Raw genomic sequence first — 56,749 nt, forward strand, 5'->3', positions numbered from 1 at the left:
GCCCAGCTGGGCGGCCTGGACCGCGAGGCGCTGGAGAAGAACCTGCGCGAGCTGATCGGCCAGCGGCTGTCGCTGCCGACGCTGCGCGTGGACCAGTGGGTCCGCTTCGGCGCGCCGCCCGCGACAGCCGCGCGCGAGCTGGGTCTCGAGCCGGATGCACCGGCATTCATCATGGAAATGCGCGGCTACACCCTGCGTGATCAGCCGCTCTACTACCAGTCGGTCTACGCCGCCCCGTTCTCGGAGCGGCTGATGATCGTGCGGGAGAAGTAGCATGACAATCCGTTGGAGCCCCCAGGCGCTGGAGCGCTGGACGGCAAAGGTTTTCGAATCCTGCGGCGTGGCCCCTGACCACGCGCTGGAAGCTGCCGCCGTGCTGGTGCGCAGCGAGCTGCGCGGTTACAAGACGCATGGCATGACGCGCGTGCCGTCGTACGTCGAGCGCCTGCGCGCGGGGGACTTCAACCCGCACGCGGCCATGACGCACCGCAGCTTTCCCGGCGGCATCGTGCTGGATGCCGATGGCGCCATGGGCCAGGTCGCCGGCCCGCATGCTGTGCGGCTCGGGCTCGAAGCGCTGGAATCGAGTGCCTCCGTGCTGATCGCCGTGCAGTCGTGCGGCCATCTGGGCGCGCTCGGCGTGCATGCACTGCTGGCCGCCGAGGCGGGCGCCTTCTGCATGGTCGGGCAGCGTACGCCGCCGGTGCTGGCCATGGAAGGCTTCTCCGGCCCGGCCATCGGGCACAACCCCATTGCCTTCGGCTGCCCCTTGCCGGGTGGCGCGCCGATCGTGTTCGACGTCGCTTGCAGCGTCGCCGCCCGCGGCCACATCCTGCTGGCCGCACGCGAGGGCAAGCCGATCCCTGAAGGGTGGGCACTGGACGCCAACGGCGTGCCGACCACGGACGCGCAACGCGCGCTCGGTGGCGCGCTGCTGCCCACCGGCGGGCACAAGGGCATTGGCATAGCCATGATGGTCGAGTGCCTGGCCGGTGCCCTGGCGGCGACGGCTGACGCCCTTGAGCCGCAGCGCAATGACGTCAAAAGCGGCGGCGCGGTCGGCCGGCAGGGCGGCTTTGTCTGGCTGGTGAAGCCGCAGGCCTTCGCCGGCCAGGAGTTCTTTGGCGGCTACATGCGTCACTGGACCGACACCTATCTTGCCGCCGGCGGCGAAGAGGCACGCCTGCCCGGCCACCGCGGCGACGCGCTTGAGCGTGAAAGCCGCGAACACGGCATCGTGCTGCCGGACGCCATCGCCCAGGAGCTGGGCGCACTCGGCCGGCAACTGGACCTCCCATTCGCCACCCAGGCGCAGCACGCCTGAGCGAACGCGCTCGAGCGAGCGCTTGAACCACAGACAGACATCCCAAGAGACTAGGAGGCAACAATGAAGGCAGTTCGAGTAATCCCGGGCCCCGAGGGCGGCACGGTGGAAGTGCAGGACATCCCGGCGCCCGTGGCGGGGCCGGGGCAGGTGCTGGTCAGGGTCCGCGCCAGTGGCCTGAACCGCGGCGAGATCAATCAGGCGAAGGAGCTGCGCACGGGGAACACCATCACCACCGGCGTCGAGTTCGCGGGCGAGGTGGCCGAAGTCGGTGAAGGCGTGAGCAGCTGGCGCAAGGGCGACCGGGTCATGGGGCACGGCAAGGGTTGCCAGGCCGAGTACGTGGTTGCTGATCCCCTGGCGCTGATCGCGGTGCCCGACGGGCTGTCGTGGATCGACGCCGCGGCCTTCCCCAACGTGTTCATCACGGCGCACGACGCGCTGGTGACGAACGGCCAGTTCAAGGCCGGCGAATCGGTGCTGGTCAACGGCGCCTCGGGCGGGGTGGCGATGGCCGCCATCCAGATTGCATCGCTGATGGGCGCGAAGCCGGTCATCGCCACCTCGCGCTCGGCGGCCAAGCTCGACAAGATCCGCCAGTACGGCGTCGACGTCGGCATCGACGCGTCGAAGGACGACCAGGTCGCGGCGGTGATGGCCGCCACCGACAACCGTGGCGTCGACATCATCATCGATACCGTCGGCGGCCCCGTGTTCGAAGCGAACATGAAGAGCCTCGCGGTCAAGGGTCGCTTGGTGAATATTGCGCGCCTCGGTTCGGCCACCGCACAGATCGACCTGACGCAGTTGTGGCTCAAGCGCCTGCAATTGATCGGCGTGACCTTCCGCACCCGTACTGAGCAGGAGCGCCTCGAGTGCATCCAGGCCTGCGCGCGCGACATGCTGCCCTTCCTGCGGGCCGGCCGCGTGCGCCTGCCCATCGACCGCACCTTTGCCATGACGGACATCCACACCGCGCATGCCTATATGAAACAGGATCAGCATGTCGGCAAGATCGTGCTGACCGTCGACTAACAAGCCAGACATCCCCAAGGAGACATCCATGACCATCCAGATCAAGCCGCTGACCGGTTCGGTCGGCGCATCCGTGACCGGCGTCGACCTGAACGCGCCGATCAATGCCGCCACCTTCGAGGTCCTGCACCAGGCCTTCCTCGAGCACGGCGTGCTCATTTTCCGCGGCCAGTTCTTGCAGCCGGCTGCCCAGGTGGCCTTCGCCCGCCTGTGGGGCACGCCGGTGCAGGGCAACCCGCTGCTCAAGGGGCTGGCGGAGTTCCCGGAGCTGTTCCAGGTCACCAAGATTCCGAAGGAGACCGCCTCGACCGAGGCCTGGCACTCCGACTCCATCTACACCCCGGTGCCGCCCAAGATCTCGATCCTGTCGGGTGTCACGATCCCGGTCGGCGGCGACACCATGTGGTGCAACCAGTACCTGTCATACGAGCGCCTGTCTCCGACCATGCAACGCGTGATCGAGGGCCTGCGCGCTCGCTTCAGCGGTGGCCGCCTGGCCAAGATGACCGGCTCCGACAAGGTGCCTTCGGCGGTGCACCCGATCGTACGCACGCACCCTGAGACTGGCCGCAAGGCGCTGTACGTCGGCCATCCGGACACCGCGCTATGCATCGAGGGCATGACCGAAGCCGAAAGCCGGCCACTGCTCGACTTCCTGTACGAGCACTCGACCACGCCCGACAACGTTTACCGCCACATGTGGCAGGAAGGCGATGTCCTGATGTGGGACAACCGCTGCACCATGCACTACGCCGTGCATGACTATGGCACCGCCGAGCGCGTGCTGAACCGTGTGACGCTGGAAGGCGAAGTGCCCTGCTAAGCGGCAACACCATGGCGCCGGCAGCGCAAGGCGCGAGGGTTCAAAGGAGACTGAACAATGCAGATAGGGATCCCGACTGAGACTCGGGCGGGGGAGGCGCGTGTTGCCGCTACGCCGGAGACCGTCAAGAAGTATGTGGCGCAGGGCCACCAGGTGCTGGTGCAGGCCGGTGCCGGCGTGCGCGCCAGCCAGCCCGATGCCGCCTATGAGGCAGCGGGCGCACGGATCGGCACCGCCGCCGAAGCGCTGGGCGCCGCGCTGGTGCTGAAGGTGCGCGCACCGGATGCTGCCGAACTCGCGCAGGTGAAACCGGGCGCGGTCCTGGTCGGCATGCTCAATCCTTTTGACGCCGAGAACAACGCGCGCATGACGGCGGCCGGCATCATCGCCTTCGCGCTCGAAGCCGCGCCGCGCACCACCCGGGCGCAGAGCATGGACGTGCTGTCCTCACAGGCCAATATCGCCGGCTACAAGGCCGTGCTGGAGGCCGCGCACCACTACCAGCGCTTCATGCCCATGCTGATGACGGCGGCCGGCACCGTGAAGGCGGCACGCATACTGATCCTTGGCGCCGGCGTCGCGGGCCTGCAGGCCATCGCCACGGCCAAGCGGCTGGGCGCGGTGATCGAGGCCTCCGATGTGCGCCCCGCAGTCAAGGAACAGATCGAGTCGCTGGGCGCCAAGTTCCTGGATGTGCCGTTCCTGACCGACGAGGAGCGCGAGATCGCCCAGGGCGTGGGCGGCTATGCGCGGCCGATGCCGCCGGACTGGATGAAGCGGCAGGCCGAACTCGTGCACCAGCGCGCCATTCAGGCCGACATCGTCATCACCACGGCGCTGATCCCTGGCCGCAAGGCACCGGTGCTGCTGTCCGAAGCCACCGTGCAGCAGATGAAGCCGGGCTCGGTGGTGGTGGACCTTGCCGCCGCGCAGGGCGGCAACTGTCCGCTGACGGTGGCCGACGAGGTGGTCGAGCGCCATGGCGTGACCCTGGTCGGCCACACCAACCTGGCCAGCATGGTGGCGGCGGACGCCTCGGCGCTCTACGCGCGCAATGTGCTGGATTTCCTCAAGCTGGTCATCGACAAGGAAGGCAAGCTCGTGATCGACCTCGAAGACGACATCGTCGCGGCGTGCCTGATGACGCGGCGCGACGAGTTGGCAAAGGCTGGCTAGCCAGTCAGTAATGGCGCAGTAATGCGGCAATCAAGGAGACAACCATGGAAATGGTGAACCACACGGTGATCAACCTGATCATCTTCGTGCTGGCGATCTACGTGGGCTACCACGTGGTCTGGACGGTGACGCCCGCGCTGCACACCCCGCTGATGGCGGTGACCAATGCGATCTCGGCCATCATCATCGTCGGCGCCATGCTGGCCGCCGGCCTGACCGAAGGCGGTGTCGGACGCGCGATGGGTACGCTGGCCGTGGCGCTGGCGGCTGTGAACGTGTTCGGCGGCTTCCTGGTCACCCAGCGCATGCTGGAGATGTTCAGGAAGAAGGCGCCGAAGGCTGCGCCTGCGGCCAAGGCGCAGGCGCCCGCTGAAGGTCCCGTTGATGGCATTCTGCTTGGGGGTCCGCAATGAACGGTCTGTCCATGAACACAGTGACCCTGGCCTACCTGGGCGCCTCGGTCTGCTTCATCCAGGCGCTCAAGGGCCTGTCGCACCCGGCTTCGGCGCGCAAGGGCAATGCCTTCGGCATCATCGGCATGGCACTCGCGGCGCTGACGACCGTGGCGCTGATCGCCAAGCTCAAGAGCGAGTTCCTGGCCGCCGGCGCGGTGCAGTCGTCAGTCGGCACCGGAGTGGCGCTGATCCTGGCTGCGCTGGTGGTCGGCGGCGGTATCGGCGCCTACGTGGCGAAGAAGGTCGAGATGACCAAGATGCCAGAACTGGTGGCGGCAATGCACTCGCTGATCGGCCTGGCCGCGGTCTTCATTGCAGTGGCGGCGGTGGCCGAGCCGGCCGCCTTCGGCATCGCGCCGGCAGGCTCGCACGAGATCCCGATGGGCAACCGCGTCGAGCTGTTCATCGGCTGCTTTGTGGGCGCCATCACCTTCTCCGGTTCGGTGATCGCCTTCGGCAAGCTGGCCGGGCGCTACAAGTTCCGCCTGTTCCAGGGCGCGCCGGTGGCGTTTGCGGGTCAGCACATGCTGAACCTGCTGCTGGCCGTCGCCATGATCGGTTTTGGCATTGCCTTCTTCCTGACCCAGGCCTGGCTGCCGTTCCTGGTCATGCTGGCGATTGCCTTCGTGCTGGGCGTGCTGATCATCATCCCGATCGGCGGCGCGGACATGCCGGTGGTGGTATCGATGCTGAACTCGTACTCGGGCTGGGCGGCGGCAGGCATCGGTTTCTCGCTGAACAACCCGATGCTGATCATCGCCGGCTCGCTGGTGGGATCGAGCGGTGCCATCCTCTCGTACATCATGTGCCGCGCCATGAACCGCTCCTTCTTCAACGTGATCCTGGGCGGCTTCGGCGGGGATACGGCCTCTGCCGGCGCTACTGGCGCGCAGACCCAGCGCAACGTGAAGTCCGGCTCAGCCGATGACGCCGCGTTCGTGATGGGCAATGCCGAGACCGTGGTCATCGTGCCGGGCTACGGCCTGGCGGTGGCGCGCGCCCAGCATGCGCTCAAGGAACTGACCGAGAAGCTCACCGAGAAGGGCGTGACCGTGAAGTATGCGATCCACCCGGTCGCCGGCCGCATGCCGGGCCACATGAACGTGCTGCTGGCCGAGGCCGAGGTGCCGTACGACCAGGTCTTCGAAATGGAAGACATCAACAGCGAGTTCGGCCAGGCCGACGTGGTGCTGGTGCTGGGCGCCAATGACGTGGTGAACCCGGCGGCCAAGACCGACCCGAAGTCGCCGATCGCCGGCATGCCGATCCTGGAGGCGTACAAGGCCAAGACCATCATCGTCAACAAGCGTTCGATGGCCTCCGGCTATGCCGGCCTGGACAATGAACTGTTCTACATGGACAAGACCATGATGGTGTTCGGCGACGCCAAGAAGGTGGTCGAAGACATGGTCAAGGCGGCCTGAGCCGCGTCGTCAGACATCTAGGGAGACATGGCAATGAACCAAGGCCTTAGCAACTCCAACCCCGCCTCCAACTCCGCTCTCAATCCGTTCGCGGATCTCGAAGGCAAGGTTGCGCTGGTGACCGGCGCCTTTGGCGGCCTGGGCCTGCATTTTGCGCAGACCCTGGCACGCGCCGGCTGCCGGGTGGCCTTGGCCGGCCGGCGTGTCGGCGAAGGCGAGGCCTTGCTGGCAGAGCTGCGCAAGCAAGGCGGGCAGGGCTGCGTGGTCGCGCTCGATGTGAGGGATCCGGCCTCGGTAAGCGCGGCGTTCGAGGCGACGCGGCGCGAACTCGGCCCCGTGCAGATCGTCATCAACAGCGCCGGCATCGCCACCACCGGTGCGGCGATGGACGTGACCGAAGCGGAGTGGCAAAGCGTGATCGACACCAACCTGAATGGCGCATGGCGGGTGGCGCAATGCGCCGCGCGGATGATGCGTGACGCCGCGACTGGCGGCAGCATTGTCAATATTGCTTCCATCCTGGGCCTGCGCGTCGCCCAGCAGGTGCCCGCCTACACCGCGGCCAAGGCCGGGCTGATCCACCTGACGCGCTCGCTTGCCCTGGAATGGGCGCGCCACAACATCCGGGTGAATGCGCTGGCGCCCGGCTACTTCGAGACCGAGATCAACCGCAGCTTCTTCGAGACCGAAAGCGGGCAGGCCCTGATCCGGCGCATCCCCCAGCGCCGGCTCGGGCAGCCGCGCCAGCTAGATGGCGCGCTGCTGCTGCTGGCCTCGGATGCCTCGGACTTCATGACCGGCACGGTCCTGCCCGTTGACGGCGGGCACTCGATCAACTCGCTTTAAGAGGTTTTCCCATGTTCACTCCGTGCCCCACCGAGCGCAGCCGCGCCATCGCCGACTGCGTCGAGGCCTTCGTGCGCGAGGTTGTCGCGCCTTACGAGCGCGATCCCCGCAACGCCGGCCACGGCCCGACCGAGGACCTGGTCCGCGAACTGCGCGCCAAGGCCCGCGAAGCGGGCGTCATGACGCCGCACATCCTGCCTGACGGCGACCACCTGACACAGCTGGAGACGGCGGCAGTGCTCAAGCGCTCCGCGCTGTCGCCGCTGGGCCCCGTGGCCGTCAATACAATGGCCCCGGACGAGGGCAACATGTACCTGCTCGGCAAGGTCGCCACGCCGGAACAGAAGCGGCGGTTCCTCGACAAGCTCGTGAGCGGCGACGCGCGCTCGGCCTTCTTCATGACCGAGCCGGCCGAGGAAGGCGGCGCCGGGTCCGACCCGTCGATGCTGCAGACCGTCGCCGTGCAGCAGGGCGACCACTGGATCATCAACGGCCGCAAGATGTTCATCACCGGCGCGGAAGGCGCTTCGGTCGGCATCGTGATGGCCCGCACCGGCAGCGGCGACAAGGTCCAGTCGACCATGTTCCTGGTGGACCTGCCGGACCCGGCCATCCGCATCGAACGCGTACTCGACACCATCGACAATTCGATGCCGGGCGGCCACGCGCTGATCGTCATCGACAACCTGCGCGTGCCGGCCAGCCAGGTGCTCGGCGAAGTCAACGAAGGCTTCCGCTATGCGCAGGTACGGCTCTCGCCGGCGCGGCTGTCGCATTGCATGCGCTGGCACGGCTGCGCCACGCGCGCGCATGAAATCGCCACGGCCTACGCGACCCGGCGCAAGGCGTTCGGCAAGCTGCTGATCGACCACGAAGCCGTGGGCTTCATGCTGGCCGAGAACCTGATCGACCTGCAGCAGGCGGCGCTGATGATCGACTGGTGCGCGGGCGTGCTCGACGGCGGCGTACTCGGCACCAACGAAAGCTCGATGGCCAAGGTGGCGGTGTCCGAGGCCGTGTACCGCGTCGCCGACCGCTGCGTGCAGGTCATGGGCGGTACGGGCGTGTCGCGCGACACGATCGTCGAGCAGGTGTTCCGCGAAGTGCGCGCCTTCCGCATCTACGACGGCCCCACCGAAGTCCACAAGTGGTCGCTCGCGAAGATGATCAAGCGCAAGACCCTGAGCGGAGAGGGGAGCCATGGCTGAGGTACACGATTTCGCCGGCACGGTGCCGGTGCGCGAACAGCACCGCTTCGATCAGGCAGCCCTGGAGCGCTGGATGGTGCAGCACGTCGAGGGATATGCCGGGCCGCTGACGATCGACCAGTTCAAGGGCGGCCAGTCCAACCCGACCTACCGCCTGCGCACGCCGGGGCACAGCTATGTGCTGCGGCGCAAGCCGCCCGGCAAACTGCTCAAGGGCGCCCATGCGGTGGAACGCGAAGCCCGGGTGATGGCGGCGCTGGGGCAGGCGGGCTTTCCCGTACCCCGGATCCATGGGCTTTGTACCGACGACTCGGTGATCGGCAGCTGGTTCTTCGTGATGGACCTCGTCGAAGGCCGCATCTTCTGGGATGCCGGCTTCACCGATGTACCGAGGGACGACCGCGCGGCCTACATGGACGCGATGAACGCGACGCTGGCCTCGCTGCACACCATCGATCCCAACGCGATCGGGCTGGGTGACTATGGCAAGGCGGGCGGCTATGTTGCCCGCCAGGTCGCACGCTGGTCGGGGCAGTACCTGAACGACGAGCTGGCCGGCCGGCACCCGGCGATGGATCGGCTGGTCGAGTGGCTGCCGAAGCAACTGCCCGCCACCGACGACGTGGCCATTACCCACGGCGACTTCCGGGCCGACAACCTGATCTTCCATCCGACCGAGCCGCGCGTGCTCGCCGTGCTGGACTGGGAGCTGTCGACGCTCGGCGATCCGCTGGCCGATTTCGCCTACCACGCGATGATGTTCCGCATGCCGCCCGATATCCTGGGCGGCATCGCCGGGCGCGACCTCGCGGCGGCGGGCTTGCCGGACGAGGCGGCGTACGTCGAGGCTTATTGCCGCCGCACCGGTCGCGACAGCATCGGCAACCTCGACTTCTACATCGCCTTCAACATGTTCCGCTTCGCGGCGATCCTGCACGGCGTCAAGGGCCGCGCCGCACGCGGCACCGCGTCGAGTGCCGAGGCGCATGCCATGGGCGAGCGCTTCGCCCGGGTGGCGGACCTGGCCTGGGCGCAGGCCCAGCGCGTGGGTTGACATCGCCAGTTGGCCAGATGGGGAATCCGCGTCAGGTCTGCATTGGCGGGGCAGGGCAGTTGCAACCCGCTGCCCGCTACGCCGGCTAAGAGTTTGACTTAAATATAGAGAGTACGGAGATATCGATGACCTACCGCGCACCGCTCAAGGACATGCTGTTCGTGATGAACGAACTGGCAGGGCTGGAAGCCGTAAGCCAGTTGCCGGGCTTTGAGGAAGCCACGCCGGAGACGGCGCAGGCCGTGCTGGAAGAAGCTGCCAAGTTCAACGAGCAGGTGGTGGCACCGCTGAACTGTAAGGGCGACCTCGACCCCAGCAGCTGGAAGGATGGCTTGGTCACCACTACGTCGGGCTTCAAGGACGCATTCCGCCAGTTCGGCGAGGGCGGCTGGCAAGGCGTGCTCCATCCGCAGGAATTCGACGGGCAGGGCCTGCCCAAGCTGATTGCCACGGCATGCATCGAGATGTTGCATAGTGCCAACCTCTCGTTCGCGCTGTGCCCTATGCTGACGGACGGCGCCATCGAGGCACTGTTGACTGCAGGCTCGGACGAACAAAAGGCCACCTTCCTGCCCAAGCTGATCTCGGGCGAGTGGACTGGCACTATGAATCTGACCGAGCCGCAGGCCGGTTCGGACCTGGCCGCGGTGCGCACGCGCGCAGAGCCGCAGGGCGATGGCACCTACAAGGTCTTCGGCACCAAGATTTTCATCACCTACGGCGAGCACGACATGGCGGACAACATCGTCCATCTCGTGCTGGCGCGTACGCCGAATGCGCCGGAAGGCGTGAAGGGCATTTCGCTCTTCATCGTACCCAAGTTCCTGGTCAACACGGACGGCTCCACCGGCGCGCGCAATGACGTGCATTGCGTGTCGATCGAGCACAAGCTGGGCATCAAGGCCAGCCCGACCGCGGTGCTGCAGTTTGGCGACCACGGCGGCGCCATTGGCACGCTGGTGGGTGAAGAGAACCGCGGCCTCGAGTACATGTTCATCATGATGAACTCGGCGCGTTTCGCCGTTGGCATGCAAGGCATCGCCGTGTCCGAGCGTGCCTACCAGCAAGCCGTGGGTTATGCACGCGAGCGCGTGCAGAGCCGCCCGGTCGACGGTTCCGCGCGCGAGGCCGTGACGATCATCCATCACCCCGACGTGAAGCGCATGCTGCTGACGATGCGCGCGCTGACCGAAGGTGCGCGCGCCGTTGCCTACGTGGCCGCAGCGGCCAGCGACGCCGCGCACCAGCATCCGGACGCGGCGGTGCGCCAGCAGAACCAGGCGGTCTACGAGTTCCTGGTGCCGGTCGTGAAGGGCTGGAGCACCGAATTGTCGATCGACGTCACCAGCCTTGGCGTGCAGGTGCACGGCGGCATGGGCTTCATTGAAGAAACCGGAGCGGCCCAGCATTACCGCGATGCACGCATCCTGTCCATCTACGAAGGCACCACCGCCATCCAGGCGAATGATTTGGTCGGCCGCAAGACCGTACGCGATGGTGGCGCGGTCGCGCGCGCGATCTGCGCCCGGATCGCCGAAACCGAAGCCGCGCTCGGCAAGCATGAGGGCGCCGCGTTCAGGGCAGTGCAGGCGCAACTGGCGAAGGGCCGTGCCGCGCTGGAAGCGGTGGTGGAGTTTGTCGTCGCCAATACCAAATCGGACCCGAACGCCGTGTTCGCTGGCAGCGTGCCGTACCTGAAGCTGTGCGGCATCGTCTTCTCGGGCTGGCAGCTTGGCCGGGCGATGCTGGCCGCGGATGTGAAGCGTGCTGAGGATCCGGGCTTCCATGATGCCAAGATCGCGACGGCGCACTTCTTCGCAGAGCACATGTTGTCGCAGGCGTCTGCGCTGCATGATGCCGTCGTAGGTGGCGCGCCCCCCGTGAATACATTCCCCGAGGCGCAGTTCTGAGCCCGACGGCTGGCGCCTTATCTTCCAAGCAGATCGACAGCGTCGTCGGCCCGGACGTGATCGTGGCGTCGAACACCTCGTCGATCTCGATCACCAAGCTGGCCGCCGTGACCAGCCGCGCCGACCGCTTCATCGGCATGCACCGACCCCGCACGACGTTCGCGCTCCTGGAAGGGCGCGATTCGATCGGTGGCACGTGGAGCCTGTTCAAGTACCTGGGCTTTCCAGGATGTCCTGGCAGTCCCGGCGGGCAGATATCTGTGCGCGCCCCCTACGCCAGTCAGTGCACAACGGCCAATTGGTTCAGGAGGCCTCCCCGTATTGACGATACTTATTCATCTGGGCAGTCAGCCGTTGAAGCAGCCGGTTGGCCGCGGGCGAGAGCTGGCGACCAGCACGCGTGACCAGGTGCGCCTCGGGGCTCTGGAGCAAGCGATTTTCCACCGGGATCGCTACCAGTTCTCCGGCCTCCAGTTCCGCAGCGATCGAGATAGGAGTGAGCAGGGCGAATCCGAGGTTGCTCTTTGCAAAGAGCTTGAGGACGGATGCCGAATTGGTCGTAATCGCAGGCGTAAACCTGACCTTGTCGAGCAGCATCGCGGCGTCGACAAGCCGCCGCGTGCCATGCTCCGGATGTGTGAGTGCCAGCGGGTAAGGAAGCAGGTCGTGGAGGGTGACAGACTGGACTTTGCCAACCAGCGGAAACGACGGGGAAACGATCGCATGCATGGGCTGGCGCGATCCCACCCGGCTCACGATCCTGCTGTCGGATGATGGATTGAAGACCAGGCCGATGTCGGCTTCATCTTCCGACACTCTTCGCATCACCTCGTTCGTGCTGCAAAGATCCAGCGTAATCGAGATCTCGGGGTAGGTTTCGCAGAACTGCTTGATGGGGCCGCTGACCATGGTGGAGGCAAAGCCCTCGCCCATCACCAGGGCGATCAAGCCGCGGCGCAGTCCGCGGATTTCCTGGAGCTTGGCAATCAGGTCCGCCTGATGGGAACGCTGCTGGCGAAAATACTCGATGAGGAGCGCGCCGGCTTCGGTCGGCCTGACGCCCCGCTTGTTGCGCTCCACAAGCTGGGTCGCAAGCTCCTCTTCCAGCAAGGCAATCTGTCTGCTGACGGCGGAGGGTGCCACATCAAGATAGTCGGCTGCCGCTCGCACCGTGCCACACCGTACGGCCTCATACAGATAGCCGATGCGGCTCTCGTTGATCTGGCCTGCCATTCTGTTATCCCCGATCAGACCAAAGCCGTTGATGGCCGATGACGGATTCTCGCACTCATGTTCACAAGAGTGCAATGTCAGTGCCGGGTCAGAACGGGCGTTTCGGTCATCGGGCTATCACCGCCCATCCAGCATGAAGCGAGCCGCTTCCTGCGCTTGCCGACGCAGCATGCCGGGGGGCGGCGTCAATCCGCAACGGCCTGGACCGTATCCGCTGAGTGTCGTCCAGCGCGCTTTGTGCGCCGCATGATGAGCAGGACAGCCAGGACGACGGGAGCAACCAGGATCCCTTCGATGAGCTCCGGATTGAGAAGCAGGTCCGCGGCATGCAGCGACCTGAGCGCTGCCGAGGACAATGACAGCACGTAGTAGGAAATAGCGGCAACGGACAGGCCCTCGACCGCGTGCTGAAGCCTCAATTGGCTACGGGCGGTCTGGTTCATCCCCTGCAGAAGACGGGTCGTATCTTCTTCCTGGGCGACACTGACTCGGGTGCGAAGCAGGTCAACCACCCTCGCAATGCGCTGCGCAAATTGCTCCTGCCGGGCCCACACCGCCTTGCAGGTCTGCATGGCAGGGCCAAACCGGCGCTCCATGAACTCTGCAATGGTTGGCATGCCTTCGACCCGTTCTTCCCGCAGCTCGTGAATGCGGGCTTGCACCAGCCCCTCATAGGCACGCGACGCGCTGAAGCGGGAAGCGAAGTCAGCCAGCGCCTCACTGCGCACCGCAAGGTGGGTCAGTTGGACCAGCAAGTCTGAGTCACGGCGCCCTCCCTGGCTCATATCCATGTCATGCATCAGCGGAGCAAGGGAATGCTGCAGTTCGTCCAGGGTCTTGCCCAGGCCGCGCGCGACCGGCAGGGCGAGCAGGGCCATCATCCGGTACGTCTCTATCTCGTAGAGGCGCTGCAGAAGCCGCCCGCTCTGGACTTCGCGCAGGCCGCCGTCAATCACCAGGAAGCGCGAGAAACCATCCTCCTTGATGGTCCAGTCGCAGAAGACCTGCGCACTGCCGAGGACGCGGCTGCCCACCATCGCCGACCCGTCGATCCACTCTCGTACGTTCTCGCCGGCTGTTGCCGCAGACTCTCCCGACACGAGCTCTATCCGGACCGCGACGAATCGCTTGCCTGCCAGCGCTTGAAACCATTCCGCCGGAACGTGTTCCGTGGCCAGCGCGGAGAAGTAATCGTGATCGTGCCGGCTGGCGACAAAGGTGAAGGTGGAGAACTCAGTGTGCCGCTCCCACTTGAGTTGCTTGCCGGGGCCCCATAGCCCTGAGTAGTGCTTGGCGTCGGCGGGCGGCTCGGCCAGGCCGGTACGTCGGCACAAGGACCTCAGCAGGGCTTCGTGAATGGCCGCGTCGCCCTCGGCGTAGATCGCAAAGTGTGTGAGGGACACTGAACCGCTGATGCGCAGAAAAGGCCGCGCGTGCAGTTCATTGGCAAGGGGGGCGCGCAGGGGGTGATCCATCGTTGATCCGTGTTCCGTCGTGAGCCGTACCAGACTCGGGAGCCGCTTTTCGGCCAGAACGTTGGCGCAGAGGTGAGGCAACGTGCGGCTTACCCATTTGAATAGCGGACAGGCCCGCCGCCAGCTGATTGACCGTCCGCCCGATCGGATTCCTGGTCAGGCCCCGTTCAGGGAAGTCTTGACGTCGCCAAGACGTTGCCCGACATTCCGATAACGTCCGAGCGTCAGGGTCAATACGCAGGCGGCCAGCAACAAGCACGGCAGGATGATCAGTGCCTGCTCATAGTTGCCGTACCGGTCAAAGTAGGCACCGATTGCCACGGGTCCGATCACGGCACCGAGGCCGTAGCCGGAGAAGCACAGGCCATAGAGCGTCCCAAAGGAACGCAACCCGAAGTACGACCGCACCAGGTAGGAAATGAGGTCTCCCTCCGCCCCGATGGTCAGCCCGATCAACGCCGCAGCACAAAGGAGTGCCGAGAAGTCGTGCGATGCGCGCAGCAGGAAAATGCCGCACGCTCCAGCCACCAGGAACACGCAGGTGACAAAGGGAGCGTGGATGCGGTCGAGTAGCACGCCAGTCAGCAGGCGGCCTGCCAGCAAGCCAATACCCAACACCGAGGCACCACGTGCGGCGTCGGCCGCAGTGAAACCGCGATCGGCGAGCATGGTTGGCAGTTGCGGGACCAGAGCGAGCGTACACGACGACCCGACCAGGAAGATCAGCCAGATGGCCCACAGGCGATAGGTCTTAACAGCCTCTGCCAGCGGCACGCCGTCGGCGGGTGCGCTACGACCGGCCTGCCCGGTCCGTTGCACCAGCTTGCGCTCCTTGATCAGCAGACAAGCCAGCAGCGTCAGCGGAATGGATCCGGCCCCGAGGAGGGTGTAGGCAGCGCGCCAGCCATAATTGGACACTAGATACTGAGCGAAGGGCGGCATGATCATGGTGCCGATGCCGAGACCACCCATGGCCAGGGCCAGCGCCAGGCCGAGGCGCCGGTCGAACCACTGTGGCATCACTGCAAGGTAGCCGACCACGGAAACCGCTGCGCCAAAGATGCCGACCAGGCCGGACAGTCCGACCCAGAGTGCAATGCTGCCGTTCTGCTGCGACATGCCGATCACGGCAAACGCGTACGCGAGGCCGAGAAAGACAATGACGCGACGGATGCCGAAGCGATCCATCAGCATGCCAACCAGCGGGCTGCCGAGCGTCAGGCCCAGCATTGAGGCCGAGTAGGAAAGCGACGCGACCGAGCGGCCCCACCCGAATTCCGTCCCCACCGCTCGCACGAAGATGCCGCCCGCGGCATGAAACGACGGCGTCAGGCCGGCAAACATGCCCAGCGCCGCGCCGAGCACTATTGCAATATACGTCCACCGGCCGATTGGCGGCTGATTCAGTTGATCCATGGTGTCTCCTCTTGCGCGTCGCGCCGGCTATCCTGCCGGCTGCAACACGCTGTCTTAGCTACAATTGGTATATGCGATCAGAAGGAACTTCGCGTTGACATCTGATCCGACGTGCGGGTCAGGTCGTCATGGCCCGCTATGAGGCCAGCACAAGATCGGCAGCCTTTTCGCCGATCATGATCGAAGCGGCATTGGTATTGGGTGAGCACATCGTCGGCATCACCGAAGAGTCCACCACGCGCAGGCCGCTGAGGCCCCGGACCTTCAGCTCCGGATCCACCACCGCCATCGCGTCCACCCCCATCTTGCAGGTGCCGATCGGATGCCAGCTGGTCTGGCCGGACTTCTTGATGTACTCGAGCAGGGCCCGGTCATCCTGCACATCGATGCCGGGGCGCGTCTCGCGCGCCATGAAATCGGCCATGCTCGGTTGCCGGGCGATCTTGCGCGTCATGTGCAGGGCTTCCAGCATGACCTGGATGTCGGTGTCGCTGCTCAGATAGCGCGGCTCGATGACAGGCGCGTCCTGGGGATCGCTGCTGCGGATATGCAGATGACCGCGTGACTCGGGGCGCAACTGGAAGAAGCCAAGGTTGAAGCCCGGGAAGGCGTCAAGGCCGAAGCCTTTGCCCGCGTATCGATCGGCGCCGCTGAGGTGCGCAATCTGAATCTTGACGCTTGGGCGCTGATCACCGGGCCCCGAGCGTGCCAGCGCGTGGGCCGAAACCGAGGGTGTCGCCATCAGGCCACGGCCGGTCAGCAGGTAGCGCAGCCCCATCCAGCCCTGTCGCAACGGGCTGTGCATGATCTCGTTCAGCGTGACCGGACGCTTGCACTCGTAGGTGATACGTGACTGGAGGTGATCGATCAGGTTCTCGCCGACGCCTGGCAGATGCAGACGGACTGGAATGCCCAGTGATTGCAGCCGCTGCGCATCGCCGATGCCAGACAGTTCCAGCAGCTGCGGTGACTTGATCGGGCCTGCGCTAACAATCACCTCGCGTGCAGCCATGGCGCGCCGTATCCGGCCTCCTTGCATGTACTCGACGCCGGTCACCCGCTTGCCGTCAAAGAGCAGGCGGGTCGCCAGTGCCTCAGTGGCAAGGTGCAGGTTCCGCTGCGGGCGGCCGCGCAGATAGCCGACCGCAGTGCTGCAGCGCCGCCCGCCTCCCGTGGAGAGCTGAAGGTAACTGACGCCTTCGTAGGCCGCGCCGTTGTAGTCCTCGGTGGATGGGATGCCGGCGTCCTGGCAGGCGCCGATAAAGGCATTGCTCAGCGGGTTGGGGCATGCCTGGGACACCGAGGACACCTGGATCGGCCCGTTGCGGCCGCGATATGCCTCCTCACCGAATGCAACCGACTCCAAACGCCTGAAGTAGGGGAGCAGCGACGCATAGTCCCACCCGCGATTGCCCAGCTCGGCCCAGTGATCGAACTCGGCGGGCTCGCCGCGCACGTAGATCATGCCGTTGACCGAGCTGGAGCCGCCGGGCATGCGTCCCCTGGGCCAGTAAATCGTCTGGTTGGCGAGTTGCGGTTGCGGCTCGGTGGAGAATTGCCAGACATACTTGCCGTTCTGCAAGATCTTGGCTACCCCGATCGGAACGGTGACCCAGAAGTCCCGTTCGCGCGGCGCGCCGGCCTCGAGCAGCAAGACGCTTCCGGCATTGCGCTCGGCCAGGCGGGTAGCCAGGGTCGCGCCGGACGAGCCGGCGCCAATCACCACGTAGTCAAAAGTCTCGGTATGTTCCATGATCATGAGTGGCTCAGCCGTGCTTACCTTCACGCCATCGGCGGGCGGATTGCCGCCCAGCGCGACCCTGGGGCGAAGAGGCCAGCGTTGACGTCTGGGCATATCTGGATGGAAAGGGCGCCGCCAGCGGTTCATCCGGCGGCGTATGCGCTTGCCTGTGTGCTGTCAGGCGCGGCCGATCGCAGTGACTGGCGAATCTGCGGTCTGAACCCAGACACTCTTGGTCTGCGTGTACTCGTAAAGCGCCTCAATACCGCTCGTACGTCCGTAGCCGCTGTTCTTGTAGCCGCCAAATGGCGAGCCAACATGGATGGCCCGGTAGCCATTGATCCAGAACGTGCCGGCCTCCACCTGCGCGGCAACGCGGTGTGCGCGCCCGACGTCATTGGTCCACACCGCGCCGGCCAGGCCGAACTCGTTGTCGTTGGCAATGGCGATGGCCTCGTCCTCGGTCTCGAAGGGAATCGCCGCAATGACCGGGCCGAACACCTCCATGCGGGCGATGTCCATCTGGTTGGAGACATCGGCGAAGAGTGTCGGCGGGACAAAGTAGCCGCCGTCACCAAAGCTGGTCGTGCCGGCTGCGAGTCGCGCCCCTTCTTCGACGCCGCGGGCAATCATCCGCTTGATGTGTTCGTACTGGTTCCGGTTGTTGATCGGGCCGATCTCGGTGGCCGGCTCGAGCGGGTGACCAACGCGCAGCTTGCATGCGCCGTCGGCAACCTTGTCGACGAGCTGGTCATAGACCTTTCGCTGGATCAGCAGGCGTGAACCGGCGGTGCAGCTCTGGCCGGCGCCAGAGAAGACCGCCGCCTGGGCCCCGACCGCGGCGAGATCAAGGTTGGCGTCGTCGAAAACGATATTGGCGGACTTTCCTCCCAGCTCCAGGATGCAGGGAATGACGCGCTTGGCAGCCGCTTCGGCGATCCTTGCGCCGGTTGCGGGCGATCCCACGAAGACGACCTTCTTCACCACATCGTCGGAGATGGCCGCTTGGGCGGTGGTGTGGCCATAGCCCGCGAGCACATTGATCAGGCCGACGGGTACGCCGGCCTGTTCGGCCAGCGATGCCACCGCCAGGGAAGTGAACGGGGTCAGCTCGGAAGGCTTGAGCAATACGGCATTTCCGACCGCAACCGTGGGGGCTACCTGCCAGCCAAACGAAAGGATGGGGATGTTCCAGGGCGCAATGTGCAGGATCGTGCCGAAGGGCTCGCGACGAGTGTAGTTCAGATGCGTGGTGGGGACGGGGATGACATGGCCATAGAACTTGTCCGCCCAGCCCGCGTAGAACTCAAACATTTCCGCCACCATCTCGACCTCGCGGCGGCTGTCGCGGATGGGCTTGCCTTGTGACATCGTTTCAAGCAGAGCGAGCGGTTCATTGTGCTCCCGCACTTTGGCTGCGACCGCGTACAGGATGCGGCCGCGGGCGGCGTGCGTCAGACCCCACCATTTCTTTTGTGCTTCTCGCGCGGCGACGCAGGCCTGCTGTGCAACCTCTGCGCCGGCGTCACGATAGCTCACGCTCTTCTCGCCAGTTGCCGGATCGAACAGCTGGATCTCTTGACCCGTGCCCGGGACAAGCCTGCCGCCGACATACGAACCGATCTCCGCCGCGCTTGGGAAGAACTCGGCAAATACGCCGATCAGGGTTCCTGCTTTCGATTGTTCCATTACTACACTCCGATCAAGTCTATCTGGATGTCTTGAATGACACGATGTGGTGGCAGATCCACCACCGGCATTTGCCAGCTACCTCTAAGTGAGCCAGGTGCTGGAAACTGTTTGCGGCAAGGCTGCTTGAGGGCTCGGGAGCAGTATGGTTTGGCGGGGGGGCTTGTTCAATCAGCTTGGATCCACGATCGTGTTCTAACGAAGAGAACACACAAGTCTTCTGTCAGACACATTGCGACTCACCGCAGCGTATTCCTGCTGGTAGGTCATGATCGATGGCCTTGTCGCTCGGAAAAATCAACAGTAGGCTGACTGTAAGTTCGGTTTTGACGAACCGAGGGAGGAAATGCAGAGCTATCGTCGCCTGCACTATTTCTAGGTGGTCGTGAAGGAAGGCGGTTTTGCCCGTGCAGCGGGACGTCCAGGGTCTAGGCCGCGACGCGGTCGCCTGAAGCCGGCGCTCGACTTCGGCCTCCAGCCGCACTCGCAGCTCCCAGAGTTCGACCTGAGCCGCGGCAGCAACTCGGCAGCCTTGTCGGGGGTTGCCTTATGTGCTGCATGAACTTCAGCCAATTCACGGCGCGATTCGCCTTCTTTGGCCTCGGCGCCACGCTCCGGGCACGGGCGCGCGCTGGCTTTTCCACCTGATTGCATAGGTTCTGTAGCAGCTCGTCGCCATTGCTTTCTCATGCCGTGCCAAGTGTATTTGGTACCTCTTTGGGTAAGGGATCCAAGACGGAACGATGTTCTGGCATGGCACCTCACACGTAGTTGCCGCTGGCGTCCACGATGCAGTAGGACGGACCTTCATCTGGGCCAAGGTCGCCGCTGTCGCAGCACGCGAGGTTGTGACGCTCGCCGCAGCGCCTGGCTTCGTCGAAGGTCCGAAACGTCTCGCGGCCTATCTCGATGTCCCCGTCGTACAGGGTGGTCGTAAAAGTCATCGTCATGAGCATGGCTCCTGTGAATGGTTAGACGAAGGCCCCTTGCGGAGAGCCGACCCGCCTAGGGGTTGAAAGTGATGGCGCGTTGAGCGCCTTGGACTGACGCTTGGTTCCGGTCCTGGAACTCGGCGGCAGCAAACCGACGATGAAGCTCCAGTCGCGGCTCAAGACCAACGCGACAATTCGGGCTGCAGCTTCAGGGCTGTTACCGGGATAGGTGCGCATGTGGTGCCTGGCTAGCGTGCGTTGAAAGAACTCGTAGTGTGCGCAGCCGGCGGCGCGAAATAAACGGAAATATCAAGGAGGATTGGTTCGGAAAATGCGAAGTCAGTGATGGTGACGCGACGTCTCAAGGGAACGGGGCGCATCAGTTCCGGCGGGATGTGAACCTAACCGAAGACGACACATTTCCCGTGCGCGTGCGGCCTTTGCCAGGACGTTAGAAATAGCTCGCCTGTCGTCGTTAGCTTATGGGCACACGGACGAGGGCTGGCGACATCGCAGGGACATGGATCCGCAATTCACGCGTTCTTGCCGCGCCTCGAACGTGACGCGTGCCCGCTTCATCGAGGACTTGGTTGTGGAAGAGGCCGGCCGCGGGTCGAAGGGCAGTTCAGGGTCGGGTAGAGACGTCCAAGTAGTGGCGTGCCGAGGTCACTTCCCAGCCAACTCCAGCCGGCGGTGGGAAGGAAGCGATCGGCGCTTGTCGGACCCTTCTGAGGCATTCGACTGTGCAGGCCCGAAGGGCTGGGTTGGCCGAAATGCCGCCTTTCAACCGGCACTGGGCGATGGTCGTGGCCAGCCCATCCTCGGCCGGTCGCCTTTGCGCTCAGATGCTGCGTCAGAGCGCAGTCCAGCAGATTCGGTGCCGCCGGCAGGCTGTGCGCCGAATCCGTGGTGACCCAATACAGGGGCTCGTAGACTGGGAACAAGCCTGGGCGTTGCACGCTGCGACTAGGGACGCCTATGCGCTTGCATAGACGCGGCTGACAAAACCATTGAACATGCTGACCGCTGCGGCGGAGGTCCGCAATCCCCAAGGTACGGAATTGCCCTAAGGCTTCGGGACTTTCTCGGATTTGTCGTCGATATAACTCTCTCGAGGCGGGTAAACGCCAGCGAGGCGGGCGATCAGGATCGCGACGAACAGGCTGCCGGTGATCTGTTCCAACATGCACATGCCGCGCGCCGGACGCGTGAGGGGCGCAATGTCACCGAAGCCCGTGCTCGTGAGCACGGTGATACTGAAGTAAAGCGCGTCAGCGTAGATGAGCCGGCCTGGCTGCCCGACGACCATGTACGACTGCGGATAGAAGAACCCGATACTTGCATATACATATGCCCACAGGACGCCGATCAGCAAATACGCCGCCGCTGCGCCAAAGAGCTTGTCCGGCGTCATGATCCTCGGTTGAAAAACGTAGCGAAGAAGATAAACAGTCGTAATGAAATAGAGCGCGGCGCTGAACATCCACGATACCGCGAGGCTAATGTCATCGTCGAACCACAGACCCCGGTACTGGAACCACATGGCCGGCACGGCCAATAGCAGCGCGATCACGAACGACAGGGTCGTGCGGCCGACCGCTGCCACGGTCGCTATGAGCAGGAACATATTAACGACGTTCAGGAGAAGGCGGCCGCTGTCGCTCGCCGAGACAAACGACACCGCACCGATGAGCGTGAGCAGCACGAAGAACAGCCAGAAGCAGCGCTGATAGAAAATGCGCGACAGCGCGTCGCGCGTGGTACGGATGGCCATTGTTATCCCTCCCCAGTTCCCTCACTGCGCCGTGGCACCGTGTGCCATCACCGTGTCCTATCCTACTCAAATTAAGGAACTGGCCGGAGTCCGACATGTCGATCCTGCGTTGGCCGGCGCTCCTGCTTGTGCCCTTGACGGTCATAGTGTCAGGCTGCGGCAACGGGGGGGCGGGGGCCCTGGCGCCGCCGGCCGGCCTCGTTGAGCGCGACGAATCGCCGATTTATGCGGTTGGCGTCACAGTCGTTCCGGATACGGTCAGCAATGGCGGTGGCGCCATCACGCAGTGCACGGTCTCGCCGCCCCTTGCTCCCGGACTGACGCTCGATCCGCAGACCTGCACGATTACCGGTACGCCTACTGACGTTAGCCACGCCACCGTGTACACCATCACCGCTAGCAACGCGGCCGGTAGTGCCACGACCCGGGTCGAAATTGAAGTCAAGGACGCCCCCATCCCGCCTGACGAACTGGACTACCTGAACAGGTCTGTCGTCTACGTCGCCAATACGCCGATCACGCCCAATACATCGATCAGCACGGGTGGCGAGATCACGCAATACAGCGTGTCGCCAGCACTCCCAGCCGGCCTCGTCATCGATCCGCAGACTGGCATCATCACCGGCACGCCGACGGCCGTTACCCCATCGGCGGTCTACACGGTGACGGGCGCCAACAGCGTGGACAGCGTCCAGGCCCTGTTGACGATCGAAGTAACCGCGCAAGTCGTGCCACCGGCAGGACTTGCGTACCTGGACTCGCAACCCGAATACACCGTCGGCGTACCGGTGGTGTACGACGAGCCCGTGTACTCCGGCGGCGAAGCCACGCTGTTCTCGATATCACCTGGCTTGCCGGCAGGATTGAGCCTCAACTCGCTGACCGGCGAGATCAGTGGCACGCCGACAGCGGAATCGCCCCCGACGGTATTCACCATTACGGCCAGCAACAGCGCCGGCAGCGCGACGGTGCAGATCACCCTCTCGGTGGTCACCGTCCAGGTCGGCGGATGGCTGCCTGCCGATGCCATGAACGAAGGGCGCTTCCGGCATACGGCCACCTTGCTCCGGGACGGGCGCGTCCTGGTGGCTGCCGGCAAGCGCAAGCAGGCACTGTCCTCCGCCGAACTGTTTGACCCGTCCACAGGGAGACTGGGCGCAAACGGGGCGCCTTGGGCGGAGCCGTCAGGCGCACTCCGCCACGCTACTGGCCGACGGCCGTGTCCTCGTGGCTGGGGGATTTGCCACCGGCGGCGGCAACGCGCTCAACTCGGCCGAACTGTTTGACCCGGCTACCGGCAGGTGGTCGCCAACAGGCAGCATGAACCAGGCACGTGACAGCCACACCGCCACGCTGCTCCCGGATGGCCGTGTGCTAGTGGCGGGCGGGGAAGGTCAGGGCAGCAGTCAAGGGGGGCTGGCTTCCGCGGAACTCTACGACCCGGCTACTGGCGTCTGGGCGCAGACCGGTAGCCTCGGTCAAGCGCGTGAGCAACACACCGCGACGCTGCTGCCTGACGGCAGGGTACTTGTAGCCGGCGGCGAGGCACCTGGTGGCGCCGCGCTGGCCTCGGCTGAACTGTACGATCCTGCGAATGGAACCTGGTCCCCAACCGGCAGCATGAGCCAGGTCCGCAATGCCTACGCCGCCGCGCAACTCGCCGACGGCAGGGTACTCGCCGTCGGAGGAACGGACGGTACGAATGCGCTCGCCTCCGCCGAGCTTTACGAGCCGGCGACAGGAACGTGGTCGCCGACCGGCAGTCTGCGGCAGGCACGTGATTTCCATACCGCAACGCTGGTGAAGGGCCGCGTGCTTGTGGCGGGTGGCACTGACGGCAACGACTTGTACTTGAGCGAATTGTACGATCCGGCGAGCGGGACGTGGGCCCAAACCGGCAGTCTTCAGCAGGCGCGGGAGCAACACACGGCCACGCTGCTGCAGGACGGCACGGTGCTCGTTGCCGGCGGCATTGGCCGCGGCATCCTATCCTACGCTGAGTTGTTTCGTTAGCCAGGAGCGCCAGAATACGCCGACCAACGCCATGATGATTGAGTCGGGACGGACGACCCTTACCGAGCCAAAAGCTGACGTAAGTTTCGCGCCCTCGAACGACAGAGAGTCGGTCGGCTCGGTCATCGAATACTCCTGGACGACTGACTCAATCTGGGCGGACGGACTCCCGTTTCCGAAGCGTGTGGCTCTTCGCCGTCATGCTGTCACCGCTACCGCAATTCGCGACTTGGCCTATCTCGCAGGCGGGGCAGATCCGTCACCCAGCCTCTTCTGATCACCTCGACGGAACCTAGCTGCTCGGTCGGATGCGTGGCGAAGTACCGCTTGCTAGCTTCCATCGGGCGAGTGGCTTCATGCGGAAACCGGGACTGGACCACCATAGCGGCCAACCGAAAGACGTTCGCCTCGCGCTGGTCCGTCGCTGCAAGATCCGCCTCCCGTGCCACTGCAGCGCAGCGTTTCAGCAGCGCAGCTTCAACCTCGCGGGCGCCCATGGATGCCTCCGGCGCGAGGTGGGATCTGCAGCGCGAGGACCTGGCGGTGCTGTTCGAATTCCCAGCGGCCGAGCGCAAGAAGCAGGGCAGGGCCGCGGACCGGGCCATCGAGCTGCTGCGCACGCTGCCCGTGCCGACGCCAGCGATCAGCGACGACGCTACGGCAGGCCAGTCCGCACTGGATGCGGCACACCCACGCGACGCACGCGCTGGCGCGTGGCGCGGAACTGATGACGGTGCGAGACAATCTGCGGCACGCGTCGATCTCGACCACGTCGATCTATCTGAACACCGACGAGGCGAAACGGGCGCGCCAAATCAGCGCGGCATTTGCATGGACGTGATCGGACGGAAATGTTGATTAAGCTTGATGCTTGCTGACGCTGCCCCACGGAAAGCGCATCGCCGACGAAGTGCCGATGTCCCGTTACATTGTCCGAAAAAACCTTGCTGCGTAAGTCTAGGCCCAAGGGCAGGGAACAAAATCTTGCAAAAAACCGGAACAAATTTGTGCAAACCAACGCTAGTCGAGCAAGGGTTTTCCGCCCCTCAATACGATTTAACATAATCTTCATTATGCGCAACAAATTTGTCACGGCCAATTAGTATTGTCGTACTTGGGCCAATTAGAAATGTCGCAGCCCCTTGCCGGCCCTGGCAAGCTGGCGGCTTTCCGTCCGTCCGAGACTGGAGGCCGCCATGGGCAAGCCCGAGACCCTGACCATGACGATGCGCGAACTGGACCGGCTCAAGGTGATTCAGGCCGTGGTTGACCATGGGCTCGCAGTGTGGCGCGCGGCCGAAAAGCTCGGGCTGTCTCGGCGTCAGGTGGAACGCCTGGTCCTGCGGTACCGCGAGGACGGACCGAGCGGCCTGGGCTCGCGCAAACGCGATCGCCCCAGCAATCGCCAGCTGCCGCCTGGGCTGGAATCGCGCGTCCGGGGCCTGATCCGCGACAGCTATGCCGATTTCGGCCCGACCCTGGCCGCCGAGAAGCTGCGCGAGCGCCATGGCATCGAGCTGGCCAAGGAAACGGTGCGCCGGATCATGATCGACGCCGGTTTCTGGGTGCCCCGCAGGCAGCGCCCACCCAAGGTCCACCAGCCGAGGAACCGCCGCGCGTGCCTGGGCGAGCTGGTGCAGATGGACGGCAGCGACCACGCCTGGTTCGAGGACCGCGCGCCCGCCTGCACGCTGCTGGTGTACGTGGACGACGCGACCGGCCGGCTGATGCAGCTGCTGTTCGTGCCGAGCGAGTCGACGCCGGCCTATTTCACCGCCACGCGGGCCTATGTCGAGCGCCACGGCAAGCCGTTGACGTTCTATTCGGACAAGGCCGGCATCTTCCGCGTCAACGCGAAGAACAGCGCCGAGGGGCGCGGCTACACGCAGTTCGGGCGCGCGCTGTTCGAGCTGAACATCGACATCCTGTGCGCCAATTCGAGCCCCGCCAAGGGCCGCGTGGAGCGGATGAACGGCACGCTGCAGGACCGCCTGGTCAAGGAGCTGCGGCTGCGTGGGATCAGCTCGATGGATGCCGCCAACGCCTACGCGCCCACCTTCATGGCGGACTTCAACGCGCGCTTTGCCAAGGTGCCGAAGAGCGACTTCAACGCCCACCGGCCCCTGCGCGGCGACGAGGATCTGGCGCGCATCTTCAGCTGGCGCGAGTGGCGCAAGGTGTCACAGAGCCTCACGCTGCAATACGACAAGGTGATGTACCTGCTGGCGGACCGGCCCGAGCACCGCAAGCTCATTCATCGCTACCTCGAGGTGGCCGAGTATCCGGATGGCCGGGTCGAGCTGTGGGCCGATGGCGCGGCCCTGCCCTACACCACCTATGACCGGCTTTCAGCGATCGACCAGGGCGCGATCGTCGAGAACAAGCGACTGGGGCACGTGCTGGCGATCGCGGCGCAAGTCCAAGCGATGCGAGACGGCCGCCATCAGGCCGGGCCCTCACGCACGCTGCTGGGTGAGCCGCCACGGCCATCGCAGGCCGCGCCGCAGACCAAGCGGCAGCGGCTGATCAACCGGCTCGATCTGGAGCGGGCCATCGCGGGCACGACCGCCCCACCCTGCGCTGGCGCTGGCGCCACCGGCCAGCTCGACTGCGTTACGGCAACCCCGCAAAAAACGCCAACCCCGCACAAAAAGCACGCCCGTGCCGACATTTCAATGTAGCCCGCGCCGCGACAGTTGAATCCGGGGTGGACAAAATTTGTAGCAGCAACGCTGTAATGTCCGGTTCTAGCAAAGCAGAAATGTCCGCTTGAGCGACGAGCCATGGTATCCAGCCTGCCCGGTTAGATGCAATGGAGATGCCTAGCGATGGCTAGACCCGAGTTCATTACAGTCAGCATGCGCGAGTTAGACAGGCTCAAGACCGTCCAGGCGGTCGTAGATGGTGAATTGCGGCCCGGTTTGGCCGCCGAGCGGTTGGAGATCACGGATCGGCAACTCAGAAGGCTGCTGGAACGCCATGGCATCGATCTGGCTAAGGAGACGGTGCGCCGGATCATGATCGACGCCGGTTTCTGGGTGCCCCGCAAGCAGCGCTCACCCAAGGTCCACCAGCCGAGGAACCGCCGCGCCTGCCTGGGCAAGCTGGTGCAGATCGATGGCAGCGACCACGCGTGGTTCGAGGACCGCGCGCACGCAAGCCCGTACGTCACAGGCGAAGATCACTCAGCCGAATCCGCGGCGGTTGATTCCCTATCTGGTGATGCGATCCTGGGAACAAAGAACCAGAGCGCCAGTGCAACGAAGATCGCGTAGGAAACGAGCGGCGAGAGAAAGGCCAGCGGAACTGAAGCTCCGTAGATCAGCACAGCACAGAGGTTTCGCCGGTGGGCAACAGAATGCAGAGCTTCCAGCCCCGCGTCGCCCCCAGATCGCCGCGCAATTGCCCATCGAAACAGCGCGAACGCCGCAGCACTTCCGCACATGACGGCGCCATACAGCGCGGCGGCCAGCGCAGATTGATGGTCTTGTCCGACCAGCGATGTCATAAATGGGGTGAAGGACACCCAAATGAGCAGATGATTGTTCAGCCACAGGATGCGCGTGTCGGCCCGCTCGATCATGGACAGCACGTTATGGTGGTTAGTCCAGATGATCGCAACCATCACATAACTCAGCAGGTAACTCAAAAATGTCGGCGCCAGCGTGGAGAGGCTTGTGGCCGTCACATGCGCCGGTGCCTTCAAGTCGAGCACCATAATTGTCAGGAGCACGGCGAAAACGCCGTCACTGAAAGATTCCAATCTCGATGTACGCATGTTCCGCCTACAAGCTCAGCTTTTCTGATTTGCAACGCGGGCGATCAAGGGCACGCCCCAGCCCTAGTTGGCCGCTTGCCGTTCGATAGCGGACGCCGGGCGGCCCCGGCTGGAGGGCGGCTTCCGCCGTGCACCCAGCGGAACCCCGACATGCACCGAAGCCTTAGAAGGGCTGCAGCCACTACTAGTCGAGGAGTCAGCCACCCACCGGTAAAGATCTTCCACAGTTTTGGTGCTGACCGATATCTGCTTGTAATCGATGGTCCTGGTAGTCGATTGGGGAGCTCCGGCACGCTGAAGGAGGATCTTCATCGTCTCCCCGTTGCTGAGTCGGAGGTAGATTAGCTCTCGCGGATCGAAGCCGGAGGGCGCGAACGACGCCGATTGCAGATCCGACTCATCCAGAATCTTGACAAGGTCTGCCACGCGGGCCGGGTCGTCGGTCGAGAGCCTGCATGCTTCGGCACGAAGGCGGCTCTCGTCGAGTGCACGAAGGAACCATTTATCGAGCGGGGCAACGTAGGCCTCAGCAGACCTCGCAAGATGGATACGCCTCTTGAGAATCGCCAGGTCGACATGCTGCAGGTCTGGCGGACTGAGAATCCAGGGGGCGGCTGCGCCAGCGCCTTGGGCGAAAGACATTCCGGCAGCCACTAGGCCATGAATGAGAACCGCAATCCTAAGGTGTTTTTGTAGATGCATACGGCGCCCGACGGCGATAGTTTTCCTTGCCCTGCGGCAGAGCCGAACACCGACTCCCGCCCAAGAGCCGTTCTCCAACGGATAGGGATTATCCCCTCGTATTGATCCGTGTGATCGCAGATTTTGGGGCTTCAACGGCTGAAATCACGAATAACCGCCTCTGGCCGTACTCGGACTTCGCTGCCGGGTCAAGAGATAGCCGTTGCAAGCGCGGCCTCGGGTTCCGACAACCGGGCCAGGCGCGGATCGACCATCGAGATCCTTCGTGCGAGCGCCTGAATCAGCGGATCGCGGCGGGAGTCCTGACCAGTCCCGCGGTTCGGGTTTTAAGCCGCTTCATCCGCCGCCGATCCTGTCGCACCCCGCGTGCGCGGACGGATCCTTCCCACATCAGCAGAGAACCCAGAGCGTTGGTAGAATCCCCCGAGCACCGACGTCGCCATACACAAAAGCGGTTCACCGCATGCCTGTGCGCCAGAAACAGGCCCTCCTTTCAAGCAGATCTTCTGCGATCAGCTTGCGCTGCAGTATTTCGGTCGCTCCTGTCCGCACGTCGCCACGATCATGACTTGTGGCGGCCTGTGGAGCGATACCTCGACCATGGTGTGCCACGACGCTCAGCGGGCTCGTGCATGAAGGAGGAAGACGTGGGAATCGACAGGAAAGCCTTGGATACCAATCCGGATGCCGGGCCACAGCAGGTCGCCCTGGAAGCGATCGTGCGCGGCGTGGAAGGTCTTCGGCTCCCCGCCTCCATGGATTGGCCCACAGCGCAACGATGTCTTGCCGACAACGATGGACTGTGGAAGTTCTCTGCGGTATTGGTGGCGATCATCGCGCGGGACACGCCCGCGATCTTACTGACAAAGCGTTCCGCTGGACTCAGCGAGTATTCGTCGCATGTGAGTTTCCCCGGCGGACGTCCCGCAGAATCCGACAACAACGTCGGCGCCACGGCACTGCGTGAAGCCTTCGAAGAAATTCGCCTTGATCCCGGCGCGGTCCGGCTAGTTGGCTGCTTGCCGATCCATCGGACAAGAAAGCGCAATCACGCGATCTTTCCCGTCATCGGCATCGTGTCGGGCGCAGCCGGCTGGGAGGCGGCACCTGCGGAAGTCGAGGAAATATTTGAGTTTCCGTTCGCCACGCTGCTGACTCCGGACCTGCCGCGGCAGTACCTTGAGGGAGAGCGAGCCGGATCTTGGTACTGGGCGGATCAGGACTACGACATCTGGGGCGTCACTGCGGTCATCCTGAAGTCACTGGCAGAACTGGCTCTCACCTCGGCGTGACGCCGGAGTCTGCGTGAGGGCTAGCCTCACCCACTACGCCTAGCCTCCATCCCGAAATGCGCCATGCCAATGACTGACGTAGCCATTGAATCCGGTGAAGAAGGATTCGAGATGGGATGGAAGACGCTAAATGGTCGGCCGTAGGGAGGCAAAGCTCTTTCCTCTTGACCCTCACGTAGCGTAAGGTCTTAGCTTCCAACGTGCGCAATTGAACGGAGGCTTGCATGTTTTTGAAAGTGGGAGAACTGGCGAAACGCAGTGGACTCACGGTTCGTACGCTGCACCACTACGACGCAGTCGGTCTTCTCACGCCTTCGGCGCGCGCCGATAACGGCTACCGCCTGTATGACCGCCACGACGTTGCCCGGCTTCACCTGATCCTGGCATTGCGTAGTTTTGGTCTCTCGCTCACCGAAATCGGCGCTTGTTTGGACCAACCGGATATCCCACTCACATCCATCGTCGAACGGCAAATAGCAACCCTTGATCAGCAGATCGAGCACGCTGCGCGTCTGCGCGATCATCTGAAGCGGTTACGGGGCACGCTGATGGACGGAGAGGAGCCGGAGCTAGCCGATTGGCTCACTACGTTGGAGTTGATGACCATGTACGAAAAGTACTTTTCTCAGGATGAACTTGACCGCCTGCCTATGTACCGCAATGACCCGGCAGCGGAAGCGGGATGGGGCAATCTTGTTGAGCAGGTACGGGCGCTGATGGAAAGTGGGACGCCACCCGAGCACGAAAAGCCCCGCGAGTTGGCGATCCGATGGATGACGATGCTTGTACGCGACACAAATGGCGATCCACGGTTGGCCGCAAAGCTAAACCATATGCACGACAACGAACCGTCGCTGCAGGCTCATATCGGGATCTCTTTGGCGCTGCGCGACTACGTGCTTCGGGCATTCTCGGAATCAAAAATGCTGATCTACGAAAAATACCTGTCGCCTGACGAGATCCGCTTCATGCGCGCGAATTACGGCAAGCGGGCGATGGAGTGGCCCCAATTGATGGCCGACGTTCGAGATGCGATCGATGCTGGCATCGCGCCTGATTCGCCGCAAGGGGCTGAGCTTGCGCGGCGCTGGCTCGATCTCTTCAGAAGCTACGCAGGAGATGACCCAGGTACGCAGCTCAAATTCCGCAAGGCGCTGGAAAATGAGCCTGATCTCATGATCGGAACGTGGTCAGATGCGGCACTGCTTGGCTTCGTTCGTCAGGCTATGTCGCGCCTGGTGCAATTGAACTGATCGCGGGCTCCTGTTGACCGGGGGCGCATAGGGTTGCCGTGTTACTCCGACCGGATCAACCTGCTACGGCGCACCGCTATTTCCATCCAGTGAACGATGTGCAACAAACATCGTTCCCCCCAACTGCCGTCTACGCCAATTGGATCTTGCCGCTGGAAGTGCTTAGCGGATCGATACCACGCGTCCCAACGTGCCATCGCTCAAGGTCGAAATTGGCTGCGGACTCATCCGTCGCTGCCGCCCTTCATTGCATGAGCCCTGTCCTGAGCTGGCCGCTGCCGCCCCCGGCCAGCACCACCGCCCTACCCCCCATCAGCTGACACTGACGCCCGAGCCAAGGCCGCGGCCCGTCAAGGACGGCGGCCTTCAGCGAGTGCTTAGGCGTCCGTCTGCCCTTGGCGCCGTAGGACGACATGCGTGGCCTTCTCCGACGCTACGAATTCAACGCATTCGTATCCCAGAGCCCGCAAGTCAACCCCTTCGAACAGCGATTCTCCCCGGCCAAGTAGGACCGGCGCGATAGCAAGGTGCAGTTCATCGATGAGGCCCTCGCGAAGATACTGCCGGATTGTGTTCGGCCCACCGCCGATCCGCACGTCCATTCCGGCGGCGGCCTCGCGTGCACGGTCGAGCGCCTCGCGAATGCCTCCTGTTATGAAGTGGAACGTCGTGCCGCCTTCCATCTCGATGGGGGGACGAGCATGATGGGTCAAGATAAAGACTGGAACGTGATACGGTGGATTATCTCCCCACCAGCCTTTCCAGTTCGTGTCCGGCCAGTCCCCACGAATGGGGCCGAACATGTTCCTCCCAAGAATCCAGGCCCCAACATTCTGAAAGCCACGGGCAGCAAAATCATCGTCAACCCCGGTCGTACCGCCCTCCTTGCCGAACAAGGCCCGCTGGAACGTGCGTGTTGGGACTAGCCACTGGTGCAGTTCCGTCCCGCCAGCGCCGAGCGGATTGTTGATGTCTTGATTCGGACCTGCTCCGTATCCGTCGAGCGAGATGGTGAAGCCCTCAACGCGAACTCGTGCCATCGCTTGCCTCCATTTAGACGCCTAACAGGCAATCAACGGACGCCGGCGTCCGGACATGCCTATTAGTAGGGACAGATTTTGTCGCTCGTAGGCTTTTGTTTTCACGGCGAGTCCTTTCCGAGCTGTCTCGATACTACGGTTAATGTAGCGGACACCAATGAGGGCAGTAAATCCGCATCAGTGCCCGGTTTGGAGAAAGCCCAGAAAAAGCGCTCGACGACCGCTGGTGGCCGGCAAGGAACATTAGCCTGCTACTGGCCGATTGCCGCGTCCCGAGAGCGGCCAAGGGCGCTTAGCTGAGGCGACGACGCTCGACGCCACCACTTCATCGTCTCACCTGCTGCGCCGCGTGCCTTGCTTCCAGGCGATTGCGGCGCAGGCCAACTGCACCGCGCTGCCCACCAATAGGGCCGCGCGCAGACCGGACGCGCCCTCCGTATATAGGGCATAGACCGCACCCATCATCGCCACACCCAGGGCTGCGCCTGTCATGCGCGCCACGTTGACCAGGGCGGAGGCTGTACCCGACCGCTCCGGCCCTACCGCACCGATCGCCGCGCCCATCAGAGGGCCTGTCGCAAGCCCCATGCCGAGCCCCGTAAGCGCCAGCCCGATGGCAGCTGGCAGCATCGAAGCGCTGTCCGCAAGGCTACCCAGCACCACCAGCCCGCAGGCGATGATAAGCAACCCGCCTATCGTCGCCGCCCATGTGCCCCAGCGCCGCACAGCCGCACCAGAGACTGGCGACACCACCGTAAATACCAAAGCCATCGGCATCAACGCAAAGCCTGCGCCGGTGATGGACAAGCGCCCCGTGCTCTGCCACATCAGCGGCAGCAGGAAGAGCACGCCGTACATGCCGAACGTCATGCCGAGCGTGGCGACGATCGCGCCACGGAACGCGCGGATGCGGAACAAGTCCAGCGGCACCAGCGCAGCGGCACCGTGGCGTGCTTCGACGCGGATGAAACAGGCGATGGCAACCAGCGCCACCAGCAGCACAGCCAGTGCGACATACGGCGCATGCTGCGCCTCGATGGCGGCGAAGGCCATGCCGCTCAGTCCAGCCGCACCCAGCACCTGGGCCAGTGCGTCGAAGCGGCGCCCCGCGGCATCCGCCGACTCAGGCACCACGCGCAGCGCGAGCGCCATGGCCGCCAGGCTCACCGGCACGACGATCCAGAACACAGCGCGCCAGCCGAAGTGGGTCACCAAGAGGCTACCGACGGTCGGGCCGATTGCCATTGACAGGCCATTGCACGCTGCCCACACGCCCAGCGCGCGCCCACGCTCAACCGGATCGCGCCAGACCACGCGCAGGATGGCCAGCGAGGCCGGCAGCAGCAGCGCCGCGCCCACACCCGCAAGCGCGCGCGCATCGATGAGCCAGCCGATCGACGGCGCCAGCGCGCACAGCACCGATGCCATCGTGAACAGCAGCGCTCCGCACACGAATGCCCGTCGCCGCCCATAAAGGTCGGCCAACAGCCCGCCTGTCAGCAACAGCGCCGCGTAGGCAAGGTTGTAGGCGTCGATCACCCATTGAAGCGCCCCGAGTTCGGAATGAAAGAACAGCCCGATCGGCCGCATCGCGAGGTTGACCACTACCGTGTCGATCTGCGCGACCAGCACGGCCATCGACAGCGCACACAGCAACAGGCCGGGATATCTCGTGCGGGCAGTGCAGCCGGGCTGCAACGTCATGGCATCCATTTTTTCAAGCTCCTTGAAAGAGGATGATTACCAATGTAGCCATGCGGGCGGGTGCGACGTTTCGATGCGTGTCGAAGCATAGCGACCGGGCAATTCCTACAATGGTCAGCATGACGAGGAGTGCGCCATGTCGTTACCCAGCAACTTTTCCGGTACCGCCTTCCTGATTGCCGACCAGACGCGTGCCGCTATGCTTACCGCGCTTCTGGATGGGCGCGCGCTGCCCGCGGGCGAATTGGCACGTGCCGCTGGCGTCACTGCGCCGACGGCCAGCACACATCTGGCCAAGCTGCTCGAAGGCGGCTTGCTGTCGCTGGAAACTGAAGGCCGGCATCGCTATTACCGGCTGGCCGGCGCGCATGTCGCGCAAGCGCTTGAGCATCTGGCCGCCATTGGGCCTTTGCGCGCCGTGCACCGCCCGGCCCTGAGCCCGCGAGCGCGCGAGCTTTGCTTCTGCCGCTGCTGCTATGACCATCTGGCCGGCCAAGTTGGCGTGGCCGTCACGCAGGCGCTGGAGTCGTACGGTTACTTGGTGCCCGTGGCGGAGAAGCAGTACGAAATCACCCCTGCCGGGAGGGACTGGTTCGCCGGGATCGGTCTGGATGTGCGCGCCATCCGACCGACGCGGCGCGGCCTGGCGCGGCAATGCTTGGATTGGACCGAGCGCATGCATCATCTGGCCGGGCCACTGGGCGCACACCTCCTGCGCCAACTTTGCGCAGCCGGCTGGCTGCAGCGCTCGCAGGCGTCGCGCGCGATCCTGGTGACGCCCAAGGGCTGGCAAGAGCTACGCGAGCGGCTGGGCGTGGATGAGACGAGGGTGCGCGATATTGCAATGCCAAGACAGTGACGTCGAGCCTGGCTGTCGCCAGTTTATCGATTGCGCCGTTCAGCCTAGGCGGCAAGGCCATCTCGCAAACCGCAACCCTCCCGGCAACGCCCGAAAATCGCTTTCTACCCTATTGATCAGACCCTGCCCGAGCTTGTGCAGGTGCAAAGCCATGTGTCACGCCTCCCGAGGGCCTCATAGCTCTCCGGCGCGATCTTCGCACCAGATACCAGAACTTGGCGCGGCGGCCCAATCGATCCTCAATGCGCGAGCGGCTGAGCGGCGCGGTCGACAAAGCCGTACAGCAACACGGCGATTGAGAATCCCAGCGCGACTGCGCACACACTGCTCCATCCGGCCCACGCCCACGCCGCGCCAGCCAGCACGGCGCCGATCGCTCCGCCGACAAAGAAAATTCCAACGAAGAGCGCGTTCAAGCGACCACGTGCAGCCGGGTTGATGAGATTGATCGCGCGTCGTCCGAGCGTCTGATCGGCAATCACACCGGCGTCGAGGGCTGCCGCGCCCGCGACCAGTAACGCGAGCGCCGCAACGGGGTGCGCCGCCGGTGAGAATCCGCCCCAGCCCGCGCCTGCCACGCCTATCACGAGGACGGCGGCGATCATCACCAGATGCGAAACGATCTGCGTCGCGCGTCCAGCGCCGCGATCGCCGAGATAACCGGCGAGCGGCGTGACGACCGCGCCAGACGCTGCGGCCAGCGCGAAGGCGGCGATACCCTTCATGCCAAGCGAAAACGGCGGTTGCGCGAGCAACAACGCAATTGCGGTCCAGAACGCGCTGTACGCCCCGAGCGCAAGGGCGGCCAAGGTGGCGCGCCGCTGCAGGACGGATTCCGTGCGCAGCAGCGTCCAAAGCGAGCGCAACAAAGCCGGATAGCGCGCTTGGGAGAGCGGAGTATGACGCGGCAACTGGATGTACAGCACGAGGGCGAGGATCGCGTCGGCGGCGGCCCCGATGCCGTAGAACGCTCGCCAGCCAAATGATCCTGCGATCACGCTGGCCAGCGGGCGCGACAGCAGAATCCCGACCATCACACCGCTCATCACGTTGCCGATCGCACGCCCGCGTCGGCTTTCCGGCACCATCGACGCCGCCATTGGCACGAGCATCTGAATCACGCTCGACGTCGCGCCCGCAAGTAACACCGACGCCAGAAACAGCCAGCCGGACCGAGCGAGCGCTGAGAGCGCGAGGAACACAGCACAGCATGTCAGCGTCCAGAAAATCAGCCAACGGTTTTCGAGCAGGTCGGACAGCGGCACGAGCAGTAACAAGCCGGCCGCGTAGCCGACTTGCGGCAGCATCGCGATCAAGCCAGCCAACTCGGGCGGCAGGTTCAGCGCGAGGCTGATGGGCCCCGTCAACGGCTGGGCCGCCGACAGATTCACGACGATGACGCCGACGGCTGCGGCGAAAAGTAGCGTCAACGGCATGTTCAAGGCGGCGGCCTGTGGCGCGGACGATCGTGCTGGCGACGACGAGGGCGACGTGGTAACGGTGCGCGGACAGGTGTCGGCGGGTCTGTTCATCGGTGAACTCCGGAAGATTTCTGCCAGGTCCATCGTAGGGAGAGCGACGTTATGCGACAATTGAATTATCGCGATAATGTTTATGCGAGACTGTTATGAACACACGTGACTTGCAGGCATTCGTGGCGGTGGTCGAAAGCGGATCAATGGTGCGGGCGTCGGAGAAACTGTTTCTGACGCAACCGGGCCTCACGCGCCGCGTGCAGAACCTGGAGATGACGCTTGGCGTCGAGTTGCTCGACCGGCAGAGCAAGCCGCTCAAGCCGACGGCGGCGGGCAACGAGGTGTATGGTCTTGCGCGCACGGTCTTGTGCGCGGTCGACGATCTGATGGCCGTGGCGTCGCCCGACAGCGAGCCCACGGGCGAACTGAGGTTCGGCGTGCCGCCGTTCCTCTCCGAACTGGCGCTGGAGCAGCCCATCGACCGCCTGCGCAGCACCTTTCCGAAGCTGACGTTGCGCGTGACGGCGGGCTGGTCGCCGGGGCTTTTGGAGGGCGTTGAGCGGGCCACGGTGGACGCCGCCGTCGTGTTGCTGCCGGAAGGTGTCCCCGTGCCCGAAGCGCTGACGTCGACGTTGCTCGCGTACAAGCCGACCGTTGTCGTTGCTCCTCGCTCGTTCGGCTTCTCCGACCAGCCCACGACGCTCGCCGAATTGTCGCGTCATCCGTGGGTACTGAACCAGGACGGCTGCGGGATGCGTTCGGCGCTGAGCCGCGCGATGTCCGCAGCGGGACTGCCGTTCAACGTCGCCGTCGAGGCGTTTGGCTCGGAATTGCAGTTGTCGCTGGTAGCGCGCGGTCTGGGCGTGGGGATTGCGGCGCCGGAAGTGGTGGCCTGCAGTCCGCATCGCGAGTTGTTGCAGATCGTCGACGCGCCGGACTTTCGAAGCGGCCTGAACGTTTGGCTTGTGCACGGCGCGCTGCCCGGACGCCTTGTGCGGCCCATCGCATTGATGTGCGAGGCGCTGGCCGAAAAGCTGGCAGAGGATGCACGTTGTCAGCCCGACCCTTAGCGGACAGCCAGGGCAAATGCCGCGCTCATGCAGATGAAGACGGAGCGCGCGTGGGAGCGAGAAACTCGTAGGGAACCGCGTCAGTCCGCCTCGCCCGCCAGCTTCGCGCGCCTTTCCACTTCCTTCGCGCTGGGCTCGGTCTGCGCAAATGATCCGAGCTGGACGTCCCCGGCCGGCACGTAGGTGCTCATCACGACGCCGGTGGCCGAGGTTTGCGAAGCGACGAGCCGCAGCGCGCCGGGCTTCGGGCCGGCTTCGAAAAGCCGCTTGCCGCGCCCAAACACGAATGGCTACTTCTTGGCGATTGTCCACCCAGCGTCAATTGCCTTTCCCACTGCAGAACTGTTTCACGACTGAAGCATTTCCCGCGGTTTCACTGACCTTTGCTGGGCAACGCCGATGGCTGGCACCAGCCACGCGGCCTGCTCCGGCGCCTGGCGCACTACTTGCATGGTGTTTCATTTGCGCGATGCAGTGCCGGCGCATGGCGTTCGTCCACCGCTGCTAGGACCGCATGCGGTGCCCCTTGGTCAGATTGGTCATTTCAATAGGAAGGAGCCGTATATGAAGAACAAGTCTTGCGCAATTGCGATCTTGCTCACGGGCGTATGCCTGAACATGTCGGCGGCGTCGAGTGCGCCAGTGGAGCAGGCACTCGTGGTCACTCCTGACAAAATTCAGTGGGTGGATCTGCCCGGATACGCCAACGCCAAACTCGCCGTCATCGAAGGAAAAATGGATAAGAAGGGGCCACTCACGTTCCGGATCAAATTTCCGGCCGACACAAAGGTTCCCGCACATTTTCACCCCGGGGTCGAGCGGACGACGATCCTTTCCGGCACGTTCAATTTGGGCATGGGTGACAAGCTGGATCCCGAGAAGACCACGCCTCTCGTCCCGGGCAGCATGGTTATCATGCCGCCCAAGATGCACCATTTTGGCTGGACCAAGGAGGAAACCGTCATTCAGGTCAACGTAACCGGGCCGTGGGGTATCACCTACATCAACCCGGCCGATGATCCCCGAAAGAAATGACGCTGTGTCGCCGGATCCGCATAGCGCAGGGGCACCTTGCGCTATGCGTCATGGATCGGTGAGTGGGTTCATTGGGTTGAACCTGCCTTTGCAGGCGATTTTCCCTGCGCAGTGGCCTGTAGGGTTCGATGGCGCCGCCCTGCCCTACACCACCTATGATCGGCTTGCAGCGATCAACCAGAGCGCATGTGCTCGCTCGCGGCTACGTGGAGTCCATCAAGTTCTGCTTCGGCGCACTCTTTATCGGGCTTGGCATCCGGATGCAGGTGGCAAGGTCACGTTTTTCTGTGCGCAAGCGCACGGAACGCATTCACCAGCCGTAGTCCGATCCTGGAGCGCCAGGGTATCGATATCGATTCTCCCCCAGCGATCTGGGCGCACCCGACGACTCCGAACAAGAGCGTGACATGAAGGGAATAACAATGGACCTCATGCTGGAGCGCGACAGCGCGATTGAGCATCTCGCCAACGCGCTGGGAAGCGCACGCTCGGGCGCGGGAAACGTCGTCCTCGTGGCGGGTGAAGCGGGGATTGGCAAAACGACGCTGGTCGAACGCTTCGTGCGCGACCATGCAGTAGAGGACCGCGTGTTGCGAGGTGGCTGCGATGCGCTGTCCACGCCGCGTCCGCTCGGGCCGCTCTTCGATATGGCGTCTCAACTCGGCAGCGCCGTGAACGACGCATTGCGGGACCACGATCGGCCGTTCAGGATTTTCTCGGCGCTGCTGGGCGACCTGGCCGCGCAACGAGCGACCACGCTGATCGTCATCGAGGACGCGCATTGGGCCGATCACGCGACACTCGATCTCATCAAGTACCTTGGGCGGCGTATCGCACATAGCTGCACACTGCTCGTCGTGACCTACCGGAACGAGTCGGCGGGTGCAGACGGAATGCTCTCGCACGCCTTGGGTGAACTCCCCGCGGCGAGCACCACGCGCCTGGAGCTGGGGCCGCTGTCGCCCGCCGCCGTTGCACGCCTCGCGCGACAGGATCGCCGTCCGGCCGTTGCATTGCATGCCTTGACGAGAGGTAATCCGTTTTATCTCGCGGAGGTGCTGGCGAGCCCTGACGAGAAGGTTCCACCGTCCGTGCGGGATACGGCGCTCTCACGTGTGCGATCGCTCTCGAAACAGGCTCGCGCCGTGTGCGAGCTCATCAGCGTGATTCCTGGCACGGCCGAACTCGAACTGATTCTCCACGCGCTGCCCGATTTGAAGCACACGGACAATGAGTCTCCAGTCGACCAATGTCTGCGCTTTGGTGCACTGCAGGTACACGAAGGCGGCCTGCGTTTCCGGCATGAACTGGTACGGCTGGCTGTGGAGGAAGCCCTGCTGCCCGGGCGCAAGCAGGCACTGCACGGGATGGTTCTGCACTGGCTGCGCGCGAGGTCCGATGCGTCGAAGGCGCGGCTGGTGCATCACGGTGCCAACGCGGACATGGCAGAGATCGTCCTCGACGTGGCGCCCGTGGCGGCGTTGGAAGCGACGCGGCTTGGCGCGCACCGGGAAGCAACCGCACACTATGCCAGCGCGATGCGCTTCCTCGATCATGCGCCGAGACCAGTGAAGGCCCGCCTGCTCGAAGGCTGGGCGCTCGCGCTTTGTGTAACAGGCTATCCGGATGCGCGCGCGATCAACGCCATGGAGCAGGCTATTGATCACTGGCGCGCCCTCGGTGAAGTCGAACGACACGGCGCCGCGTTGCTCAGACTCGCTTCGATGTTGCATGCCACGTGGCAACGCGAGCGCGCCATGCGCGAGTTGATGAACGCCATCGAGCTGCTTCAGACAATCCAGCCCACGGCGGCACTCGCCGAGTGCTACAGCAAGTGCGCGCATTTTCACATGGAGGAAGCGAACACAGAGGCTGCGCTGGAATGGGGCCGCAAAGCGCTGTTGTTGAGTGAGTCGCTTGGCGTGAAGCAGGCTTATGTAGGGGCGCTTGCCGCAATGGGCGCAGCACTGCTGCGGCGGGGGGACGAGGACGGTTTGCCGATGTTGCTGGAATGCCGCACCACGTATATGAATACCAGCGAAGAGCTGGGCTCGCTTGTGCTCGCGTATGTTTATCTGTGCGAGTGTCTCTCCCGGCAATATCGCCTCGAACAAGCCGCCGATCACTGCACGGATGCGTTGAGGCGGTTCGAGGAGACCGGCTTTATCCAGCATTACTTTCTTGGCCTGCGGGCGCAGATTGCGATGCAACGCGGCGAATTGCAGCTAGCCATCGCATACGCCGCAGAGACGCTCGAGCGGCTGGAAATCAAGCCGACGCTCATGCAGGCGGGGCTTCTTTACGCATCGGGGCTCGCGCGCAGCCGATCGGGCGCCGAAGGCGCGGAGGCGCAGTTGCGCGAGGCCCACGAGATTGGCCTCGCAACGCGGGCCCCCTGGTATGTGTTTTCGGCAGCGACCGCATTGATCGAGCATCTGGCCTTCGCGCGGCGCTTCGAGGAAGCCCGTGAATTGCTCGTGAGAACGTGGAAACAACGCGCGAGCGACGCCAGCAGTTGGGAGACCGGCCAGCTGCTCGTCTGGGCAGCACGCCTCGGCGTGCAGCTCGATCCCGGCGATGGCGCGCGCCACGAACCCGCGCCCCCCTTTCGCGACGAAATAAACGGTGACTACGAGAGCGCCGCCGCCAGTTGGCAGCGGCTGGGTGCGCCATTCGAGCAGGCTTGCTGTCTGATGCACTGCGGCGCCGATGGCATCCGGCGCGCGATCAACCTGTTTGCGCAGATCGAGGCGCGCCCCGCGGAACGCATGGCGCGCGCCGAAGCGCACCGCTTGGGCATTCGGGGCGTCAAGCGCGGGCGCTATGCTGCCGCGCGTGCCAATCCGTTTGGCCTGACATCGCGCCAGATGCAGATTCTCCACCTGATCGCGGCCGGATACAGCAACGCGCAGATCGCGGCTGCCATGTCGCGCTCCGAGCGCACCGTCGAGCATCACGTGTCTCGTTTGCTTGCACAGACGGGAAAGTCGAATCGGCGCGAATTGGCCGACTACGCACACGAATCCGGCGCGGTAGACGCCACGGCGGAGGCCCCGCATCGCCGGGCTGGCAGGTCTCGGCTCAGAGGAGTCGATGCGCGGCCACTTTCAGCGTATTGAATCGGCGCCAGGCCGGGCCATCACGCGCATTGCCGGGGGCGCCGCCGCGCCCGCACAAGCCATCTCCAGGCGGTGGAAGATTTCGGCCGCTTCGCTATTTTTTTGCTCGAGCCATTTCCGAACGAAATAGTTCGACGAAGTTTCTAGCAGCAGGAGAGAGCCGATATCCTTTCACCGTCACAATGGCAATCGTGCGGCTCAGGCGTGGGTTCAGCGGCACGACTGACACCCTAGCGCCTAGTGGCACGGCGATCCTGGGCAGCAACGCAACTCCCAATCCTGCCTCCGTCATAGCGACCACCGTGGAAGCCTGCATGAACTCGTAGTTCGTATTGATCGTCAGCTCCATTCCAGCCAGTACTCGGTCGACATGGTCGCGAAACGCGGTTGAGCTCCACAGCTTGAGCAGCGGCTTTCCCTTTGTCAGCTGGTCGACCGAAACGCTTCTTCTGTTGCCGAGCGGCGAGCCTTCCGGGAAAAGCGCGCAGTACTCGTCTACGAAGATCGGATCAAACACCAGCTCCGAGTTGCCATCCTGCTCTGGGCCAATGGCGAAATCCACATCGCGCCGGCGCACAGCCTCCAACAAATCCTGATTGGCGAGTTCGCGAACTTGTACGTGAACGGCTGGGTATTTTGCCGCGAAGGCGGTCAGGATGGCAGGAAGCCTCGTCCCCGCGACCGTGGGAACGCACGCAAACGAGAGTCTTCCGATTTGCATCTGGACAGTCTGTCGGAGTGCGGTGAAGCCGGATTCCAGCTCCGCTTGCGCCCGGCTGACGCTGACCATCAACTGCTCGCCCTCATAGGTCAGTTCGACTTTCCGCGTCGTCCGATGAAAGAGCATGACGCCGAGCTGCGCCTCGAGTTGCTTGACCTGCATGCTTACCGCCGCCAGAGAGCGGTTGGTCTCCTCGGCTGCCTTGCGAAAGCTTCCGTGCTTCGCCACGGCAAGGAAGGCTGAGAGCAATTTGAAGTTGACGTTCATCATGTCGACGATGTGGATTCGCGCTGACCGGACTTTATGGAGGCTACAAGGCGAACACCAGGGCACCTTGGAACTGTTCAACGAGCTTGAATAATAGCTAAGAATATCTAGCTTGTGATAAGGAATCGACGTTCCTACGATGGAGGCAACCAACCGAGGGAACTGACCATGTCGAATCAAAAACAACCTGCCAAGATGACGCTGGTCGCCTTTCTGCAGGCGCAAAACTGCTCGAATCTGGTGGCCTCCTGGCGCCATCCGCTTACAGACCCTAGCTATAGCAGCGCAGAGTACTACCAGAATATCGCGCGAATTCTGGAGCGCGGGAAGTTTCAGATGGCATTCTTTGACGACCGGCTCGCGATGCCAGACAGGTTTGGCGAAACCCATGAAGAGGCGGTGGAAAATGGTGTCCGCGTCGTCAAGTTCGATCCCGTCCCCGTTCTCATGGCGATGGGTCTCGCAACTACGCGGCTGGGCCTGGGCGCAACGTATTCCACCACGTACCACGAGCCATTCCACGTCGCTCGGGTATTCGCGACGATGGACATGCTGACCGGTGGCCGCGTCGCATGGAATGTCGTGACCTCGTTGAATGATTCAGAGGCTTTGAATTTCGGTCGTACAGAACACCTCGCACATGATCTTCGCTACGACCGTGCTGATGAGTTTCTGGAGACCGTATTGGGCCACTGGGGCACTTGGGAAGACGGGGCGATTCTTGCGGACAAGTCGACCGGCCGCTTTGCGGATTCCAGCAAGGTGCATCGACTCGATCACGCTGGTAAGTGGTTTCGATCCAAAGGCCCCTTCACGGTGCCTCGCTCGGAACAAGGGCATCCGGTACTCATTCAGGCTGGCCAGAGCGGACGCGGCAGTGACTTTGCGGCCCGCTGGGGCGAGCTGGTCTTTGTCATCTACCCAGACTATGAAGCCGGGCGCCGATCCTATGCGAGCTTCAAGGAAAAGGTTGCAGCCGCAGGCAGGGATCCGGCCACAGTGCGCGTCGCGCCTGCGGCGTACGTGGTGACAGGTGAAAGCCGCGCCGAGGCCGAGGAGAAGAAGGCGGAAATCGATGCACTCGTTAAACCGATCGACTCGCTTTCGCTGCTTTCCGAAGCCCTGAACTTCGATTTTTCGCGCAAGCGGCCGGATGATCCCTTCACGGAGGACGAACTCAGGGAGGTCAGCGGCCTGCGGGCAATCCTGGATCGCGTCATCACTGCGAGCGGAACCGAGCGTCCGACGCTCTCCGACTTCCTGCGTCATAGCCGGCGGGGCACCGCAAACGAACTGGCGACGTTCGTAGGTAGCAAGACGGACGTCGCGGACCAGATGGAGGCGTGGTTCAAGGGTGGTGCCTGTGATGGCTTTGTGCTGGCAGCAACCCACATGCCCGGGTCATATGAAGAGTTTGTCCGCCTGGTAGTTCCCGAACTGCAGAAGCGCGGACTCTTCCACGAGGACTACGAAGGCACAACGCTGCGGCAGAACCTCGGTTTGCCGAAGCCGGCGGCAGACGAGTGGAAGCGGATGTATGGCCGGAACTGAGTTCACAGTGGAGATGATCATGGAATCCATCGACTACCGCCATTTGATGCGCAACCATGTCGGCGCACCGGTTGTGATTGCCACGGGTTTGCCGGGGTTCCGGACGGGACTGACGGCAACCGCCTTCTGCTCGCTTTCCGACAACCCGCCGACCGTATTGGCCTGCGTGAACAAGAATGCAAGTGCGCATCCGCAGATCTGGCAGACGAAAGTCTTCTCGGTGAACCTGCTGCGTGACGACCAGAAAGGCGTCGCACTGAGTTTTTCCGGACAGACTGGCCTCAAGGGTGAACAGCGCTTCGATGATCAATGGAGCGCCGGGCCCATGGGCGCACCAGTTTTGCAATCGGCACTCGCCAGCCTGGAGTGCGATCTGGTGAACGTCTATGACCACGACACACATTCTGTCTTCATTGGTCAGGTCAGAAGCTGGTCGGCAGACTTGGCAGCGGAACCACTCGTCTATTTTCGTGGAGAGTTTGGCGGCCTGCGACAGGGTGAAACGGCCTAGGCGGCGCAATCGAAGGCAAGAAACGCCGCAAGGCAACAAGAATATGGGAGACGCAAGATGGAGAGAAGGACCGTTCTGCGGGCGATAGCTGCATCTGCTGCCACTGTTGCCATACCAAGCCATGCGCAGGAAACGTACCCGAACAAACCGGTTCGCATGATCATTCCCTACGCAAGCGGACAATCCGCCGACGTGTTTGGCCGCTTGCTTGCCAACTCGCTAAGCAGAGCTTGGGGACAGCAGATCTACGTCGAGAACAAGGGAGGAGGCGCGAGCATTCCCGGCATGTTGGCAGGACGTGATTCTCCACCCGACGGATACACCATCACGATCGGTGGGAGCGGCCCACTGGGCGTGAATCCGGGTCTTTATCGAGAGAAGCTACCGTACGACGCCTTGCGGGACTTTGCCCCGGTTCATGGCCTCTTCATTGCACCGCTGGTGGTACTGGCACATCCGAATACGAAGTTCAATTCCCTGGCAGACGTGGTCACAGCGGCACGCCGGGCGCCAGGCGAGCAAAAGTGGGGAGTCGCAGGCCTGGCAACGTCTCCTCACCTGGCCGCGGAGCTCATCAAGGCAACCGCGAAGGTGGACATCGTGTCCGTCCCATACCGAGGCAGCGGGCCGATGCTGACCGACCTGCTTGGCGGGCAAATTCAGCTGGGTATCGATACGATTTCGGCGGCGATCTCTTATATCAGATCGGGCCACCTGAAGCCACTCGCAATCACGTCTAGCCAGCGGGTCGCCGTGTTGCCTGAATTGCGTACGGTCGCTGAATCTGGCTATCCCGGCTTCGAGGCATTGGGGTGGGCAGGTCTGATCGTTCCCGCGAAGACGCCTAGGAATGTCGTCACAACCATCGAGCGCGCGGTCCATGTGGTGATGACGGCCCCGGAGTTTCAAGCCGAGCTTACGCAGCGCGGCGCGATTCCAGACACACGCGGAGCCGAGGCATGGGGCAGTTTTGTCAGAGCCGAGATCCCCAAATGGGACAACGTGATCGCGGCCAGCAAAATCACAATCTAGTAGCGGCCGCAGAGAAGAACAAGCGCAAATCAACCACTCCTTTCGTCTATAGACCGACACTATGTCCGCAACCATTATTCCTCCACGCACGCAACGGCTTCAGCGAAGTGAGCTCGCCGTCCCGGCAACGTCCGATCACTTCTTCCAGAAGGCACGCGACAGCGCTGCCGACGTGGTGTTCTTCGATCTCGAGGACGCCGTTGCCACTCGCCTGAAAGATGAAGGCCGTGCGAAAGCCATCGAGGCCATCAACGGCCTGGACTGGGGCGGGAAATCCGTTGCAGTGCGCGTAAACGGACTGGACACACCGTGGGCCTTGAACGATCTGGTCGACGTCGTCACACAATGTCCGCGGCTGGACATGGTGCTGTTGCCAAAGGCCGGCACGGCATTCGATGTGCGCTTTGTCGAGCAGATCCTGACACTGATCGAACGCCAGCTTGGGAGAACAAAGCGTGTCGGCATTGAAGTGCTGATTGAAACCGCGCTTGGGCTTGCCAACGTCGAAGAGATCGCCGCATCGTCCCAGCGGCTGGAGGCCATGATCTTCGGGGTTGGGGATTACACCGTTGATATGCGTACCGGGGATACTGTCTTCGGGGTGCCGAATCCGGGCTATGCGATTCTGACCCATGGTGATCAGCCAGGCTCGCGTGTACGACACTGGAACGATCAATGGCATTTCGCGCTGGCACGGATTGCCAATGCCTGTCGTGCAAATGGCATGCGAGCCATCGATGGGCCTTTCACGCAATTCAATGACCCGGAGGGATATCACGCCGCGGCCCAGCGCTCGGCCGCGCTCGGCTTCGAAGGCAAGTGGGCCATCCATCCAAGCCAGATCGAGCTGGCGAACACCATCTACGCGCCGACGACCCAGCAGCTGGAGTGGGCCGCCAGGATCGACGCCGCGTTAGAGCGACACGCTAAGGAAGGCAATGGCGCATTCGCCAGTGATGGCATTCTGATCGACCTCGCGCACGCAAAGCTTGCCAAGGGCATCTTGGAGCGGCAGCGTGCGATCGAGCAGGCAACAGGGAAAGGGAGAGCGGGATGATTTCGGACTCCACTCATCATCAGGCTGCACACCTGCCGCTCGAAGGGATCCGTGTGCTGGATATCGCGACGTTTCTCGCGGCACCGTTCGCCGGCACCATCATGGCGGACTTTGGGGCAGAAGTCATCAAGATCGAGCAACCGGGAGTTGGCGATCCGCTTCGCCGGTTCGGCACGCCGACCGAGGGCGGCGATACCTTGGTCTGGCTGAGCGAGGCGAGAAACAAGTCCTTTATGACACTGGATCTGCGCAAGCCGGAAGGAAAGGATGTCTTCCTGAAGCTGGTCGCGCAGTCCGATGTTGTTCTGGAGAATTTCAGGCCGGGTACGCTGGAGAAGTGGGGGCTTGGGTACGACGTACTGGAAGCCATCAACCCGCGCATTGTCCTGCTTAGGGTGAGCGCCTATGGTCAGACAGGCCCTTATCGGGAGAAACCGGGATTTGCACGGGTGGCCCATGGATTTGGCGGGCTGTCCCATCTCGCGGGAATGCAGGACGGCCCCCCGGTAGTGCCCGGCTCAACCTCTCTGGCGGACTATATTTCCGGTATGTGGGGGGCAATCGGCGTACTGATGGCAATACGAGAAGCGGAAAGGAGCGGCAGGGGGCAAGTCATCGATGTCTCGCTCTATGAGTCAGTTTTCCGCCTCCTGGATGAACTTGCTCCGGCATATGGAAAGTTCGGGGAGATCCGCGGACGCCATGGCGCGGATGTTCCGCATGTTGTCCCGCACGGTCACTGGAAGACTGCAGATGGGAAGTGGGTCGCTCTCGCATGCTCGAGCGATAAGATCTTCGCACGACTCGCGGTACTGATGGAGCGGCCGGAACTCGCGGAAGACGGCATGTTTGCAACGAATGCGCAGCGCCTTGCCGGACGACAGACTGTCAACAAACTCATAGCGGACTGGATCGGGGCACAGCCGCTGGCAACGGTTCTGGATCGATGCGACGCTGCTGGCGTCCCATGCGGACCGATCCTGTCGATCGACGAGATCTTCCGGGATCCACAGTACATGGCTCGGGGCGATCTACTAGAAGCGCGGGATGCGAGAGGTCAAACCGTGGTAGTGGCAGCGCCAGTGCCGCGACTGAGCCGCGCAAAGACGCAGTTGCGGCACCTCGGTGGGTCTCTTGGCTCCGATACCGCCACTATGTTGAAGAGCCTGCTCGGCTTGACGGCGAGTGACATCGAGGCTCTGCGTGCACGTAGCGTTGTCTAGGCCGCCAACGCCTCGACTGCAATGCGCGCTTTGCCAGAGTTTCCCAGAATAGTCACCCGAGCATCGAAAGCTCGCCGGTCGCTATATCGATGTCTATCATTACCCGGACGGGCAGGATCGTGCCGTGGTCGATTGGCGCTGCCCTGCCCTACACGATCTACGGCCGGCTATCGGAAGTGGATCAAAATGCGATCGTCGACAATAAACTGCGCTCCGGAAAAGCACGTACTGGTATGCTCGGGCATGCGGCATTAGCGCATTCCGTGCGGGACATCGGCTCAGTATGGAATTCAGCCGCGCGGGACGGATGAAAACTGGGCGAAAATCAGCGATGAGCACTGCATTGAATGATGACGGACTACACACTGCGATACCGCTAGGCCGCTTGTTGTTGCCGCTGCAGCCGCCGACGCTCGCGCCCGGCATCGCGCACAGCAATTTCAGCGTTCAGGGCGACGCGCGTCAAAGCTTCCTGGCCTGGCAGGAGCGTATGAGTCCCGTCTACGACATGCGGCCTTCTTCAAAGCAGGCTGAGGATACGTTCGATGCATCGCTGTCCCGTTACACGATCGACGATCTAAGTATCTTCGACTTTCGCACCGGGCCGTGCCTGGCCGTGCGATCACTGGGTCGGGTTTCGACCGAGAGCGTTCGCGACATCACGTTCAGCGTATTCCTTGAAGGGCCACCGGCGCAGTTCCTGGGCGGCAAGCCGCGGTCCGACGCGCAGCCCATACCGAAAGTGCCGAGTATCCTCGCGCTGGACATGGATCAGCCGTGCACAGTCCGGAGTTTTCAAGGTCGGATACTTCTCCTTTTTGTACCGCGCGCTCTGGCGGAAAGGGCATTCCCTGATGCTGCCTCGCTGCATGGCCGCTGGATTCACGCCACCACCCCTCTGACGCGCATACTGATTGAGCATGTGGTGGCGCTAAGGCAACGAATCGTCGGACTGAGCAAGGAGGCAGCGCACCAGTCCTTTCTCACCGCGGTAGAGCTGATCGTTGCAGCATTCAGCCGTCAAGCGGGTCTTGCCGGCAATACTCGCGCAGCGGTACGCGCTGCTGTCTACGGGCAAGTGCGGCGGCATGTCGAGACAAATCTGCATGATCCGAATCTGTCGCCTGACAGCGTATTGGCATCGCTGCATCTCTCACGCGCCAGCGTGTACCGCATGTTTGACCATGAAGGTGGACTGGCCGCTTATATCCGCAACCGCAGGCTGCGAGCGGCGGCAGATGAGCTTGTGCGCTTTCCGCATATGGAGGTAAAGGACATTGCCTCGGGGCTGGGTTTCAATGATGCATCGAGCTTTACACGTGCATTCCGTCGCGCCTTCGACATCGCGCCACGAGAATTGCACGCGTTCGCACCGTTGCTCCAGCACGCACAGACAAAACAGGGGCGCTTCATCACATAGAGGCAGTGCTGAACAGCTTGGATCGTTAGCTCTTTTGCAGTCTCGTCGCAATCCGTTGACATAGCGAGCGTCTACATGAAAGTCCTCATCCTAGGGTTGTTGATCTTTCTGGCCGTGCACTCCATTCGCATCATCGCGGAACCATGGCGTACTGCGCTGATTGCACGCCTGGGCCAGAACGGCTGGAAAGGCTTGTACTCCCTGCTTTCGATTCTTGGCGTGGCACTCATCGTCTGGGGCTACGGGCTGGCCCGCGGGCAGCCGATGATCTTGTGGACGCCGCCAGCCTGGACGCGCCCTATCGCGGCGCTGATCAACATCCCGGCCTTTATTCTCATCGCGGCAGCGTATGTGCCGGGCAACCGCTTCAAGGCCACACTCGGGCATCCGATGGTCGCGGGCACCCAACTATGGGCATTGGCTCACTTGCTCGCCAATGGCACCCTGCCTGCGGTCCTGTTGTTCGGGAGCTTCCTGATCTGGTCGATCACGGATTTCGCGTCGGCGCGCCGGCGCGACCGGGTGGCGGGCACGCGCTATCCGGCCGGGACGCTCGGGCGCGATGCCGCCGTTGTCGTTATCGGAATCGCGAGCTGGGCGCTGATTGCATTTCAGTTTCACACGTGGCTGGCCGGTGTGCCGGTTCTTATGTGGGGAAGCTGAGTCGAATACCGCGAGGCCGGTCGATCGGAACCCGCTTCGATCGCCCTGGCCGCCCAGGCAAGCAGGCCGGCCAGCGAAGCCCATATGAGCTATACTGAATCCTCAAATGGGAGACTTCGATGCAAGCCACCACCGATGCGAAGCCGAGCCGCGTGCCCGCCCGGCCCCGCGCGGAGCGTCCGGACCACACCGGCGGGCGCTCAGCGAAGCGGCACGAGATCCACGGCATCCAGGATTTTCGCGGCTTCTATGAGGAGTCGCAGTCGACCGCCGGCACGCTGCGGGTGATCACGCTGATTCGCAAGGGAGTGCCGGCCGCCGCCATCGCGGTGCTCGCCGACCGCATGGGCCTGACGAAAGAGACGCTGATGCGCACGCTGCAGTTGCCGCGCGCCACAGTCGATCGCAAGGCGAAGGCCGACGAGAATCTGTCCAGCGAGCAAAGCGAGCGCGTCATCGGCATGGCCAAGCTGGTCGGCCAGGTGCAGGCGCTCGTCGAGCGGTCTGGAGATCCGGCCGGATTCAACGCCGCGCAATGGGTCGCGCATTGGCTGTCGCAGCCCGCGCCGGCCCTCGGCGGGCAGCGGCCGGCGGACTTGATGGACACGGTCGCCGGGCAGCAGGTCGTCGCCGAGTTGGTTGCCAAGATGGAAAGCGGAGCCTACGTGTGAGGACGGCTTGGCGCATAGGGACGGACACGCCGACCTATGCGGCGGACGATGCCAGTGGTTCCGGCGCCAAGATTACCGGGGGGCGATGGAATCGGAAAGGCACGCCGGTGGTCTATGCGGCCTCGACCATCGCCCTTGCCTGCCTCGAGACCCTGGTGCACCTCGGCGCTGGCGGCCTGCCGCTGAATCGCTACCTGGTGCGACTCGACATTCCGGAGGACGTCTGGGAGGCCGCGCAGCGGTATTATTCGGCGGCCTCGGCGCCGGTGGGCTGGGACGCGGTCCCTGCAGGCAAGGCCAGCCTCGACGCGGGAGAGGCGTGGTTGGCCTCCGGCACCTCGGCATTGCTCTTGGTACCGTCCATCGTCGTCCCCGAGGAATGCAATGTCCTCGTCAACCCCACCCACCCGGATGCCGCAGCCTTGAAGTGGACCAAGGTCCGGCGCTGGCTGTACGACACCCGCTTCTCCGCGACCTGAACACGGCGAGGGCTACTGCTCTTGCGCTTGGCATCGGGGCTTGATCGCCCTGTTGCACACTGAGGTGTCGCGGGAAGGTCATACGGCTCTTCCTCGCTGACTCACTGGGCGGGGGGCCGTGTACTGCTCGCTGGATTTGCCGGCTGACTGGTCGATCTGGAGGTGTCGCATCCACTGATGGCCAGCGCGCCTGGCGCACCGGCGTTCTTCAGCGTCAAGCGAAGCCTGCTTCCCTTGGTCGTCGTGATGGTTTGCCCGTAGGAAACGGTCGGCATGAACTGGATGTCCGGCGCAACGGCTACCGGTGGGTTCCTGGCACCGTCGACGGTCAATTCAAGCTCCACGGTGATCGAATCAAGCGCAATGCCCTGGTATTGCTTCTTCTCCGCCAGATCCCGCTTGAACACGCACAGGCCTTCGGCCACCTGCGCCAAAGCCGTGGGAATATCGACTGGCTTGCCAGGCGGAATCGGCGCCGTGTTGCAGCCGGCGGCCAGGCATGCCGCGACGAGGAGCGGGACGGAAAGGTGGGCGCGCATTGGGGTCTCCGCGAGGGACCTTGTACGCCGCTCAATCTGCGCCGGTTCGGCGCCCTCTTCTGTGCGCTGCCGCACAGACGCCCGATCAAACGCTCGATCAGGCGCTGATTCCTGCCCGCCGGCGGCCTCGAACTTGACCCGCATCAAGCCATTGCGGCAGCCAGTGCCTAGAATGATTCATTCCTACATCGCATTGCCCGCGCCATCGCAGCGGTGCCCGTCCCCGGCCTTGCCGGTACGCGTGGCGCCGCGGCACGACCGGCCGGCCCCCCGCAAACAAGGAGGCATTCCATGGCAAATCCCAACGACATCCCCCTGGAAGTATTCCGCGCCGGCATGGAAGCCGCGCTGCGCGGCACCATGTTGATGCTCGAGCGCCAGCAGCGCTTGTTGTCGATGCAGCTCAAGGCGGTCGACCAGGCCGTTGCCGGCACCAAGGAGATCTTCAGCGAGGTGGCCCATGCCAGCAGCATGGTCGACCTGGCAGCCTTGCCGGCCGCGCTGCTGCGCCAGCAGACCGAGCAGTACACCCGCCTGTGCGAAGCCTGCACCGCGATGGCGAGCCACAACCAGACGGCGCTTGCGGAGCAGATGCGCGAGGCAGGCGAGACTTGGCAGAAGCTGCAGGGCAATGCCGCGGCAAGCGGCGCCGGCGTGCAGGGTGTGACGCCGCCCTCGATGCAGGAACTCTTCGATCGCTTCGGCCAGTTCAACTCGGTGCTGGCCAATGCCTTCCTGGCACCGATGGGCGGCGGCGCCAAGGCGGCCGGCACGCACGATGCGTCTGCTGCGCAGTCTACCGAGCGAGGGAGGACCCGGCGTGGCGAATGAGCGCATTGCCCTTGTCACGGGAGGCATGGGCGGACTGGGCGAGGCAATCGCCGCACGCCTGCACGCGGCGGGCCATCGCGTCGCGGTCACACATTCACCGGGCAACGACCACGTGCAGGCCTGGTTGGACGGGCAGCGGGCCCAGGGCCGCGAGTTCGCTGCCTTCGGCGTCGACGTGGCTGACTTCGACTCTTGCCAGCACTGCGCGGCGCGGATCGTGGATCAGGTCGGCCCGGTCGACATCCTGATCAACAATGCCGGCATCACGCGCGACCGCACCTTCAAGCGGATGGAAAAGCACGATTGGGACGAGGTGCTGCGCACCGACCTGGACTCGGTCTTCAATATGACCAAGCCCTTCGCCGAAAGCATGAGCGCGCGCGGCTGGGGACGGATCATCAATATTTCCTCGGTCAACGGCTCCAAGGGCGCCTTCGGCCAGGCCAACTATGCGGCGGCGAAGGCCGGGATGCACGGTTTCACCAAGGCACTGGCGCTGGAACTCGCGAGCAAGGGAGTCACCGTCAACACGGTTTCGCCCGGCTACCTGGCCACGAAGATGGTCACCGATGTGCCGGCCGACATCCTCCAGACCAAGATCCTGCCGCAGATACCGGTCGGACGCCTGGGCCGGCCGGACGAAGTGGCCGCACTGATCGCCTATCTGTGCTCGAACGACGCCGCATTCGTCACCGGGGCGAATATCGCGATCAATGGCGGCCAGCACATGCAGTAAGCAGCGCATGCCGCCCGCGCGGCACCGGGCGCCCGCCGTCTTGAAGGGCCTTGATCCGAATCAAGGCGGCGGCCGCGCAATCACATAGGCTGGAAGCACTTTCACCTTCCGGCCCGGGCGCACGGTCGCCCGGTTCCCCCATCCCCTTACCTATCGCTTCCCGGAGACACGCCATGTACCAGCGCATCCTGCTCGCCATCGACGGCAGCCGTTCTTCCGATCTGGCCCTGAGCCAGGCCATCGCGGTCGCCAAAGCCACCGGCGCGGAGGTGGAAGCCGTCTTCATCGCCGACAACAGCGACCTGTTCTTCAGCGTCGGCTATTTCGATCCGTCCAAGATCATTGAGAGCATCATGGCGGCCGGTAACGAGGCGCTCTCCGCGGCTGCATCGCGCCTTGCCGCCGAAGGCGTGCGCCACACGACCAAGCTGATCGACAAGCCGGTCGGGCCCGGCCTGATTTCCGACACCATCATGGCCGAGGCCGATCGCTGGAATGCCGACCTGCTCGTGCTGGGCACCCACGGCCGGCGCGGCGTGAAGCGCCTGGTCATGGGCAGCGTGGCGGAGGGCGTGATTCACAAGAGCAACAAGCCCGTGCTGCTGATCCGCAGCGAGGCCAAGGACTGATCCCCATCGCGGGGCGCCTTGGCACCCCGCACTCCCCCGCCTGACCGCAGGGGCCGCGGCGGGGACGGCGCTGCCTACTGCGGGGCGGACTGCGCCCGTCCGTGCGGGAAGTCCTCCGGCTCCAGCCAGCGCGCCAGGTAACGTCCCATCGCCTCGAGCAGCACGTCCGAGGTCAGGCCGCTGGCGCCTGCCAGTGCCGGGCAGATGACCCAGGTCGTATCGTCCGTTTCCAGCAGTTGCAGCGTCTTGGGCAGGTCGGCCGGTTGCAGCACGTATTCCCGGGCCCTTGCCCGTTCCAGGCCGAAGGCCCGGATATAGTCCTCACTGTGGCGCTCGCCCAGGCAGACGACGAGCTTCGGCTTCCAGTACTTCCGGATATGGGCGATGAAGCGGAAGCGCGGCCCATTTCGGCAACGCTCCAGGTAGTTCTGCTTGGGTACCAGCTGCGGCTGGCCGCGCAATGCCTTTGACCAGGGCATGTCGCCGATCATATGCGCTGGCAGCGGAAACAGGCTCATCTTGAATTCCGCACCGCCCGGCGCGTACAAATGATTTGCGTAATAGTCCTGCCAGTCGCAGTGTGCCAGCGAATGCCCGCAGGTTTCGGCGCAGGCGGCCGCCATGATGCGTGCCACCTTCTGATGCGATTGCCAGCGGCCCATCGCTTCGCGATTTGCCTGGCGAAAGGCTTTATCCCATGAACGGGGATGCCGCTGCGGCGCCAGCGGCGCCAGAAGCGATTCCCTCCAGGGATGCGGAGAATTGTCGCAAAACCACACTGCCGATGCGGGATTTCCGCCCTCCATTCCGATGTAAGAGGCGAAATACGTATCCAGCTGCTCACCTGTAAATATTGTTTTTTGTTCTATTTCCATACCTTTACCGCTTGGTGGAATATGAGATGCCCACGCATCGAGGTGGTTTGCCACAAGCCGTATCGCGGGCGGTGAGAGACCCGCAAATGCATCGGTACAACTATCGGTAGAAAGACGACAACGAGGAGCAGCAATACACCGGCAATCCCAATGTCCGCGCCATCCGCCCGCGCCTTGGCGGGGCAGCGCTTGGCCAGGCCCGATGTTCCTTCGCCCGCGCTGAGAACAGCGTGGAGCCTGTCAAGCCGGATCAGTGGATCCCACGGAAACCTGGTCCCGCGGCCTCCGGCAGCCGCATTGACCTGGCCAGAATCCGAATCGGCTGATAGCGCTTGCGCGACACACTTGCTCGCCGGCCGATGATTCTCCGCGAGAAATCATTCCATCGCTCCCCTCTTTTGGGGGAACAGCATCGGTGAGCGTTTTCCTCTGGCGTAGGATAAACAGCCGGAGGGAATTTCTTGAGTAATCCCCTTTCCCATCGTTTGGCAGGGGCTCCCGGTATTGTCTGCTGGAGCGATCATTACCGGCGCCGTTGCCGACACCAATACCGCCACCAAGAAAAAGAGGGTGTAGGCGCGGGGAGTGCCTACACCCTACCGGGAAGTAGCAAGGGGTCAACGCTTGCTGGAGTGGATTATTGAATGGGAGGGCGAGTCGACGTTACCCCGCTTCAGTGGGTGCCACGCTTTGGTAGGGAAGGTTCAAATGGGGTTATCCCATTGCACGGATTATGAGAAACGCAGCACATTGCTGCGTCCTGACTCCGACCAATGCGATCAATGCCTAGACGGGCAAGCCCCGCGAGCGGCGCCGCTGGCCTCCGGTCGCAGGGCCGCGCCCCTAGCCTTGCGCGGCGGCCTCGCCCGGGTCGAAAGACAGCGCGCCGCCGGCGGCGGGATTCGAATCGGCGCACAGCGCCAGAAGCTGTTCATCCGAATAGCCCCAGTCGCGTGCGTTCTCGAAGGCCACCACGCTGTCGTTTTCCTCGTCGAGGTCGACACGCACCGGAACGACCGGCGCGGCGTCGGCGATCGAGTGGAAGGCGATGGCGCCCGGCTGCAGCGGCGCCTCGGGATTCTGCTCGCACACCACCGCGAGGCGGTTCGAGCGCAGCCGCAGCACCGTGCCGAGCGGATAGATCCCGAGCGACCGCGAAAACGCCTGGAAGACCGTGCGGTCGAACAGGGTGTCCACCCGCACGGCGATGTACTCCATGGCGCGCGCCGGCGACCACGCCTGATGACCCGGGTGGTTGGAGGTCAGGGAATCATAGGTGTCGCACACGGCAGCAATCTTGGCGTGGAGGCTGATCTCATGCCCCGCCAGGCCGAAGGGATAGCCGCGCCCGTCGATGCGCTCGTGGTGATGCATGCAGACATCGAGCGGAATATGCGTATAGAGCCGCGCCTCGTTGAGGATGCGGTACCCGGCCGACGGATGGCGCCGCATCGCCTCCGCTTCGGCCGTCGTCATTGCGGCGGCTTTGTTCAGCACGGCGTCGGGAATGGCAACCTTGCCGATATCGTGCACCAGGCCGCCCAGTCCAAGCTGGCGCACCTCTGCATCCGGCAGCCCGAGCACGCGGCCGGTGGCGATCATCAGTGCGCAGACAGCAAAGGCGTGCAGGTAGGTGTAGTCCTGCCGGGTCTTGAGCCTGGCGAGCGCGATCAAGGCCTGGGCATGGCGAGACAGCGAGCTGGACGCCGAATCCACCAGCAGCAGCGCGCCCCCCATATCCAGTGCCTTGCCCATGCGGGCCGCGGAGAACATCGATCCCACCACCGATCTGCCGTTGGCCAGGACCTCGCGTGCAAGGACCAGCTCCGTTTCCAGGGGCACCGACTGGCGCACCTCCGCGGCGGTCGGCGCAGCGGGCTGCGGCTGCGATGTTTCGGGCATCGCGACGTTGCGGCCCTTGAGGATATCGATCCAGACCTCACCCACGCGCGCCTCGACGATCTGCCGGATCTGATCTTCCTCCGTGATCAGGAAGCGCGAGCGCCAGAACGGATGATTGAGCCAAGGACCGCCCAGCCTGGCGACAAACATCCCGATCCGCAATTGTTCCGCCCCGATCCGCTTCAGCATGCGCTCTCCCCCATGGCTGAGCCATTGTTTCAGTGTGCCGGTTTCGGATATCGGACGCGCGCGCGCCGACTTTAGCGGCGTCGCGCGGCTGGAAAGCAGGCAGGCATCACTGTCGACTGAGCCCCCGCCCTCCCGGGAACCCTGGCCGGCCGGCTTGTCAAGGCGGCCGGCAATTTCCGCCCGCCGGTCTCGGGCATTCGCGACGGCGCGCCGCGGCAGCGCTACAATGGCGCGCCCTGAGTTTGCATAAGCACGCTGGTCCACCATGTCCGAAACGTATACGCTCGTCGGTATCGCTCGTGCCAAGACCAACCGCCGTGACCGGCTGATCGACAAGCTCACTGCAATGCGTACGCGCGGCGCCAACGAGCCGGGCTGCCTGCGCTACCACGTCGGCCAGGATGCCGAGGACCGCGAGGTGTTCGTGCTCTACATGGTCTGGGATTCCAAGCGTGCGCTCGAATCCCACCTGAACAGCGAGTATGTGCGTGACTTCCACGCCATGCGCAACGACTACCTGGAAGGCGAGATCAATTTCCGCTGGCTGCAGGCCGCCTGAGGCCGAGCCTCCCGCATCCCCCCTGGCGCCGCAGGCGCT

The 56,749-nt window shown here is 63.7% G+C and carries 50 protein-coding genes and 4 pseudogenes (1 of these 54 cut by a window edge); 38 read left to right on the forward strand and 16 right to left on the reverse strand.

Annotated features, from left to right (window positions below; all coding sequences use genetic code 11):
* The 12 genes and pseudogenes from AC1Z3O_RS09585 to AC1Z3O_RS09640 all read left to right on the forward strand — a co-directional run.
* A protein-coding gene (locus tag AC1Z3O_RS09585) for a GntR family transcriptional regulator (RefSeq protein WP_483515474.1) crosses the window boundary here: on the forward strand, positions 1 to 273 show its final stretch. 426 nt of this gene lie to the left of the window's left edge; 273 of the gene's 699 nt are visible here — the last part of the coding sequence; its start codon lies off the left edge, out of view; it ends in the stop codon at positions 271 to 273.
* A 1-nt stretch (position 274) separates the two neighbouring features.
* On the forward strand, positions 275 to 1,324 hold the full coding sequence (locus AC1Z3O_RS09590) for an Ldh family oxidoreductase (protein ID WP_483515476.1): 1,050 nt from the start codon (positions 275 to 277) through the stop codon (positions 1,322 to 1,324).
* 63 nt (positions 1,325 to 1,387) lie between these two features.
* Positions 1,388 to 2,359: a zinc-binding dehydrogenase gene (locus AC1Z3O_RS09595; protein WP_483515477.1), complete on the forward strand. Its 972-nt coding sequence runs from the start codon at positions 1,388 to 1,390 to the stop codon at positions 2,357 to 2,359.
* A 28-nt stretch (positions 2,360 to 2,387) separates the two neighbouring features.
* The gene (locus AC1Z3O_RS09600; protein WP_483515479.1) at positions 2,388 to 3,182 is read left to right on the forward strand and encodes a TauD/TfdA dioxygenase family protein; all 795 of its coding nucleotides are present in this window, start codon (positions 2,388 to 2,390) and stop codon (positions 3,180 to 3,182) included.
* Between the two features lie 57 nt (positions 3,183 to 3,239).
* A complete protein-coding gene (locus AC1Z3O_RS09605; RefSeq protein WP_483515481.1) occupies positions 3,240 to 4,358 on the forward strand; it encodes a Re/Si-specific NAD(P)(+) transhydrogenase subunit alpha in 1,119 nt (372 codons plus the stop codon).
* Positions 4,359 to 4,402: 44 nt separating this feature from the next.
* Positions 4,403 to 4,771 (forward strand): NAD(P) transhydrogenase subunit alpha part 2, encoded by a 369-nt coding sequence (locus AC1Z3O_RS09610; protein WP_483515483.1) that lies wholly within the window; start codon positions 4,403 to 4,405, stop codon positions 4,769 to 4,771.
* Entirely contained in the window at positions 4,768 to 6,237 is a 1,470-nt protein-coding gene (locus AC1Z3O_RS09615; protein WP_483515485.1) for an NAD(P)(+) transhydrogenase (Re/Si-specific) subunit beta, read from the forward strand. The genes AC1Z3O_RS09610 and AC1Z3O_RS09615 overlap by 4 nt, the downstream gene beginning before the upstream one ends.
* Positions 6,238 to 6,270: 33 nt before the next feature.
* Entirely contained in the window at positions 6,271 to 7,083 is an 813-nt protein-coding gene (locus AC1Z3O_RS09620) for an SDR family NAD(P)-dependent oxidoreductase (protein ID WP_483515487.1), read from the forward strand.
* Between the two features lie 11 nt (positions 7,084 to 7,094).
* Positions 7,095 to 8,291: an acyl-CoA dehydrogenase family protein gene (locus tag AC1Z3O_RS09625; RefSeq protein WP_483515489.1), complete on the forward strand. Its 1,197-nt coding sequence runs from the start codon at positions 7,095 to 7,097 to the stop codon at positions 8,289 to 8,291.
* Positions 8,284 to 9,345: a phosphotransferase gene (locus AC1Z3O_RS09630; protein ID WP_483515491.1), complete on the forward strand. Its 1,062-nt coding sequence runs from the start codon at positions 8,284 to 8,286 to the stop codon at positions 9,343 to 9,345. The genes AC1Z3O_RS09625 and AC1Z3O_RS09630 overlap by 8 nt, the downstream gene beginning before the upstream one ends.
* A 125-nt stretch (positions 9,346 to 9,470) precedes the next feature.
* Positions 9,471 to 11,255, forward strand: coding sequence for an acyl-CoA dehydrogenase (locus AC1Z3O_RS09635; RefSeq protein WP_483515493.1), 1,785 nt, complete (start codon positions 9,471 to 9,473; stop codon positions 11,253 to 11,255).
* 26 nt (positions 11,256 to 11,281) lie between these two features.
* Positions 11,282 to 11,428 (forward strand): annotated as a pseudogene (locus AC1Z3O_RS09640) (3-hydroxyacyl-CoA dehydrogenase NAD-binding domain-containing protein); the annotation flags it as partial.
* Positions 11,429 to 11,558: 130 nt separating this feature from the next.
* On the opposite strand, the gene AC1Z3O_RS09645 reads toward AC1Z3O_RS09640, so the two are convergent.
* The 6 genes from AC1Z3O_RS09645 to AC1Z3O_RS09670 all read right to left on the reverse strand — a co-directional run bounded on the left by AC1Z3O_RS09645 (position 11,559) and on the right by AC1Z3O_RS09670 (position 19,759).
* Positions 11,559 to 12,488: a LysR family transcriptional regulator gene (locus AC1Z3O_RS09645; RefSeq protein WP_483515495.1), complete on the reverse strand. Its 930-nt coding sequence runs from the start codon at positions 12,486 to 12,488 to the stop codon at positions 11,559 to 11,561.
* A gap of 185 nt (positions 12,489 to 12,673) precedes the next feature.
* Positions 12,674 to 13,963, reverse strand: a complete 1,290-nt coding sequence (locus tag AC1Z3O_RS09650) for a DUF3422 family protein (protein ID WP_483515497.1) — start codon at positions 13,961 to 13,963, stop codon at positions 12,674 to 12,676.
* Positions 13,964 to 14,119: 156 nt separating this feature from the next.
* On the reverse strand, positions 14,120 to 15,379 hold the full coding sequence (locus tag AC1Z3O_RS09655) for an MFS transporter (protein ID WP_483515499.1): 1,260 nt from the start codon (positions 15,377 to 15,379) through the stop codon (positions 14,120 to 14,122).
* Between the two features lie 136 nt (positions 15,380 to 15,515).
* Entirely contained in the window at positions 15,516 to 17,138 is a 1,623-nt protein-coding gene (locus AC1Z3O_RS09660) for a GMC family oxidoreductase (RefSeq protein WP_483517563.1), read from the reverse strand.
* A 159-nt stretch (positions 17,139 to 17,297) separates the two neighbouring features.
* Positions 17,298 to 18,809, reverse strand: coding sequence for an aldehyde dehydrogenase family protein (locus AC1Z3O_RS09665; protein WP_483515501.1), 1,512 nt, complete (start codon positions 18,807 to 18,809; stop codon positions 17,298 to 17,300).
* A 761-nt stretch (positions 18,810 to 19,570) separates the two neighbouring features.
* Positions 19,571 to 19,759 (reverse strand): hypothetical protein, encoded by a 189-nt coding sequence (locus AC1Z3O_RS09670; RefSeq protein WP_483515503.1) that lies wholly within the window; start codon positions 19,757 to 19,759, stop codon positions 19,571 to 19,573.
* A gap of 400 nt (positions 19,760 to 20,159) precedes the next feature.
* Between AC1Z3O_RS09670 and AC1Z3O_RS09675 the strand changes: the two are divergent.
* A pseudogene (locus AC1Z3O_RS09675) lies at positions 20,160 to 20,354 on the forward strand (SAM-dependent methyltransferase); the annotation flags it as partial.
* 453 nt (positions 20,355 to 20,807) lie between these two features.
* Here AC1Z3O_RS09675 and AC1Z3O_RS09680 read toward each other — a convergent pair.
* A complete protein-coding gene (locus AC1Z3O_RS09680) occupies positions 20,808 to 21,515 on the reverse strand; it encodes a potassium channel family protein (protein WP_483515505.1) in 708 nt (235 codons plus the stop codon).
* A 95-nt stretch (positions 21,516 to 21,610) separates the two neighbouring features.
* Between AC1Z3O_RS09680 and AC1Z3O_RS09685 the strand changes: the two genes are divergently transcribed.
* From AC1Z3O_RS09685 to AC1Z3O_RS09705, 5 genes and pseudogenes are all read left to right on the forward strand, one after another.
* A complete protein-coding gene (locus AC1Z3O_RS09685; RefSeq protein ID WP_483515507.1) occupies positions 21,611 to 22,801 on the forward strand; it encodes a putative Ig domain-containing protein in 1,191 nt (396 codons plus the stop codon).
* The gene (locus tag AC1Z3O_RS09690; RefSeq protein WP_483515509.1) at positions 22,743 to 23,528 is read left to right on the forward strand and encodes a Kelch repeat-containing protein; all 786 of its coding nucleotides are present in this window, start codon (positions 22,743 to 22,745) and stop codon (positions 23,526 to 23,528) included. Before AC1Z3O_RS09685 ends, AC1Z3O_RS09690 begins: the two co-directional genes overlap by 59 nt.
* Positions 23,529 to 24,171: 643 nt before the next feature.
* Positions 24,172 to 24,369 (forward strand): annotated as a pseudogene (locus AC1Z3O_RS09695) (tyrosine-type recombinase/integrase); the annotation flags it as partial.
* Positions 24,370 to 24,748: 379 nt separating this feature from the next.
* The gene (locus tag AC1Z3O_RS09700) at positions 24,749 to 26,209 is read left to right on the forward strand and encodes an ISNCY family transposase (protein WP_483517564.1); all 1,461 of its coding nucleotides are present in this window, start codon (positions 24,749 to 24,751) and stop codon (positions 26,207 to 26,209) included.
* Positions 26,210 to 26,356: 147 nt separating this feature from the next.
* Positions 26,357 to 26,686 (forward strand): annotated as a pseudogene (locus AC1Z3O_RS09705) (ISNCY family transposase); the annotation flags it as partial.
* A gap of 23 nt (positions 26,687 to 26,709) precedes the next feature.
* Here AC1Z3O_RS09705 and AC1Z3O_RS09710 read toward each other — a convergent pair.
* Complete coding sequence (locus AC1Z3O_RS09710; RefSeq protein WP_483515511.1) at positions 26,710 to 27,306, reverse strand: TMEM175 family protein; 597 nt, start codon at positions 27,304 to 27,306, stop codon at positions 26,710 to 26,712.
* 1,334 nt (positions 27,307 to 28,640) lie between these two features.
* Here AC1Z3O_RS09710 and AC1Z3O_RS09715 point away from each other — a divergent pair.
* A complete protein-coding gene (locus AC1Z3O_RS09715) occupies positions 28,641 to 29,300 on the forward strand; it encodes an NUDIX hydrolase (RefSeq protein ID WP_483515513.1) in 660 nt (219 codons plus the stop codon).
* 224 nt (positions 29,301 to 29,524) lie between these two features.
* Entirely contained in the window at positions 29,525 to 30,553 is a 1,029-nt protein-coding gene (locus AC1Z3O_RS09720) for a MerR family transcriptional regulator (protein WP_483515515.1), read from the forward strand.
* Between the two features lie 377 nt (positions 30,554 to 30,930).
* Here the strand turns inward: AC1Z3O_RS09720 and AC1Z3O_RS09725 are convergent, their stop codons facing one another.
* Complete coding sequence (locus AC1Z3O_RS09725; protein ID WP_483515517.1) at positions 30,931 to 31,593, reverse strand: dihydrofolate reductase family protein; 663 nt, start codon at positions 31,591 to 31,593, stop codon at positions 30,931 to 30,933.
* A gap of 333 nt (positions 31,594 to 31,926) precedes the next feature.
* Complete coding sequence (locus tag AC1Z3O_RS09730; RefSeq protein WP_483515519.1) at positions 31,927 to 33,306, reverse strand: MFS transporter; 1,380 nt, start codon at positions 33,304 to 33,306, stop codon at positions 31,927 to 31,929.
* 127 nt (positions 33,307 to 33,433) lie between these two features.
* Here AC1Z3O_RS09730 and AC1Z3O_RS09735 point away from each other — a divergent pair, with 127 nt between their 5' ends.
* A complete protein-coding gene (locus AC1Z3O_RS09735; RefSeq protein WP_483515521.1) occupies positions 33,434 to 34,156 on the forward strand; it encodes an ArsR/SmtB family transcription factor in 723 nt (240 codons plus the stop codon).
* Between the two features lie 239 nt (positions 34,157 to 34,395).
* Here AC1Z3O_RS09735 and AC1Z3O_RS09740 read toward each other — a convergent pair whose 3' ends face one another.
* Positions 34,396 to 35,688, reverse strand: a complete 1,293-nt coding sequence (locus tag AC1Z3O_RS09740; RefSeq protein WP_483515522.1) for an MFS transporter — start codon at positions 35,686 to 35,688, stop codon at positions 34,396 to 34,398.
* A gap of 95 nt (positions 35,689 to 35,783) precedes the next feature.
* Here AC1Z3O_RS09740 and AC1Z3O_RS09745 point away from each other — a divergent pair, with 95 nt between their 5' ends.
* Entirely contained in the window at positions 35,784 to 36,701 is a 918-nt protein-coding gene (locus AC1Z3O_RS09745) for a LysR family transcriptional regulator (protein ID WP_483515523.1), read from the forward strand.
* 80 nt (positions 36,702 to 36,781) lie between these two features.
* Here AC1Z3O_RS09745 and AC1Z3O_RS09750 read toward each other — a convergent pair whose 3' ends face one another.
* Positions 36,782 to 36,985, reverse strand: a complete 204-nt coding sequence (locus AC1Z3O_RS09750) for a hypothetical protein (protein WP_483515524.1) — start codon at positions 36,983 to 36,985, stop codon at positions 36,782 to 36,784.
* Positions 36,986 to 37,265: 280 nt separating this feature from the next.
* Between AC1Z3O_RS09750 and AC1Z3O_RS09755 the strand changes: the two genes are divergently transcribed.
* Together AC1Z3O_RS09755 and AC1Z3O_RS09760 are read left to right on the forward strand one after the other, a co-directional pair.
* The gene (locus AC1Z3O_RS09755; protein WP_483515525.1) at positions 37,266 to 37,736 is read left to right on the forward strand and encodes a cupin domain-containing protein; all 471 of its coding nucleotides are present in this window, start codon (positions 37,266 to 37,268) and stop codon (positions 37,734 to 37,736) included.
* A 422-nt stretch (positions 37,737 to 38,158) separates the two neighbouring features.
* Positions 38,159 to 40,855 carry an ATP-binding protein gene (locus AC1Z3O_RS09760; protein ID WP_483515526.1) on the forward strand — a complete coding sequence of 899 codons (2,697 nt, stop codon included), beginning with the start codon at positions 38,159 to 38,161 and terminating at the stop codon, positions 40,853 to 40,855.
* 94 nt (positions 40,856 to 40,949) lie between these two features.
* Here the strand turns inward: AC1Z3O_RS09760 and AC1Z3O_RS09765 are convergent, their stop codons facing one another.
* Positions 40,950 to 41,846, reverse strand: a complete 897-nt coding sequence (locus AC1Z3O_RS09765; protein WP_483515527.1) for a LysR family transcriptional regulator — start codon at positions 41,844 to 41,846, stop codon at positions 40,950 to 40,952.
* Between the two features lie 165 nt (positions 41,847 to 42,011).
* Here AC1Z3O_RS09765 and AC1Z3O_RS09770 point away from each other — a divergent pair, with 165 nt between their 5' ends.
* The 10 genes from AC1Z3O_RS09770 (at position 42,012) to AC1Z3O_RS09815 (ending at position 50,450) form a co-directional block, all read left to right on the forward strand.
* Positions 42,012 to 43,394, forward strand: coding sequence for an LLM class flavin-dependent oxidoreductase (locus AC1Z3O_RS09770; RefSeq protein WP_483515528.1), 1,383 nt, complete (start codon positions 42,012 to 42,014; stop codon positions 43,392 to 43,394).
* 19 nt (positions 43,395 to 43,413) lie between these two features.
* Positions 43,414 to 43,905 (forward strand): flavin reductase family protein, encoded by a 492-nt coding sequence (locus AC1Z3O_RS09775; protein ID WP_483515529.1) that lies wholly within the window; start codon positions 43,414 to 43,416, stop codon positions 43,903 to 43,905.
* Between the two features lie 57 nt (positions 43,906 to 43,962).
* Positions 43,963 to 44,937, forward strand: a complete 975-nt coding sequence (locus AC1Z3O_RS09780; RefSeq protein WP_483515530.1) for a Bug family tripartite tricarboxylate transporter substrate binding protein — start codon at positions 43,963 to 43,965, stop codon at positions 44,935 to 44,937.
* A 61-nt stretch (positions 44,938 to 44,998) separates the two neighbouring features.
* A complete protein-coding gene (locus tag AC1Z3O_RS09785; RefSeq protein ID WP_483515531.1) occupies positions 44,999 to 45,994 on the forward strand; it encodes an HpcH/HpaI aldolase/citrate lyase family protein in 996 nt (331 codons plus the stop codon).
* Positions 45,991 to 47,217: a CaiB/BaiF CoA transferase family protein gene (locus AC1Z3O_RS09790; RefSeq protein WP_483515532.1), complete on the forward strand. Its 1,227-nt coding sequence runs from the start codon at positions 45,991 to 45,993 to the stop codon at positions 47,215 to 47,217. The genes AC1Z3O_RS09785 and AC1Z3O_RS09790 overlap by 4 nt, the downstream gene beginning before the upstream one ends.
* An 89-nt stretch (positions 47,218 to 47,306) precedes the next feature.
* Positions 47,307 to 47,528: a hypothetical protein gene (locus tag AC1Z3O_RS09795; protein ID WP_483515533.1), complete on the forward strand. Its 222-nt coding sequence runs from the start codon at positions 47,307 to 47,309 to the stop codon at positions 47,526 to 47,528.
* A 20-nt stretch (positions 47,529 to 47,548) separates the two neighbouring features.
* A complete protein-coding gene (locus AC1Z3O_RS09800; RefSeq protein ID WP_483515534.1) occupies positions 47,549 to 48,637 on the forward strand; it encodes a helix-turn-helix domain-containing protein in 1,089 nt (362 codons plus the stop codon).
* 75 nt (positions 48,638 to 48,712) lie between these two features.
* A complete protein-coding gene (locus tag AC1Z3O_RS09805) occupies positions 48,713 to 49,300 on the forward strand; it encodes an NnrU family protein (protein WP_483515535.1) in 588 nt (195 codons plus the stop codon).
* A 119-nt stretch (positions 49,301 to 49,419) separates the two neighbouring features.
* Positions 49,420 to 49,971, forward strand: coding sequence for a type II RES/Xre toxin-antitoxin system antitoxin (gene parS / locus AC1Z3O_RS09810; RefSeq protein WP_483515536.1), 552 nt, complete (start codon positions 49,420 to 49,422; stop codon positions 49,969 to 49,971).
* Positions 49,968 to 50,450: an RES family NAD+ phosphorylase gene (locus AC1Z3O_RS09815; protein ID WP_483515537.1), complete on the forward strand. Its 483-nt coding sequence runs from the start codon at positions 49,968 to 49,970 to the stop codon at positions 50,448 to 50,450. The genes parS and AC1Z3O_RS09815 overlap by 4 nt, the downstream gene beginning before the upstream one ends.
* Positions 50,451 to 50,551: 101 nt before the next feature.
* Here AC1Z3O_RS09815 and AC1Z3O_RS09820 read toward each other — a convergent pair whose 3' ends face one another.
* On the reverse strand, positions 50,552 to 50,989 hold the full coding sequence (locus AC1Z3O_RS09820; protein ID WP_483515538.1) for a hypothetical protein: 438 nt from the start codon (positions 50,987 to 50,989) through the stop codon (positions 50,552 to 50,554).
* Positions 50,990 to 51,280: 291 nt separating this feature from the next.
* Between AC1Z3O_RS09820 and AC1Z3O_RS09825 the strand changes: the two genes are divergently transcribed.
* The 3 genes from AC1Z3O_RS09825 (at position 51,281) to AC1Z3O_RS09835 (ending at position 53,185) form a co-directional block, all read left to right on the forward strand.
* Entirely contained in the window at positions 51,281 to 51,820 is a 540-nt protein-coding gene (locus AC1Z3O_RS09825) for a hypothetical protein (RefSeq protein WP_483515539.1), read from the forward strand.
* Entirely contained in the window at positions 51,768 to 52,556 is a 789-nt protein-coding gene (phbB, locus tag AC1Z3O_RS09830) for an acetoacetyl-CoA reductase (RefSeq protein WP_483515540.1), read from the forward strand. The genes AC1Z3O_RS09825 and phbB overlap by 53 nt, the downstream gene beginning before the upstream one ends.
* A 173-nt stretch (positions 52,557 to 52,729) precedes the next feature.
* Positions 52,730 to 53,185, forward strand: a complete 456-nt coding sequence (locus AC1Z3O_RS09835) for a universal stress protein (protein ID WP_483515541.1) — start codon at positions 52,730 to 52,732, stop codon at positions 53,183 to 53,185.
* Between the two features lie 74 nt (positions 53,186 to 53,259).
* Here AC1Z3O_RS09835 and AC1Z3O_RS09840 read toward each other — a convergent pair whose 3' ends face one another.
* Positions 53,260 to 54,060, reverse strand: a complete 801-nt coding sequence (locus AC1Z3O_RS09840) for a transcriptional regulator (RefSeq protein ID WP_483515542.1) — start codon at positions 54,058 to 54,060, stop codon at positions 53,260 to 53,262.
* Between the two features lie 843 nt (positions 54,061 to 54,903).
* Positions 54,904 to 56,151 carry an HD-GYP domain-containing protein gene (locus tag AC1Z3O_RS09845; protein WP_483517565.1) on the reverse strand — a complete coding sequence of 416 codons (1,248 nt, stop codon included), beginning with the start codon at positions 56,149 to 56,151 and terminating at the stop codon, positions 54,904 to 54,906.
* A 265-nt stretch (positions 56,152 to 56,416) separates the two neighbouring features.
* On the opposite strand from AC1Z3O_RS09845, the gene AC1Z3O_RS09850 reads away from it, so the two are divergent.
* Complete coding sequence (locus AC1Z3O_RS09850) at positions 56,417 to 56,710, forward strand: putative quinol monooxygenase (RefSeq protein ID WP_483515543.1); 294 nt, start codon at positions 56,417 to 56,419, stop codon at positions 56,708 to 56,710.
* Positions 56,711 to 56,749: the final 39 nt, after the last annotated feature.

It is taken from the genome of Cupriavidus sp. 09_S30 (assembly GCF_056930435.1).

Bases quoted from the DNA above. Each gene is read 5' to 3' on its own strand.
- AC1Z3O_RS09590 (WP_483515476.1), top strand. From the start codon at position 275: ATGACAATCCGTTGGAGCCCCCAGGCGCTGGAGCGCTGGACGGCAAAG.
- AC1Z3O_RS09595 (WP_483515477.1), top strand. From the start codon at position 1,388: ATGAAGGCAGTTCGAGTAATCCCGGGCCCCGAGGGCGGCACGGTGGAA.
- AC1Z3O_RS09600 (WP_483515479.1), top strand. From the start codon at position 2,388: ATGACCATCCAGATCAAGCCGCTGACCGGTTCGGTCGGCGCATCCGTG.
- AC1Z3O_RS09605 (WP_483515481.1), top strand. From the start codon at position 3,240: ATGCAGATAGGGATCCCGACTGAGACTCGGGCGGGGGAGGCGCGTGTT.
- AC1Z3O_RS09610 (WP_483515483.1), top strand. From the start codon at position 4,403: ATGGAAATGGTGAACCACACGGTGATCAACCTGATCATCTTCGTGCTG.
- AC1Z3O_RS09615 (WP_483515485.1), top strand. From the start codon at position 4,768: ATGAACGGTCTGTCCATGAACACAGTGACCCTGGCCTACCTGGGCGCC.
- AC1Z3O_RS09620 (WP_483515487.1), top strand. From the start codon at position 6,271: ATGAACCAAGGCCTTAGCAACTCCAACCCCGCCTCCAACTCCGCTCTC.
- AC1Z3O_RS09625 (WP_483515489.1), top strand. From the start codon at position 7,095: ATGTTCACTCCGTGCCCCACCGAGCGCAGCCGCGCCATCGCCGACTGC.
- AC1Z3O_RS09630 (WP_483515491.1), top strand. From the start codon at position 8,284: ATGGCTGAGGTACACGATTTCGCCGGCACGGTGCCGGTGCGCGAACAG.
- AC1Z3O_RS09635 (WP_483515493.1), top strand. From the start codon at position 9,471: ATGACCTACCGCGCACCGCTCAAGGACATGCTGTTCGTGATGAACGAA.
- AC1Z3O_RS09645 (WP_483515495.1), bottom strand. From the start codon at position 12,488: ATGGCAGGCCAGATCAACGAGAGCCGCATCGGCTATCTGTATGAGGCC.
- AC1Z3O_RS09650 (WP_483515497.1), bottom strand. From the start codon at position 13,963: ATGGATCACCCCCTGCGCGCCCCCCTTGCCAATGAACTGCACGCGCGG.
- AC1Z3O_RS09655 (WP_483515499.1), bottom strand. From the start codon at position 15,379: ATGGATCAACTGAATCAGCCGCCAATCGGCCGGTGGACGTATATTGCA.
- AC1Z3O_RS09660 (WP_483517563.1), bottom strand. From the start codon at position 17,138: ATGATCATGGAACATACCGAGACTTTTGACTACGTGGTGATTGGCGCC.
- AC1Z3O_RS09665 (WP_483515501.1), bottom strand. From the start codon at position 18,809: ATGGAACAATCGAAAGCAGGAACCCTGATCGGCGTATTTGCCGAGTTC.
- AC1Z3O_RS09670 (WP_483515503.1), bottom strand. From the start codon at position 19,759: ATGACGATGACTTTTACGACCACCCTGTACGACGGGGACATCGAGATA.
- AC1Z3O_RS09680 (WP_483515505.1), bottom strand. From the start codon at position 21,515: ATGGCCATCCGTACCACGCGCGACGCGCTGTCGCGCATTTTCTATCAG.
- AC1Z3O_RS09685 (WP_483515507.1), top strand. From the start codon at position 21,611: ATGTCGATCCTGCGTTGGCCGGCGCTCCTGCTTGTGCCCTTGACGGTC.
- AC1Z3O_RS09700 (WP_483517564.1), top strand. From the start codon at position 24,749: ATGACGATGCGCGAACTGGACCGGCTCAAGGTGATTCAGGCCGTGGTT.
- AC1Z3O_RS09710 (WP_483515511.1), bottom strand. From the start codon at position 27,306: ATGCGTACATCGAGATTGGAATCTTTCAGTGACGGCGTTTTCGCCGTG.
- AC1Z3O_RS09715 (WP_483515513.1), top strand. From the start codon at position 28,641: ATGAAGGAGGAAGACGTGGGAATCGACAGGAAAGCCTTGGATACCAAT.
- AC1Z3O_RS09720 (WP_483515515.1), top strand. From the start codon at position 29,525: ATGTTTTTGAAAGTGGGAGAACTGGCGAAACGCAGTGGACTCACGGTT.
- AC1Z3O_RS09725 (WP_483515517.1), bottom strand. From the start codon at position 31,593: ATGGCACGAGTTCGCGTTGAGGGCTTCACCATCTCGCTCGACGGATAC.
- AC1Z3O_RS09730 (WP_483515519.1), bottom strand. From the start codon at position 33,306: ATGGATGCCATGACGTTGCAGCCCGGCTGCACTGCCCGCACGAGATAT.
- AC1Z3O_RS09735 (WP_483515521.1), top strand. From the start codon at position 33,434: ATGTCGTTACCCAGCAACTTTTCCGGTACCGCCTTCCTGATTGCCGAC.
- AC1Z3O_RS09740 (WP_483515522.1), bottom strand. From the start codon at position 35,688: ATGAACAGACCCGCCGACACCTGTCCGCGCACCGTTACCACGTCGCCC.
- AC1Z3O_RS09745 (WP_483515523.1), top strand. From the start codon at position 35,784: ATGAACACACGTGACTTGCAGGCATTCGTGGCGGTGGTCGAAAGCGGA.
- AC1Z3O_RS09755 (WP_483515525.1), top strand. From the start codon at position 37,266: ATGAAGAACAAGTCTTGCGCAATTGCGATCTTGCTCACGGGCGTATGC.
- AC1Z3O_RS09760 (WP_483515526.1), top strand. From the start codon at position 38,159: ATGGACCTCATGCTGGAGCGCGACAGCGCGATTGAGCATCTCGCCAAC.
- AC1Z3O_RS09765 (WP_483515527.1), bottom strand. From the start codon at position 41,846: ATGATGAACGTCAACTTCAAATTGCTCTCAGCCTTCCTTGCCGTGGCG.
- AC1Z3O_RS09770 (WP_483515528.1), top strand. From the start codon at position 42,012: ATGTCGAATCAAAAACAACCTGCCAAGATGACGCTGGTCGCCTTTCTG.
- AC1Z3O_RS09775 (WP_483515529.1), top strand. From the start codon at position 43,414: ATGGAATCCATCGACTACCGCCATTTGATGCGCAACCATGTCGGCGCA.
- AC1Z3O_RS09780 (WP_483515530.1), top strand. From the start codon at position 43,963: ATGGAGAGAAGGACCGTTCTGCGGGCGATAGCTGCATCTGCTGCCACT.
- AC1Z3O_RS09785 (WP_483515531.1), top strand. From the start codon at position 44,999: ATGTCCGCAACCATTATTCCTCCACGCACGCAACGGCTTCAGCGAAGT.
- AC1Z3O_RS09790 (WP_483515532.1), top strand. From the start codon at position 45,991: ATGATTTCGGACTCCACTCATCATCAGGCTGCACACCTGCCGCTCGAA.
- AC1Z3O_RS09795 (WP_483515533.1), top strand. From the start codon at position 47,307: ATGTCTATCATTACCCGGACGGGCAGGATCGTGCCGTGGTCGATTGGC.
- AC1Z3O_RS09800 (WP_483515534.1), top strand. From the start codon at position 47,549: ATGAGCACTGCATTGAATGATGACGGACTACACACTGCGATACCGCTA.
- AC1Z3O_RS09805 (WP_483515535.1), top strand. From the start codon at position 48,713: ATGAAAGTCCTCATCCTAGGGTTGTTGATCTTTCTGGCCGTGCACTCC.
- parS (WP_483515536.1), top strand. From the start codon at position 49,420: ATGCAAGCCACCACCGATGCGAAGCCGAGCCGCGTGCCCGCCCGGCCC.
- AC1Z3O_RS09820 (WP_483515538.1), bottom strand. From the start codon at position 50,989: ATGCGCGCCCACCTTTCCGTCCCGCTCCTCGTCGCGGCATGCCTGGCC.
- AC1Z3O_RS09825 (WP_483515539.1), top strand. From the start codon at position 51,281: ATGGCAAATCCCAACGACATCCCCCTGGAAGTATTCCGCGCCGGCATG.
- phbB (WP_483515540.1), top strand. From the start codon at position 51,768: ATGCGTCTGCTGCGCAGTCTACCGAGCGAGGGAGGACCCGGCGTGGCG.
- AC1Z3O_RS09835 (WP_483515541.1), top strand. From the start codon at position 52,730: ATGTACCAGCGCATCCTGCTCGCCATCGACGGCAGCCGTTCTTCCGAT.
- AC1Z3O_RS09840 (WP_483515542.1), bottom strand. From the start codon at position 54,060: ATGGAAATAGAACAAAAAACAATATTTACAGGTGAGCAGCTGGATACG.
- AC1Z3O_RS09845 (WP_483517565.1), bottom strand. From the start codon at position 56,151: ATGCTGAAGCGGATCGGGGCGGAACAATTGCGGATCGGGATGTTTGTC.
- AC1Z3O_RS09850 (WP_483515543.1), top strand. From the start codon at position 56,417: ATGTCCGAAACGTATACGCTCGTCGGTATCGCTCGTGCCAAGACCAAC.